This is a genomic window from Synechocystis sp. PCC 7509 (assembly GCF_000332075.2).
Classification (GTDB): Bacteria; Cyanobacteriota; Cyanobacteriia; order Cyanobacteriales; family Chroococcidiopsidaceae; genus Aliterella.
Window position 1 is genome coordinate 1 of the sequence record NZ_ALVU02000001.1, and the last position, 57,174, is coordinate 57,174.

A 57,174-nucleotide genomic window follows, 5' to 3' on the forward strand; every position below is an offset into this window, starting at 1 on the left:
GGGTCTTGTCTGTGGGTACGCAAGTTTTTGGAATGTCTTGTTGGTAAGTGCTGATTTTTAAAGGTTAAATATGAGGTCTTGTCTGTGGGTACGCAAGTTTTTGGAATGTCTTGTTGGTAGGTGCTGATTTTTAAAGGTTAAATATGGGGTCTTGTCTGTGGGTACGCAAGTTTTTGGAATGTCTTGTTGGTAAGTGCTGATTTTTAAAGGTTAAATATATTTGCTTGTTGATTTTTACTTTTATGCAACTCTTTTTGCCAAATTAACTAGGGTTTGGGCAATTTCTGAGGGCGGGATAACTTGGGCAAGATTTCTGTACTCTTGGGGTATATTTTGTTCTCCTTGAGCAACGATCGCATAACCTCCGGTTTCTCTGATTGCCCGCAAACCCATTATTCCATCGTTACTTGTTGGTGTCAGAATTAGGGCGATCGCTTTTTCCCTAAAACTCCCAGCTACTGATTCAAATAATAAATCGGTGGAAGGACTGACAAAATGAACTAATTTAGACTGCAATAGGGCAATGCTACCGTCAGGATTAACTAATAAATGTTGGCTTTTTGGGGCTATATATACTGTTTGCGATCGCAATATAGCTCCATCTTCGGCTAGTTTGACCTTTAAGCTAGTAGAACTATTCAGAATATCTACTAATTGGTTGAGATACTGAGGAGATAATTGCTGTGCCACAATAATCGCCAGTTCCAAGCCTTGTAACGCTGCTAAAATTTCTGTTAAGGCTTTGGTATCAGTGGTAGAGGCGATCGCTACTACGTACATATTAGTTTGAGTCGCATCGGCTGAAGATGTGTTCCCAGTAAAGTCTAAATTTTGTTTTTCTAATAGTTGACCGTTTACTACTGCTAATTCTTCGCTGCTGTCAGCTTCTAAAAGCATCTGACGGACTAAAGCGGCCTTCTGTTGGCTATCTTGGGCTAGCTCTTGAAAGCGTTTTGCCGAAATATTGTGGCTGCGAGTACGAGCGCGGATTGCCATGCGCTCGGTCAGGGCGGCTTTTTCTTCTAGCGCCCTTAATGCGCTCCATAATGCTATTTCTAATGCGTCCGTTTGTTCGGCAAGTAAGCTATTAATTGAGTAAGCATGACCTGTCCGACAGCGAAAACGAATGAGTTTGCCTTCCTGCAATTCCCACAATGCGCCACTACATTCAGGACAAGCAAAACCCGATGGTTTACCGGGACGCTGGGTATTTTGCATGGTATCTAAGTCAAATTCTGCGATGTTGGCTTCCATGTCCATTTGTTGGGGGACTTGAAATTTTGACTCTACAACGGGTTCGGCAGCTAATTTAGTTAAAGTTTTACTAATGTCCGCAACGCCGAGAATGTAATCAACTTCAACATTGTTGATCGCACTGCGGGGCATTCCTGAATATAAGGCTTCTTCAGGATCTTGAGAAATCGCTATTCCTCCACGCTGTTTGATTGCCGCAAGTCCTGCTGTTCCGTCATCTAGCAACCCTGATAATACTACTCCTACGACTCTCGATCCATAGGTACGGGCTGCTGTCCGAAATAAGGGATCGATGGCGGGGCGATGGCTGTTTTCGCGCGCACCTCGTACTAAATGAATACAATTATCTTTAATTATTAGGTGTCTATCGGGAGGAGCAACATAAATTTGCCCCGGCTTGATGATTTCGCCATCGGTAGGATGATGAGCTTGTAAGGACGATCCGTAGTGTTTTTCCATCACCCGGTTTAAAATTCTTGGCAAAACACTTTTGCCGTGAGGAGGAATGTGAAGCACAATAAAAACTGCTGCTGGTAAGTCTGGGGGTAATCCACAAACCAGTTGGCAAAGAGTTTCTACTCCTCCGGCAGAAGCGCCCACCACAATGATGTCATGTCCAGACATTTCAGTAATGTTTTTTTGATAAGTAGATAAATTTTAAGGCAATTTGCCCTAACTTGATTTAGCTTAATTCACTCTATAGTTCTAATGTTTTTTAGGGAAGTTACGGGCGGCTCTGAAACTTCGATTTGACGGGGCAAACAAATTTGAAAATTTGAGCCTTGCCCTAGCTGACTTTCTACAGCTATTGAGCCTTTCATCATATTTACTAGCGACTTTGTAATCGCCAGCCCCAAGCCTGTACCACCGTGCTGTCTTGTGGTAGTTTGATCGACTTGCCTAAATTCTTCAAAAATATGCTCTATCTCCGATTCGGGAATCCCAATTCCTGTATCTTTGACGCTAATTAATACTTGCTCTGAGTCAATTTCGCTGACTAATATTTCGACGCTGCCTTTATCTGTAAATTTGATGGCATTAGAAAGTAAGTTAACTAAAATTTGCCGCGATCGCGTACTGTCATTAATTACTATCGGGTTATCAAGCTCGACGCGCATTTGTAAAGGTATGTGCTTTTGCTCGGCAAGGGGGCGAAGTTCGGCGATAGTATTAGCAATTAGTTTAGTCAAATCAAATTCTTCTTTTTTTAGTTCCAATCGTCCAGCTTCAATTTTAGATAAGTCGAGAATATCGTTAATTAGTGCTAAAAGATTTTTGCCATTATTCAAAATTCGCTCTACCATATCAGCTTGAGCGGCAGTTAGGTTAGCGGTGCGCTGGCGCAACAACACCTGAGCAAAGCCGATTACCGCATTCATCGGCGTGCGGAGTTCGTGAGACATGGTAGCTAAAAACTGTGACTTTAGCCGCGCGGCTTCAATTAACTGCAAGTTTTGTTGAGCAATACGATTATGGGTTGATTCCAGTTCGCGGTTTTGCTCGGCTAAAATGTCGTTTTGTAAGCCTAAACGTTCTTCCCGTTCTTCCAGGGTATTAATTAGCCGCGCATTGTTAATAGCGATCGCCGCTTGTTCCCCTACCGCTTCTAATAAGTTACGATCTTCTACATCAAAAGCTTCAATATTGCGCCAATTGCCAATCAATAGCACTCCCAAACGTCCCGATGCGGCGGATTCAATGGCTACGGCATAAATTGAGGCAGGTTCGTGAAATGAGTGGGGAGACGGGACTCTACTTTTTTTCAGTAATTGCGCCGCCCCGGTAGAAAATACACGATTGAGTAAATCTGCTTGTGTGGAAAATAAGTCTAAGTTTTCCGGTTCAATTGCCGCCGTTGCAGTTAATTCTAACTGTTGGCTTTGGCGATCGTAAAGAGAAATTGCCGCAAATTCAGCCTCGCCAATTCCATCACAAACCGCGCCTACCATTACTTGCAATAATCCCGGTAAGTTTGTTAGGCGTTGGTTCAATAAGTTAGTAATACGCTGCAATACTCTTAACTGTTGCTGCTGTTCGCCTAAAATAATAATTGCTCGCCGCAAATTCTCCCCAATATCGGTGGCTTGCTGGTAAAGTCGGGCGTTATCAACGGCTAAAGCAGCTCGATGGGCTAAATCTTCTGCCCATAATAAATCAGTTTCATCGTATAACCGTTGTCCTTTTTCCCTCATCAAGCTAATTGCGCCTAAAGTCCGCCCACGCACTTTTAAGGGTATGCACAAAAACGAATTGAAGCCCAGTTTCTGCATTAATTGCCGTTGTTCAGCATCGGTGGCAATTGCCTCAATAATTTCTGGGCTAACTTCCGAGTATAATTGCGATTTTCCGCTCTTAATTACTTGAGATACCCCCGCCGTTACTTTGAGATTGACTCGATAAGTCCGCCATTGCTCTAACCACTGCATTTTTGAGCTATCTTTATGGGTTGAAGCAACGGGGCGCAGAGTCGAATTTTGGTCAAGAACATCGATAGTACACCAATCAGCTTGACCGGAAACGATCGCCATTGCCAGGTTGGTAAGAGTAGTTTTGTAGTCTAAAGATGTGGCTAAAATGGTGCTGGCTTCAGCTAAAAATCGCTCTTGTTCTTCCAGGCGCTTGCGTTCGGTAATATCCCAAAAAACCCCTACACTACCTCTAGTTTTGCCTTGTTCGTCAAATAAGGGGACGGCATTGGCTAGTAACTTGATTTTTTGTTCGCTCTTGGAAACTAGAACGTCAACTTCTTTATCAACTACATCAACGCCTGTAGCGGTGGCTTGCTGCATGGGTAATTCTTCTGGTTCTAGCTCCTTACCTTGACGATAAACTTTATAAGTTGGGCGCTCGGAACTAGGGGCGCTTAACGAAACATTGGCTTCTGCTGGTAAATCTAGAAGTTTTGCTAAAGCGGGATTGACTCGGATATTTTGACATTGGGAATCAAGAGCGATCGCAATTCCAATCGGCAAAACATCAAGTAAAGTCTGCATTTCGTTAATCCGCCGCTCCAAGTCTCGATTGAGCTTACCAATTTTGGCATCGGAACGTTTGCGATCGCTTAGATCAATCACAAAACAAATTGCTGTTTCTACAATTCCCTGCACCATCGCCCCACCAATCAATACAGGTACGCGGCTGCCATTTGGGCGGATATATTCTTTCTCGTAAGGACTAAATACACCTTTGGCTTTTAGTTCGGCGGCGGCTTTTTTGTCGGCTTTTTCATACGCTTTTGGGGTAATAACTAAAGAGTGCAATCTACCTAAAAGCAAGTCTTCTTGGCTATAACCCACCATGCCTAAAAAAGCTGCGTTGGCTTCTACTATTACACCTTGGGCATTGGTAACAACGATGCCGATGATATTGGCATCGGCTAAACGTCTAAAGCGCAATTCACTAGCTTCTAGGGCTGATTCTAGTTGCTTGGCTTCGGTGATGTCGCTAATAATTCCTGACATTCGCAACGGACAACCCGCGCGATCGCGTTGGGCTTTTCCTCTAGCTACACAGTAACGGTATTCTCCCGACGAATGCAGTATCCGAAACTGGGCTTCACATTTTTCCCCGTTTTGGAGGTGGTTAACTATAGCAGTCCGAATTTTTGATTCATCATCGGGGTGCATTCGTGCCATTAAGTTATGAGGAGTTAGGTTAAATTGCCCCCGTTCTTCGCCAATTATTTCTAATAAGCGATCGTTGCAATAAACTTCGTTTGTGGAGCAATACCAATCCCAAATTCCATCGTTTGCGCCTTCCAATACTAAACGATAGCGTTCTTCACTTTCTTTAAGTTTTTCCCCAGCAATTACCGCCGCTTGTTCTGCACGGTACAAACGTATTGCCTGATTTAAGATTTGATATAAGTTTTCTGGAGTAATTCTCGACTTAGGTAAGTAGTCAAAAGCTCCGGCTTTCATGACTTCTACAGCAATGCGCTCGTCGCCAAATCCTGTGAGTACAACTATGGGAGTAGCAATACTCAGGGAGCGGATTTGCTGCACCAATTCTAAACCGTTGCCATCGGGGAGCAGATAATCGAGGAATATACAGTCAAAAGTTTGTTGTTGGAGGATGGCGATCGCGCTTTGGCATTCTGTAGCTTCTGTCCATTGCATAACTATACCCGCCGCAGTCAGACTTCGCTTTACTGCCATGCGATCTATTTCATCATCATCTACCACCAGTATTTTGACCGTTTCTTCCATAGTGTTTAGCTATTAGCTTCACTTATATCATTTATTGTTTTAATTTATGGTATTTCTACTAAAGTCCAATATTTATTCATAGTTGCTACAGTTTCAACAAAGTTGGAAAAAGTTACTGGTTTTAAAATGTATCCAGCTACATTTAGTTTGTAAGCTTCTACTTTGTCTCTATCTTCGTTTGATGTAGTAAGAACAATTACCGGAATTGATTGTAATTGAACATCTGCCCGTAGTTCGCGTAAAAATTCTATGCCATTCATTTTTGGCATATTTAGATCGAGTAAAATTATCCTTCTGACTTGGGGTATAGGTGTTTGATTGTTGCTACCTCTTAATATAGATAAAGCTTCTAAGCCATTAGAAGCAAGGAAAAGTGGATTTGTAATGTTGTTTTTTTTAAACGCTCTTTGCACGTTCATTACATCCACTTCATCATCTTCGACAAGTAGGATGTTAATCATTTTCTCTGCCATTAGTTGATTAATATATTTCTGATTATTGCGGTTAAAGGAATAGAAGCCATCAATCATTAGATAGGTTAATGCTTGGGAAAGTGTAAAGTATGCCTAATTAAATTTAAGCTATTTTTAAGGTTTCAAAGGTGTTATTCGCGGAAAATGGTTATTTTTCGGCTTATTTATTCCAGGTGAAACTAAAGCTTGCTCCTTGACTTTCTTGAGAATCTATTTTAATTTTGCCCCCATAGTTCTCTACAATTTTTTTAACAATAGCCAAACCAATGCCAGTATTTTCGTTGCGATCGCGGGCTTCCAAAGTTTGAAAGATGCCAAAGATTTTTTCATGGTATTCTGGCGCGATGCCCTTACCATCATCAGCCACCGTAAACTCATAGGTTGTTCCCAAGTCTTGGCAAAAAACTTGCACTTTACCATCCGGGCGGGGATGGTGTTTGATAGCGTTACCAATCAAGTTAGAAAATACTTGCTCTAAAGGCAGCCTTTCTGTAACCAATGTCGGCATATTTGGAGCTATTTCAACGGTAAAGGAAGGCGGCGGAGCGAGGGAATCGATAATTTCGGCTAAAAGAGACGCAACAGAAACCGAGGATTTGTCAGCAGTTACGCGCCCACTACGGGAAAATTGCAGCAAGCCATTAATCAAAGCTTCCATACGATGAACGCGCCCGCGCAGTAAGTCCATTTGATGGCGAGTATCATCTGTAAGTACATCACTGATATCTTCTTCAATCCATTGGGAAAGATTAGCGATCGCTCTTAAAGGTGCTTTGAGGTCGTGAGAAGTGACGTAAGCAAACTGATCTAGTTCCTGATTGCGCTTTTCTAAAACTGTATTAGTTTGAGTCAAAATCGCTGTTAAGTAAGCCAACTCATTAGCACGAGCAGTTAGCGCCGCTTCGGCAGTTTTACGCTCTTGAATATCCGTACACACTCCCACCCACTCGCGGATAGTACCATCGGGCGCAATCACCGGAACACCCCGCACGGCAAAATAACGATAATTACCATCGGTGGCGCGAATCCGGTATTCGGTATCGTAAAGACTTTTAGTTTCTAAGGCTTGATTCCAATCTGTAGCCGTGCGCTCTCGATCCTCTGGATGCACGGCAGCTAACCAACCCCAGCCTTTAACTTCTGCTTGGCTTTGACCTGTATAATTTCTCCAATGGGGCATATCAACAACTTGCCCCTGAGCGTCGGTTGTCCAAACAATTTGAGAAGTGGCAATTACTAAAGATCGATAACGTTCTTCGCTTTGTCGTAAGGCTTCCAAAGAGTCGTAATGCGACTTCTTGTTTGCTTCGGCTTCAACTCGCAAAGATAGCTGCTTTGCCGATAATTCATCTAATTGGGCTGTCCGATTCAGCACTCGTTGCTCTAATTCAGTATTAAAAGCGCTAATTTGGGCGATCTCCTTAGTGCGATCGGTGATATCTGTAACTAAAGAAGTTACCCCCAATATTTCCCTATTACGATCAATCAAGGGTTGGTTGTACCATTCGCAAATAATTATTTTCCCCTCTTTAGTAATATTTTCATTAATGCTACGAGTTCCACCTCGGCGTTGCACAAGTTCGCGCCAAACTCGATCGACTTGCTCTTTGCTGCTGGCAGTGACGATTAAGTTTGTAGCATGACGACCAATAGCTTCGCTATTACTGTAGCCAAAGATGGCTTCGGCTGCGGCATCCCATTTAACCACCTCAAAATCTAGATTCCACTCAATTACCCCTAAAGAAGTTGGTTGTGGGGTGGCAAATTGAGGCAATTGTCCCAACGGATTAAAGTTTTGCTGCGTGCAACTAACTACCCAGCGATCGCCTACAAGTATAGCTTGCTCCAAAAACGAGTTGTAACTACCATCGGTTGCTTGGAGACGAAAAGTAATTTGATAGGGCTGATTTTGGCTAATAGCTTGTTGCCTAGTTGCCAGGAGGCGATCGCGGTCTTCGGGGTGCAAACTGCATTCAAATCCCCAACTTAATAACTCTAATTCCTTGATTTCGTCAAAATTCATAAAAAATGTATTGTAGACAACAGAAGCTAATTATTATTTGTGCAGGCAATATTTTTTGGTAGTAGAGATTGAACAACCTAAATTTGATACCCTAGTAAACGTGATATTCTCTTAAAATCTAAAGGAAATTGTAATTTTTTGTATCATTAAAATACTAATAAAATGATTGCAAATAAGTTGTATTGCTTTTTATAGAGAATAGATCGCTTTTAGACTTTGTATGAATTCAATTGTTTTAAAACAGTAAATGGCGGACGTTGATAATGAGTAAGATTCGCGTTGCATTAATTGAAGACCACGATCTCACCCGTGTAGGGATTAGAACCGCGTTGCAGCAGCGTCAAGAAATTGAAGTGGTGGGAGAAGCAGCTAATGCTAGTGACGGGCTAAGACTGCTAGAAGCAGAACACCCAGATATTGCCATTGTTGATATTGGCTTACCAGATAAAGATGGAATTGAGTTGACACGGCAATTAAAAGCCAGCCAAGATCCAAACGACGAATCAAGAACCAAGGTTTTGATTTTGACCCTTAGAGACAATAAAGAGGCGGTATTAGCAGCTTTTGCGGCAGGTGCGGACTCCTATTGTATGAAGGATATTAGTTTTGATAATTTGCTAGAAGCCTTGCGCGTCACCCATAGCGGTAATGCCTGGATCGATCCAGCGATCGCCCGAATTGTTCTGCAACAAGCCCAGCAAACCCCAGAAGGAAACACAGAAAACGTGGTAGCTGACAGCAAAACCGTATCTATTAATGCCGCCGATGCGGAGTACGATCAAATGATTGCTGCTTACCCGCTAACGGAGCGAGAATTAGAAGTTTTGCAACTAATTGTCGAAGGTTGTAGCAATGCGATCATTGCTGAAAAGCTCTATATTACTGTGGGAACAGTGAAAACCCACGTTAGAAATATCCTAAATAAATTGTGCGCCGATGACCGTACCCAAGCAGCAGTAAGGGCTTTGCGTTCTGGATTGGTGGGGTAGATCCCCCCTAGCCCCCCTAAAAAGGGGGGAAAATATCTGGAAGTCTCCGTTATTGTAAGGATTTGGCTTTTAACGGCGGAGATTAAGGAGTTCTTGGGGAGAAGCAAGGAGTTTCACTGTCACAGAAACAATTTGTTGCTGAGAATTGAGAACAAATAGCCAGGATACGTTTACACCAAATAAAGGCATTTGAACTTTGCCACTAACGCGAATTTGGACTAAATCGTTTTCTTGGCTTTCGATAATTCCTTGGTGGGGTTCAGCCAGTAGTCCTAGCGCCTCTTGCTGGAGGTAAAGTGCGATCGCATCCCTGCCCACAAGACCCGATTCAAAGGGTGCATACATCACGCCATCGGGAGCAAATAAAGCCGCCGTAGCGTCAAAATCGCTATTTAAAGCTTGAAAGTAGTTTGAAATTGTAGTGTTATTGATACCTGCGATCGCTTGTGTAGGTGTATCAGTTTGCATAAAATCTTCTCTAGGAAAGCAAAAATATAGATAGGTTTTAGATTAGCTATAAAGTCAGATCGAAACCTAGTTCCTAAAGAGAGATTGAGGGATTGAAGGGTTGGGAAAGCAAATATATTTAACGGATTTTGAAAGCAAATTGGTAACATTAATGCAACAATTTTATAACATCTCCCTATTATCGACCAATTAAAAAATATCTCCCAGATAGAACATTCTCGGCATCGTTCTCCAGTCAACTGCTTTGTGTTTTCATTCTTTGTGGATTGATTGCTTATTGCCATCAGCCAAAAAAGCCAGGTATTGCTACCATTCATAATTTGCTTTATTCTGCTTAACCCGAACTGACGTTAAAGAAATAAAAAAAACAAAACCAATTGCAATCAGTGAATTTATCAGTTTTAAAACAACGCAATTGCGAGTCAATGGTGGTTGATATTTGCTTGCTTAAGCCTTTGAAAATATCATCAGATTTGGAATCTGAACTCGATGAAGATGGTCGTTTCGTTACCAAGAAATCTAATCAGAGGTGGTTATGGCACGCCATTGAGCGTAAGAGCGGAAAAATTTTAGCCTCCGCCAGAGGTAGACGTTCTGATGAAGCTTTTGTACAGTTGAAAGCTTTATTAGATCCCTTTGGAATTACCCGTTTTTACACCGATGATTGGGGAGCTTATTCGCGGCATTTAGACCAAAGATTGCATAAAATTGGTAAACAAAACACTCAAAAAATAGAAAACAAGCATTTGAATTTACGAACACGAATTAAACGTTTAGCACGGAAAACGATTTGCTTTTCTAAGACGGTGCTTATGCACGATCTTGTAATTGGACTATTTATTAACCGCTACGAGTTTGGTTTGTTAATTTAATACTTAATCAACAATTTTACAACATCTCCCAATTTGTTTTGCTTCGATTAGATCATTGATAGCAGTAACTAGCTTACCTTGTAACTTGCTATGTTTCCCTTGGGGCATTGGTTTTTGGACAACTTGACCGTTAATATACTCGCTATAGGGCTTAGTTTCGGGTAGTTTGAGAAACTCATCTAGGGTGATTTTTGTGGGTGACTCTACCATAAGTAGGAATGCTGAATTATCTGTAAGATAGATTGGTTTCCGTAGTAGCCCTGAAAGCTTTAGCCAGCGAAGGTTGTGTGATTCAAGCTATTGATAGTTTGATTAGTCCCAGCTACTTAGTGCGATCGCCTGTTTACTAAAATGTTAGTTTAAAACTTTTTTCATGATCCAATTTTGAATAATATGCACGCCAACTTGCTCGAAACCTAGCTTTTGGTACAAGTGCAGAGCATTATCATTTGTTGGATCGCAACTTAAGGAAATTTGTTGATAACCATCGGCTTTTGCTTGTTCAAAGAGATGAATTAGTAAAGATTTTCCTAACCCTTTGTTTCGGTATTGAGGGAGGAGGGCAATAGCAAGTTCGGGAGTGCGATCGCTTATATAGCCATAACCTTGATTATCTACTGTAAAAAGACGATACCAAGCAGCGCCAATAGGGGTTTCAACGTCAAGAGCAATGAAGGCGCGATCGCTTTTACGTCCCCAATCCTGAACATACTTAGCTAAATCGGGAGTTTGCAAAACTTCTCGTGGAGGTAAAGTTTTTCCTTCCCGCACACAACGCAAGCTGCGAATTTCGTACAACATATCCCATAAAAACGGGACATCATCCTGATTAACCGCTCGAATCTGGTAAAAATCCATTGCTAAAAAAGCGGGCATTTTGCCCGCCTCAAATAATTAACCTTTCACGCAAACTACTTGCTTTAGAGTTGCTACAATTTCTACTAAATCGGATTGATTGCTCATCACCGTATCTATTGACTTGTAAGCACCGGGAATTTCATCTAAAACCCCTTCATCTTTGCGACATTCTACGCCCTTTGTTTGCTCAATTAGATCGTCAAGAGTAAAGTTGAGTTTTGCTTTATTTCGAGACATCAAACGCCCCGCGCCATGACTACAGGAGCAATAACTATCTGCATTAGCTTTACCTTTGACAATGAAAGATTTTGCCCCCATTGAACCGGGAATAATACCATAATCTTCTTCCCGCGCCCGTACTGCACCTTTGCGAGTCACGTACACACTCTCACCAAAATGCACTTCTTTCTCAGCGTAATTGTGATGGCAATTTACCGATAGTAAAGGCTTAGTTGGTTTACCACCAGCCAAATGCTTTTCAACAATTCGCTTAAAACGAGCCATCATGACATCACGGTTAAAACGGGCGTAATTCTGCGCCCACTGCAAATCGTGCCAATAAGCGGCAAATTCCGGTGTACCAGCAACAAAATAAGCTAAATCCAAGTCGGGTAAACGAATTTCTGCTAACTTAGCTAATTCTTTCGCCGTGCTGATATGATTTTGCGCCAACATATTGCCAATGTTGCGCGAACCAGAATGTAACATTAGCCAGACTTGATTTTCGCTATCAATACAAACTTCTAAAAAGTGATTTCCACCACCAAGAGAACCCATTTGGTTGATGGCTTTGCTTTCTAGATGCTGTACCCCTGGATGCAAATGTTTAAAATCAGCCCAACCTTGCCAATTAGTTACAGACTTCTCCACAACTTTATTTTGATTAAATCCAACGGGAATCTCTGCTTCAATATCCAAACGGATTTTTTTAAGTTTGCCTTCTAGTTGTTCGGCGGTAAAAGGAGTTTTAATTGCACCCATTCCGCAATTGTGAACAAAAACACCCGCCTTTAAAGCAAAATTGTGGTACTCAGGTACAGTCAAACAATAAACATCTTCTTGGTAGTTGAGAGTTTCAACTTGTGTGACTTTGTGGTTGCAAACACCTACAATCTGTGAATTCTCAAGACTATTATCTAACTGCTCAAAGTTTTTGCGATCAATTAAAGCTGGAATTTTACCAACTAAACCTGAATGCGCTACTTTTTGCCATTTACCAGAATAAGGTTGAGCAATCAATGTACAGCCATCTCGATCTAGTTTGGAATAAAAGGGCATTAAAGAAGTTTCTGCTGTGAGATTTTGTGCTTCCTCGTAAGTTCCATTTCTCAGCATAAACTGATGATCTGGAGTGCTTACAACCACTTCCCCATTATCCAAAGTAACTTTAACTAAACTTGCATTGTGTCTAGTTAACTTAGCTGTTGCTTTAGCTGCAACAATCTTATTTGTCAAAGTACAAGCATAAACGGTAAATTCCTCATCATGATTAGCAAGCCTGCTAATTTTGTAAGATTGCCCATCTATTAATGGAATTAAAGTATCTCCTACAAAGCAGCCAATATCAACGCCAATCGTCGCCGGAACTATCGCATCAGTAGTTGCAACCACCGATCCCACCAATGCACCTTTACCTAAATGAACATCCGGCATTAAAGCTACGTGCTTGAATACAAAAGGTAAACTTGCGACATTTTTTGCCATTTGGGTTTCTTGTCCCCCTAAAGCATGATTTGCCCAAGAAAGTACAGGTTTGGGCGTAGTTATATCTAATTTTTCGTAGGGCATAAACGTTTGCCTATAGTTTATATTACATTTATACTACAAGTTACTTACGAGGGTCAAGAGCGATCGCTTAATTCTTGTACCAAAAAACCAATTCCTACTTTTTGCAACCCAAAATTCACCATATATATATTTTAAATAAATGTAAAAAGTAGCTGTTTAGTCTAATAATTGCTGAAAAATAAAAGCTAATTTATTTTCGATTATGGATAAAAAAACAAAAGCAAAGACTATGAAAAAAAATGAAGGTGTTGAAATACTGAAAACTATTAACGCAGCGCGGCAAAATGGCTACATCATAATTAGATAATTGTAAAACCGTAAATTTACTTAATTGTAAAAATTTGCCAAAAAATCATCTTTTACAACCAATTTGAAAAAAATAATCATAGACTTATATGTACTTATAAAACACAAATAAGTAGCCCTTTACCTTTAGGCTGTTTATTACACAATTTGATGATCGTAAATTTTACTTTTAATTACTGGCGGCGATCGCTTTGGCGGCGGCTGTCATGGCTATTTTTAGGTTTGTTAATAGGACTATTACTATTTGGTAGTGCAAGCTCTGTAGCGCAAACAACCCGTCCAGAAATTCGCGGTGTATGGATGACGGCTAATGATAAAAATATCCTGCGCGATCGCGCCAAAGTGCTAGAGGCGATGCAGCAACTACGGCGGCTGAATTTCAACACCGTTTATCCTGTAGTGTGGAATTCTGGCTATGTAATGTATGAAAGCCTCGTAGCCAAGCGTAACGGCATTCAACCTTTTGTCTACAAAGGCTTTGACGGGCATGATATTTTAGCGGATGTGACAAATCAAGCTCATCGCCAGCAGTTGTTAACGATTCCTTGGTTTGAATTTGGGTTTATGGCTCCTCCAACCTCAGAACTAGCGATCGCCCATCCTCAATGGCTCACGCAACGCCGCGATGGTAGCCAAACGTCCATTAGTGCGGCGGGGGAAGTATTGTGGCTCAATCCTTTTCATCCTCAAGTACAGAAACTTATTAGCGATTTAGTTATAGAAATTGTCAGCAAATACAATGTTGATGGCATTCAGTTTGACGATCATATGAGTTTGCCCAATGAGTTTGGCTACGATAAATATACGATCGCCTTATATACCCAAGAAACTCAGCTTCCACCCCCAGCGAATCCTCAAGATCCAGCCTGGACGCGATGGAGAGCCGATAAAATTACAGCTTTTATGGTGCAACTCCATCAATCGGTTAAAGCTATCCGACCTAATTTAATTTTCTCTGTAGCTCCCGCACCTTACGATGCAGCTTACAGGTTGCATTTGCAAGATTGGCTTGATTGGGTACGGTTAAATATTGTTGATGAATTGATTGTGCAAGTTTATCGCCCCGATGTACCAAGTTTTATTGCCAAAATTACCCGTCCCGAAATTCAAGAAGCACAGCAAAAAATTCCTACAGCAATTGGAATTATTGCCGGGTTAAGAAATCGTCCCGTATCCATTAGGCAAATTGGGCTGCAAGCACGGGCTGCAAAACAACGTGGTTTAGGTGTTTGTTTCTTTTACTACGAAAGTTTGTGGAATCACGCTTCAGAAACTGTTGCTCAAAGACAATCGGGTTTTCAAGCGCTGTTTCCTTCTCTAGCGTTGCGGGCTACTAGATAAAGTAATTTATGGCGATCGCACAGCAGTTTTGGTAATTCTTCTCAACCAGATTGGAGTATTGCGGTTAAGGTTGGGTAGTTGCTTGCAAGTAAATTTATTTGGGCAGTGGTCGGCATACCGCCCTCTCTTATAAAAACATTGCGGAGCAGTCAAAACTATACGCGCACCTTTTCAAAAAGTCCTTTTGATATTATAGCTAAAGGAAAAATGGAGGTGTTGTAAAAGTGTTGGTAAAAAGTTAAATAGATAGACCAAATTTGTATCTATTAATAAACATCCCAATCGCTAAATTGTGCATGACAACTGTTTTGGGGAAAAATAGTTTTTCGAGCTAAACGCTTAATTCGAGTTGCAAATTCAAATGCTTATTTTCTATCTTTTGAGTATTTTGTTTGCCAATTTTATGCAAGTGTTGCTCTAAATACCGTTAATAAGCTCCCCAATTATCGGTGTAAAAACGGGTAATTTCAAAGGGTTCTAATCAAGCTTTCAATTGGACAAAAACTTCATCACAACGTGTCCCAAAAACGTAGGCTAAAACTTTTCTGCTCTGACGCTCAATAGCGTGCCACAACCACCTTTGGTTAGCTTTTTTTCCAACGAAGCTCCACATTTCATCGTTTTTTCGATTCCATCCCAATCGTCATCAAGTCTAGTTTAGCTACACAAATATCAACCACCATTGATTCGCAATCAGATTGCTTTAACATTAATAAATCCACTGGTTGCAATTGGGTTTGTTTTTTTAGTTCTTTGATAACAGTGCTAGTGCTAATATGCAATACTCTTGCTGTATCTCGAATTCCACTGCCGTTAAGAGCCATGTCTACAATTTGTTGTTTTACTTTTCGGGACTGTCCTTGATAAGCATAATTTAAAATGAATGTTCAACCCTCACAAACTTGTTCGCGACATTGGTAGCGTTACTTCCCTTGAGGAGTCTTCCCATTTTTTACAATATTTACTCCCTGACAGTAAGGACAATGCAATACTTGTGTAATCATGGCTAATCTTGATACTATTTATACTACTACTTCCCTAATTGAATGTTGTCATATCAACACTTTTGCAACATCTCCCTCTACTCCTCCAATTGAAAATCCATGCAGATGAGAATTCGTCCAACCCATCGATGATTGAATAATCTGATGTAATTTTCCTAGTGTGATGTAACGGTTGACTTGTACCCGTCTCCAGATTGGCGGACTAAAATCTTTAAGCGTGATTTTCAGTTGATAAACAGATTTAGCCTTTGATTGTAATTGATTTGCCATATTAGGTTGTTTAATTTCAATTTGAGACTTAGGATTCGATTGTCGATATCGTTTAACAATTTCATTAACCGTCGTCTTACTCAAGTGCAATACCCCCACAATTTGACGGTAGGAATTACCTTGCTCCACTATCAGTAATACCTTGGAAGTCAATTGGTCTGCTTTCACTCTTTGTCGAGGTTGCCTGCCTAATTTCTGACCCCGTGCCTTAGCTCAGAGATAATTCATTCTAGAAGGGAAAATAATTTATCGATATCATGAGCAAGACATCGTTCAGCTTTGGTAAGAGAATCATAGCCAGACCTCCGCGCGATATTGCGGATAATAGACCAATTGGTGGCAGCATTGTAGTTACTAAATGGGGCAGCATCTTCTCCAAAAATTACATCTTTCACGAGCGTGCAAACGATTTTCAATTCCCCAATTAAGTTCAGTAAAGACCTTGACGATGCGACAGGTAATTCATCCGTGAGTCTTCTCAATATCAACAAACTGTTCCCAGGGTTTTTGACCAGTGGCAATCGTTTTACCCCTCTCCTAAGAAACAATTTGAGTAGAGGGGTAATCCACAATCCAATACTCTGCAATGCCTAAACGCTGATATTCTGCCAATTTATCGATGTAATCGTCTTCCCAATTGGTTGAAACAACTTCTACCGCTAGTTGGATCGGCTTAGTTAAAGCTGCATAACATGATACATTGGAGTTCCACTCTACCTCGCTAACTACACTAACATCAGGATTTCTACCTCGTTCTCGCCCCTCACAGGTGGAAGTTTTGATTAGTATGCCTTTATCAGTAATATAGCTAAGATTATTGCGCCTAATTTCATCGTCGAAAGCAAATAATAAAAATCTTCCTACATTTAACTCAAAAATGCCCTTGCCATCAGGGTATTGCTGAAGAAACTCGGCAAAATTTAGCTTTTTAGTAGTGGTAGTCATAAAAAGTACCTTGTGCTTTTACAAAGCTGTTAGTTGCAACCTTATTTGTAGGCAATGTACCACTAGCTCAATTAAACCAGCTAATGGACGGGCAAAAAACTGACACATTCTCTCGCCCACAAATGCTGCTGTCAAAATAACACTATAGACAGCGATCGCACTTAATAAAAAAGTACATATTACAGGAACTTCAAGTAAACTTTAAGATTCTTTATAAATAGAAGCCTTATGCTAGTATTTGGGTGATTTAAGCGTTTAAGTATTGATAATTGACCGCATACGCTATTTAAAGGCGTTTCTATACTTTGGTGGTTGAGGAAAGGAAAGGAGTGGAGAACAGCATATTCATGGCACAACCAAACATTCATGATAGGCGCAATCAGCCTCAACCAATCCGCGTAGGCGTGATTGGAGTGGGGAATATGGGACAGCATCATACCCGCGTACTAAGTTTACTTAAAGATGTAGAGCTTATTGGGGTTTCGGATATCAATGTAGAAAGAGGACTCGATACTGCTAGTAAGTACCGAGTTCGTTTTTTTGAAGACTATCAAGATTTACTACCTCATATAGATGCAGTATGTATTGCAGTTCCCACTTATTTACATCATTCAGTGGGGATGATTTGCTTGGAAGCTGGCATTCATGTTTTGATCGAAAAGCCAATTGCTGCTAGTATTGCCGAAGCGGAATCATTGGTAAATGCTGCTGCTGAGACTGGGAGTATTTTACAAGTAGGTCATATTGAACGCTTTAATCCGGCTTTCCAAGAACTGAGCAAAGTTTTAAAAACCGAGCAATTGCTGGCGATAGAAGCTCATCGGATGAGTCCTTACTCCGATCGCGCCAATGATGTATCGGTAGTATTAGACTTAATGATTCATGATATTGATTTACTCTTAGAACTAGCCAATTCTCCGGTAGTGAAGTTAACAGCAAGCGGTAGCCGCGCCTGTACGGCTGAATCGGTCAACTTTTCGGCAAATACCAAACCACGCCCATATTTAGACTACGTTACAGCTACTCTGGGCTTTGCGAATGGGATTGTAGCAACCCTTACGGCTAGTAAAGTTACTCATTGCAAAATTCGCCGGATTGCGGCTCATTGCAAAAACTCGTTGACGGAAGCAGATTTTCTTAATAATGAAATATTGATACATCGGCAAACAACGGCTAATTGCATGACAGACTACGGTCAAGTGCTTTATCGTCAAGATGGTTTGATTGAAAAAGTTTACACCAGCAATATAGAACCGCTCCACGCAGAACTTGAGCATTTTGTCAACTGTGTAAGGGGTGGAAATCAGCCTTCAGTAGGGGGAGAACAAGCATTAAAAGCGCTGAGACTAGCAAGTTTAATTGAGCAGATGGCTTTAGATGGACGTGCTTGGAAACAATCGGGAATTGATACTAATTCTCCTAGTTGTGACATCGTTACTGTGTAGAAGCGATTAGAATTAAGGCGGACGGACTAGAAATCTACAACTAGAGGAGATTAGCCTCATGTCTGACTTGAATCGGGGAATTATGAAGTTCAAAGGCGCAGATACCCCAAAAGCAGTGACGATTTCTACCGTACTGATTTTAGGCGCGATCGCGGTTTTGATTATTTGGGCATTAAAATCGGCTTACGCAGTTAATTAATGTCAGTTTGCATTAAAAAACCCGTCTCTAGAGGCGGGTTTTTTTAGTTATGACTTTAACAGCCGTAGCAATAAATTTTTTGGGTTTCTAGCTGGCTGCAAATGGCGGATGGCGGCTTATCTGTACTTAATACCTGACGATCTAACTTAACCTGCAAGCTGGTTAAAGGATCGATTCCAGGAGAAACTAAAAACTCGAATTTTGCTAAAAATGTCCAGCTAGCGAGATCGTCTAAAATTTGGGCGATCGCTTTTACATAGGGATGATCGGGGTTTTTGTACCAATCAATAGCCGCAATGTGCGCCTGATCGAAGCCTAAATGTACAGTTATTGAGGGTTCGCTAAATAAAGCGATCGCCACAGGTCGTGCTTCTTCTTGCAATAATAATTCAGATGTGTGTGCTAGATTGCGTAATTTCTCTAAGCGATCGTAGCGTTCTGTTACCGATAATGGCTCATCTTTCCAGTGCAAAGCAACAGTAACTAAGTAAGTCTGCAATAGCATATGACCTAACTTTTCTGCCTTTGTAGCCAAATACATCGAGTTGTAATCAGTGGCTTCGATTAATAAAGGTAATCTGTCAGTTACTTCCAATCCGTAGCCTTTCAACCCGGCAATTTTGCGGGGATTATTGGTAATTAAGCGGATTTTTTCTACGCCCAAATCGTTTAAAATTTGCGCTCCTACGCCATAATTACGCAGATCGGCGGGAAAACCCAAGCGTTCGTTAGCTTCCACCGTATCTAAACCCATATCTTGCAAAGAGTAGGCTTTTAGCTTATTAATTAGTCCAATACCGCGTCCTTCTTGCTTTAAATAAACTACAACACCAAGTCCGGCATTTTCAATCATTTTTAATGCTGCTTGCAACTGCATTCGACAATCGCAACGCAAAGAGCCTAAAGCATCCCCTGTCAAACATTCCGAGTGCATCCGCACCATGACAGTTTTGTTAGCAAAGTCTTCAAGTTCACCTTTAACGACAGCTACGTGTTCGGAATTATCTAGGGTATTGCGGTAAGCATAGATATTAAACTGTCCAAATTGCGTAGGTAATTTTGTTACAGTTTCGCGGCGGACAAACCGCTCGTATTTGAGACGATGACTAATCAAGTCTGCAATACTAATAATTTTTAATTTATGAACTTTGGCATACTCAACTAATTGAGGTAGACGCGCCATTGAGCCATCAGAGTTTTGAATTTCACAAATTACCCCGGCGGGATACAACCCTGCTAATTGCGGTAAATCGACCCCAGCTTCAGTATGTCCAGCGCGTTTTAAAACTCCGCCTTCTCGCGCTCGGAGCGGGAAAATATGACCAGGACGGCGTAAATCGCTAGGTTTTGTAGTGGAATTTATCGTAACTTGAATAGTCCGGGCGCGATCTTCGGCAGATATACCTGTAGTTACGCCCAAAGCTGGAGAAGCATCAATACTGACCGTAAAAGCTGTTTGATTGCTATCGGTGTTATTTGTCACCATCAAAGGCAAATCTAGCTCATCTAATCTTTCGCCAGTCATGGCTAAACAAATCAATCCCCGCGCCTCTACTGCCATAAAATTAATTGTATCGGGCGTGGCGAATTGAGCGGCACAAATTAAGTCTCCCTCATTTTCCCGGCTCTCATCATCCACCACCACCAGCATCCGCCCAGCTTTAAGGTCAGCTAAAGCATCCTCGATGGAATCAAATGGAAATGGTTGTTTTAAAGCAGTTGTAGGCTGTTGCACGGAATATTACAAGTAAAGTAAAACGTGAAGTTTCTTGAAGCTTAGATTAATTTGATTGTAGCCTGTTTCGACTAACGGCGAGATTCGTGGCTAGTTTAAGGAGATAATGCGATCGCATTTCTACAATCTTTATGCAAAAACCTTGCGCATAGAAACACAACCTGATATAGAATTTGGCAAAAGTTAAATTTTTTTAGTAAAAACTCCTAAAGGTTAACAATTATGGGTGATATAAGGCGCGTATCGGTGGGAATTGTGGGCGCGTCGGGATACGGAGGGGTGCAGCTAGTGCGGCTGTTGATGGATCACCCAGAGTTAGAACTTACCTATTTAGGCGGTGACAGTAGTGCAGGCAAACCCTTTGCCGATTTGTATCCACATTTAGGACATTTAGTTAAACGACAAATTGAGGCAGTAGATCCAGTAGAAATCGCCGAACGCTGTGAAGTAGTATTTTTATCATTGCCAAATGGTTTGGCGTGTCAAATAGCACCGACATTGATAGAAAAAGGCTGTAAAGTGCTAGATTTATCGGCAGATTATCGGTTTACAAACTTAGACACCTATACATCTTGGTATGGGAAAGAGAGAAGCGATCGCGCGATCGCCGATAAAGCCGTTTATGGCTTACCAGAATTGTACCGAAATCGGATTGCCGAAAGTCAATTAATTGGATGTGCGGGGTGCTATCCGACAGCGAGTTTATTGGCACTTTCACCATTACTCAAACAAGGCTTAATCGTGCCAGAAACCGCGATTATAGATGCAAAATCGGGGACATCGGGGGGAGGGAGACAAGCCAAGACGAATATGTTATTAGCCGAAGCCGATAACTCGATAGGAGCTTACGGAGTTGGTCGTCATCGACACACCCCAGAAATAGAGCAAGTTTGCAGCGATTTAGCTGGACAAGAAGTAACAATTCAATTTACACCGCATTTAATGCCAATGGTGAGGGGAATATTGGCAACAGTGTATGCAACCTTAAGAGATCCGGGATTAGTGAGAGAAGATTTGATGACAATTTACACAGCATTTTACCGTAACTCCCCGTGGGTGACAATCTGTGAAAGCGGAGTATATCCACAGACAAAATGGGCGTGTGGCAGCAACCTATGTTACATCGGCATTGAAGTAGACCCGCGTACAGGGAGAGCGATCGTCATGTCTGCCATAGATAACTTAATCAAAGGACAAGCAGGGCAAGCGATTCAGTGCTTAAACATTATGATGGGCTGGGATGAAACATTAGGATTACCCAAACTAGGATTTTACCCCTAGTTTGAAAGTTGAAATAGTGGATCACAACGTTTTTAGCTTAATACACCCGCACAGAGGTCTATTGCACCGGAACTACCGTACACAAAGACAAGACACTTTTGCAGGGGGTTTGGGGGAGGCAACTCGTCCCCTGATGGGGAGGCAAAAAGCGGTGTAGCTTTGCTTCCCGCTTTGTTGCCATTGGGTTTGGGGGGCAGACCCCCCATATTCGGTTTTTCTTAGAGTGGGGACGCAAAACATTGCGCCCCTACTGCAACTACTTATTTAGCTCCCAAACCAACAGTCCCCGCATAGATAGCGCGACTTCCCAACTGATCCTCAATACGAAGCAAACGGTTATATTTAGCAACTCTTTCGCTGCGACACAAAGAACCCGTTTTAATTTGTCCAGCGCGAGTAGCCACAGCTAGATCCGCGATCGTTGTATCTTCCGTTTCCCCTGACCGATGGCTGATAATAGAGCGGAAACTATTGCGGGTAGCTAAATCTATCGTTTCCAAAGTTTCAGTCAAAGAACCAATTTGATTGAGCTTAATTAGAATTGCATTAGCGGCGGATTGGTCAATACCTTTTTGTAGACGAGTAGCATTAGTTACAAACAAATCATCGCCTACTAGCTGAGTTTTCTTACCGATTTGTTGAGTAAGAAGCTGCCAACTACTCCAATCATCTTCATGCAAACCATCCTCAATAGAAATTATCGGATAAGAGTCGCATAATTGCCCTAAATAAGTAATAAATTCCGTTGGCGCGTGGGGTACACCATCGTATACATATTGACCATTTTTGTAAAACTCACTAGCCGCCACATCTAGCGCCAATGCTACTTGTTCCCCTGGTTTATAACCCGCTTTGGCGATCGCCATCATCAGCAGTTCTAAAGCCGCCTGATTAGACTCCAAGTTAGGAGCAAAACCACCCTCATCGCCAACCCCCGTAAGCAAACCTTTATCATCTAAAACCTGACTTAAAGCCGCAAAAATTTCCGCTCCCCAGCGCAAAGCTTCCCGAAAAGAAGACGCACCCACAGGAACGATCATAAACTCTTGAAAATCCACGTTATTAGAAGCATGAGCGCCGCCGTTAATCACATTCATCAACGGTACAGGTAACAAGTTGGCTAAAGGGCCACCCAGATAGCGGTAAAGGGGCAATCCCAGATACTCCGCACCAGCCTTAGCTGAGGCTAAAGAAACCGCCAAAATTGCATTTGCACCCAAAGAAGATTTATTAGCAGATCCATCAAGGGCGATCATTGTGCGATCAATTAATTCTTGATTAATCACATCCATGTCTAGCAATTGGGGCGCGATCGCCTCATTGACGTTCTGCACCGCCTTGAGTACCCCTTTGCCTCCATAACGGCTTTTGTCATCATCTCGCAATTCGTGCGCCTCAAAACTGCCTGTAGATGCCCCACTGGGGACTTGAGCAACCCCCACAACACCGCTAACTAAGTGAACTTCTGCTTCAACAGTGGGACGACCTCGTGAGTCGAGAATTTCTCTAGCAACAATGTTATCAATAGCAGTATCTAGTGTATTCATCATCTTCAATAGCACCTCAAATAATTCAGCAGTCAGCTAGAAATGCAATATATCGCGTTTTTACAATAAAAAATGTAATGTAATGAAGGATTTGGAGTTGCAAAATGCGATTACTACACACAATGCTCCGCGTGGGCAACTTAGACGCTTCCTTAAAGTTCTACTGCGAACTCTTAGGAATGAAGTTATTGCGCCAAAAAGATTACCCAGGGGGCGAATTTACCCTAGCTTTTGTTGGCTACGGCGATGAATCTGACCATAGCGTCATTGAGCTAACCCACAATTGGGGTCAAGATAAGTACGATTTAGGCAATGCTTACGGACATATCGCCTTGGGAGTGGATGATATTTACAGCACCTGCGAACAAATTAAAGCGCAAGGCGGTAAAGTAGTCCGCGAACCTGGCCCAATGAAACATGGTTCAACGGTGATTGCTTTTGTGGAAGATCCAGACGGGTACAAAGTAGAGCTAATTCAATTAGGTACTCAAGGAACTAAACAAGCATCTTCCGCTCAAATGGTTGCCAATAACTAGCAATGAATTTTCCAACCCAATTTTTTAAAACTAAGCTGGGAACTGGTTGGGTAATAATAAACTACTCAATTTTGTTTTTAGCTTTTCCTGTACAAGCTCAAAAGTCTGTAGATTTGGATTCCACCCAAATTGCTCAAATAACTTCTGTAGATGAACTGAGCGATGTTGAGCCGACAAATTGGGCATATCTTGCCTTAGCCTCGATTATTCAACGCTACGGGGCTATTTCTGGCTATCCTGACGGTACTTTTAGAGGAAATCGCTCTCTAAGCCGTTACGAGTTCGCGGCGGCGCTTCAAGGCGTGTTAGAGCAAATTAATAATGGCACTTTTGTCAATCAAGAAGACCTAGTAACTTTGCGACGGTTAGAACTAGAATACCGTTTACCTCTAAATCAACTTCGCACTCGCTTGAATGATATTGATAGTCGCGTTACAAATTTAGAAACTAATCAGTTTTCTGTTACCAGCAAACTGCAAGGAGAGATAATTTTTGCCTTTACTGAAGGGAGGAAAGCAAACCCAACGGTTGTTGCTCGCACGCGCTTAAATTTTATAACAAGTTTTACCCCCAATAGCCGCCTCATTATTCAGCTTGAATCTGGCAACAATGGCGGCGATGCGACTTCCTCTGTCCAAAATCCATCGCCAAATCTTCTAGGTACTACAGGCTTATTAGCCGATGGCGGAGGCTTAGAATACGGACAAGTTAGTAGCGATGTCCAATTAAGGCGTTTGTACTACACCTTTCGTCCTCAAAAAGATTTAGAAGTAACCGTTGGGGCAAAAATGCCCGCCGAAGATTTTATCGATCGCAATCGCTACGCCAACGACGAATCTAGCGACTTTAGCTCTAGCTTTTTTCTCAACAACCCCCTTATCATTCAAAACCAAATTGACCGCCCTGGGGGTGCGGGAGCGGCGTTAGCTTGGAATATTGGCGGCGGTGATTTTACCCTAAGAAGTCTCTATATTGCGGCTAATAGCAATACAGCTAGTGGTAAAGGGGGATTATTTGGCGAAGTCAATTCCGGCACTGTAGAACTAGAATACGCACCCCGATCTAACTTTGCTCTGCGTTTGCAATACACCAAAGCCTTAATTGACAACACCGATATTTCAGCTTTTGGCATTAACGGCGAGTACGCTGTTAACCGCACTACAGCATTTTTTGGTCGGTTTGGGATTGGTAATTACGATGGGTTCAACACCGCAATTTCCCAAAACCTAGATTTGCAGCCTCATACTTGGGCAGTAGGAATATCTTGGCGAGACTTGGTGATCCCCGGAACTTTAACCGGAATTGCGATCGGACAACCCTTTGTAGAGGCGGATTTGGGCGATGCTACTCAAACCAATTTTGAGGCGTTTTATAAACTGCAACTGAGCGATAATCTTAGTGTCAGCCCCATTGTGCAGCTAATTGACAATGCCAATAATGACAGTGCTAACGGTATTACATGGCAAGCTACATTAAGGACGAGTTTCGCATTTTAATATAACTTTCCATCTTTATGCTTAAAAATCCAGCCGCTAGCACTATGTTCGGCGATTAGATCGTCGTCAGGATAAGTTACCTGATCGTCAGAAGTGCGATCGCCTATTTCCAAATAAGTAACAATTTCTTGACTGCGATTAATTAAACAATGTCCATTAACAACCCCGGCAGGAAACCCAGCACAATCGCCTACAGTTAAAGCTTTCTCTCCCTCATCCGTTACTAGCGTAATTTCCCCGGCTAAAACATAGATAAATTCATCTTGTTTATCGTGCCAATGTCTCAACGCTGACGCACTTCCAGGAGCAAGTTCCACTAAATTTACCCCAAAATTTTGCAACAGCGCCGCATTACCCAAACGCTTTCTTGAAAAATAATGCGGGAGGCAGAGCCACACCGCATTTTTTCCGCTTTTTAACTCGTCCGGCGACTACAGGTTTAAATTCTTCTGGATAATTAGAACCGTGACATCTCTCCGACCTGAAGGTGCGGAGCTTCCAAACCTCACGATTTAGATTTTTCTGGTTATTTCCATTACTGGTGTTTCACCCACTACCTAGATATGCAAAAACTACACATCCCCGGCGATCTGATTGCCCAGACACTTTCGATTCCCGACTGCCCATCGGTACTACACCGTATACAACGTTTGCCCGGACACCACGCTACTAGGACGTGTTCGGTTGAGTCAAGTTGCCCGTCGGTTAGGCGGTATGTATATTATAGCACATTGGAGAATATAAAAATCAAAGAAAATATAAAGCCGTGCTGAAGCAACGGGGCTTTAGACCCATTTTTCCGGTAATTATTATTTACATTTTCTAGGTTAATTATCATTTTTAGTTAGTTGATGTATCTCTTTGCTATGGTAAACAGCAAAAGCCAATTATTGGAAAAATTCTAATCAGAGGTGGTTTTGGCACGCCATTGATAAGAGCGGAAAAGTTTTAACCTACGTTTTTGGGACACGTTCTGATAAAGTTTTTGTCCAATGGAAAGCTTTATTAGAACCCTTTGGAATTACCCGTTTTTACACCGATGCTTGGGGAGCTTATTCGCGGCATTTAGACCAAAAGTTGCATAAAATTGGCAAACAAAACACTCAAAAGATAGAAAACAGGCATTTGACACTGCGGACTCGGATTAAACGTCAAGCTCGGAAAACAATTTGTTTTTCTAAGACGGTTGATATACACGATTTGGTAATTGAACTGTTTATTAATAGATACGAGTTTGGACTATCCATTTAATTTAGCATCAACATCTCCCAATAAACCTATTGCAAAAGTCTTTTTTGCAATAGGTCTGGGGAAAGGTTAAGGAGTAAAGGAAAATTGCAAACCCTTTAACTCTTCCCCTTTAACCGACTTCTGCAAGAAGTCTAATAGTTGTGCCTACATCAATTTTATTTTCTACAACAATTGAGCCACCGTGCAAGTCTAAGGAGTTTTTGGTGATCGCACGAACCTAAACCAGTACCAGTTATGGAAATGCTTAAGCATCTCCACTATTAAATTTCTGCGAACATACAAATCAGTTTTATTACTTAATTACTAAAAATCCTTACAATGAAATCGCAATCGCCACGGTGAGCAACCTAGTACAAGCAATTTATATGCAAATTAATCAACATTGCTCGTGGAAACAATTGAGCTTAGAAATGATGGGAGCAGTTACTTTTTATACTTGCATTCCCTTACCTATCAATAATTTAGAATTTCGGCGCGTCGCTTATTTTGCGCCGCTAATTGGGCTAATGATTGGCGGGATTTTAGGGCTAATCGATCGGGGATTGCACTTAATTGGTATGCCCTTATTGACCAGTAGCGCCTTAGTCGTGGGTTTTTGGATCTTGCTCACGGGAGGACTGCATTTAGACGGGGTAATGGATGCCGCCGATGGACTTGCCGTACAAAATCCACAAAAACGGCTGGAGGTGATGGTAGATAGTGCTACGGGGGCTTTTGGGGCAATGGCAGCGATCGCCCTATTACTACTTAAAACTGCGGCTTTAGCAGACTTACACAGCCCGCACTGGCTAGGATTAATAGTGGTTTGTGGCTGGGGAAGATGGGGACAACAAATAGCGATCGCCTTTTATCCTTATCTTAAGCCTACAGGCAAAGGCAAGTTTCACAAGGACGCTATTACTTCTTACTGGGATCTATTGCCAGGATTGATATTATTACTAAGTGTAAGTGCCATAGCAGTTTTGTTTGATAAAACTCTCCTCAAATTGGCTTTATTTACCGTAGTTGGAGGAAGTGCGATCGCCTTTTCAACAGGTGCATGGTTCTATCACTGGCTAGGGGGTCATACTGGAGACACCTATGGGGCAGTAGTAGAATGGACAGAAGCTTTCTTACTGTGCTTATTGACTGTAGGTTAAAAAGTATTGTCTTCGCTCAAGACGGGCGCAGGCGAGTAACTTTTAGCTTAAAATTTCCTACCCCCGTTTCGCCAAAAGCACGAACGCGCACAACATAAGTTCCTGTAGTAGTAACACGGGTAAATAATAAAGCATTAGTAGTACCGTCTGGCCCATCGTCATTTTCGGAAAGCGTTGTCCCATCAGTCGATAGCAGCGTTACCATCGCATCAAAACTATCAGAAGTTAAATCGATAGCTACATTGTCACCTTTATTGAGCTTTACTAAGTAGTCGCGGGCAAAGCCTCCAAGTCCTGTGGGAATATCACTTTCTGTCAGCTTGTCGGCAATTTCATTACTAGGAGGTAAAGCCACAGGATTATATAACTTGCTTTGAGCTACCGCGCTATACCCTCCACCCATACCTAGTGTTAGTAATATTGGAGGAATTATCGATAGATGCTTTAACCTAAATACACAAGAACTGCCAATCATTCACCGTTGCTCAAATACAATTCATGCTTAATTATGCCCTTGGCTTGTGGCGATCGCTACCATCCCACATACAGCAATTCCTTGTTTTTGTAATGTTTGCGCTGCAACCCTTGCTGTTGCTCCCGTTGTGTAAATATCATCTACTAATAACACAGGCATTTTTGGGCGGTGGTAACAAAAATCTATTCCCAATTCAAAAGCCCCATTTAAGTTTTGTTCACGCTGCTGGGGAGATAAATTAAATTGTGCTTCTGTAGCTTTTTGGCGCATTAAACCTGATTTTTGCAATTTTAAACCTGTACAACTGCAAAAACTTTCAGCTATTAGCGCTGCTTGATTGTAGCCTCGTTGTTTTTGGCGGTTGGCGTGTAGAGGAATTGGGACAACGATTACTTGACTTGTCGCCAAAGGCGAAGTTAACCAAGACTTGGCTAACCAAATTCCTAAAGGGTGAGCTATTTGTGGTTGATTTTCGTATTTGAGGGATGAAATAGCCCGTTTGAGCGTACCTTGATAACTTCCCCAAACAAATATTGGTAATGGTTGCTGTTCGCTCTGTTGAGGATGCGTCAATTGACAACGTTGCAGTTGCCTAGTACAGTCTAGGCAAAATTCTGTATTAGTTGAGCGATCGCATAACGGACAGCGAGACTCTAAAAATAAGTTTAATAATCCTTGAATATTTCTAGTCCATCGTGACATCTGATACAGTTGTGATGGAATTTGCTTTTTTATTTTATAAAACTTACAGCTAAAAGTTCGTAAATATTTAACTACCAATTACTTATGAAAATTGCTTTTATAACTTTTGAATACCCCCCAGATACTGCCGATGGCGGTATTGCTACCTACGTAAAACAAGCGGTAAATATGCTGCAACTGCGGGGAAATCAAGTAGAAGTTTTTGCCGCTAGTCGCCAGCGTTCGGGAAGCGAAACCGAGTCTAATGGTGCAGTAATACACCGGATCAAACATGAGAATTTAAGAGTAGATTTTGCCCAGCCGATTGCTCAAGTATTTGCCCGTCGTCATCGAGAAATTGGGTTTGATGTTTTAGAAGGGCCAGACTATGGTGCTGATAGCCGATTTGCCGTACAACTTGTTCCCGATATACCTTTAGTAATTAAACTCCATACGCCCTACGCGCTGATCGCTCAGTTTAATAAGCCTAGTTTGCGGCAAACTTTGAGGAGAAAACTTAATTTTTATCGTCGAGGTATTAGTCCCTTTATTGATATTGAGCGCGTCCATGCTTTAGCCGCCGACGAAATTGCCTCCCCTTCCCAAGCTATAGGCAATAAACTAATTGATCTATGGAAACTAGATCCAAACAAGGTAAATGTATTTCCTTATCCTTACATTCCAGCCCCTGAATCATTAACTATTCCTGTGGATACTCTGACTAATACCGTTAGCTTTATTGGCAGGCTAGAGATCAGAAAAGGTGTGATTGATTTAGCAAAAGCAATACCAATAATTTTAGCGAAGCATCCTCAAACCAAGTTTCGTTTTGTTGGTTCTACTCAAAAGTCGCCAAATCCTCAACAAAGTATGTTGGAATATTTGCAAGAGTTGTTGCAGCCATACCTCAAATCAATAGAATTTACTGGACAAATACCGCCAGAGCAAATCCCCTCAGCTTTAAGCGTTACGGATATATGTGTTTTTCCTAGTATTTGGGAAAGTTTTGGTTTCGTTTGCTTAGAAGGAATGTCCGCAGGTCGGGGGGTTGTAGGCAGCAATTCCGGGGGAATGGCAGAAATTATTAGTTCTAACGAGTTTGGGCGGCTAGTACCGCCGGAAAGCCCCCAAAAGATTGCTAGTGCGGTCATAGAATTATTAGACGATCCTAAATTACGTCAGCAATTAGGCTCTGCTGCCCGCGCTAGAGTGATGGAACAATACAACATCGATCGCATCGGCAGTTTGCAAGAGGAAAGTTATCGCCGCGCGATCGCCCGAAAAAAAGCTAAGGTTTAAGTTCTCGTCGATCCAAATAAATTACTTTTACTTGTGAATATTGACTCTATACTGCAACCATTTCAAAGGTTTGGCGTTCATCTTGGTTTAGAGAGAATCGAGAGACTTTTAGATAGATTGGGCAATCCACACCAGCAAGTCCCGATAATTCACGTAGCGGGAACTAATGGTAAAGGTTCGGTTTGTGCCTATTTATCCTCAATTTTGACTCAAGCAGGCTACAAGGTAGGACGCTATACATCGCCGCATTTGGTTGATTGGAACGAGCGGATTTGTTTAAACGAGCAACCTATCTCTTTAGAAACGCTGCAAAACTTACTATCACAAGTTCAAAACGCTATCGATCCCACCACCGAAATACCCACCCAATTTGAAATAATTACGGCGGCGGCTTGGTTATATTTTGCTCAAAGCCATGTAGATATCGCCATTATAGAAGTAGGTTTAGGAGGACGACTGGATGCGACAAATCTATGCGATCGCCCTCTTGTTTCAGTTATTACATCCATTAGCCGCGAACATTGGCAGCAATTAGGTTCAACTTTGGCAGAAATTGCTACAGAAAAGGCGGGAATTATTAAGCCTGGTTGTCCGGTGGTAGTAGGACAATTACCATTAGAGGCGGAAAATGTAGTGCGATCGCGCATTACTAAACTAGATTGTCCGGCTGTTTGGGTAGAACCTGCTACAGAGTTACTAATTGACGGTCAAAGAGGGGCAATTTATCAAAATATAAAATATCCTTTGCCTCTACTTGGAGAAATCCAGTTGAGTAACTCAGCTATTGCTATTGCGACTATCCAACTATTGCAACAAAATGGCTGGCAAATTACCCCAGAAGCGATCGCTTCGGGAATGAAGAAAACTCGCTGGCTTGGTCGCCTTCAGTGGGTAAAGTATGAAGACTTTTCTTTATTAATTGATGGCGCTCATAACCCGGCGGCGGCTCAAGCTTTACGTCAATACACAGACACCTTAGCTGCCCCTGTAACGTGGGTAATGGGGATGTTGTCTACCAAAGACCATAAAGAGATTTTTGCCGCCTTGCTGCGTTCGCAAGATAGCTTACACTTAGTCCCTGTGCCTGACCATAGCAGCGCCGATCCATTGGATTTAGCATTATTGGCTCGAAATATTTGTCCCAAATTAGCTAATTGCCAGACTCATGATGATTTGTTTGCTGCTCTAAAAGTAGTACAGGGCGATCGCCTAGTTATTTTGTGTGGTTCGCTATATTTAGTGGGGCATTTTTTAAAAACTTTTCCATCTTCATAAAAAAAGGGATAAACCGATTTTAGGTCTATCCCTTTTTTATCTATCTATTGAGCAACTACTTGAGTTAAAGCAGCACTTAATATTGCTGCTTTATCGGTTTGTTCCCAAGGTAAATCTAAATCGGTGCGTCCAAAGTGACCGTAAGCCGCTACATCCTGGTAAAAACGCCCCCCACGTTCCCCAGGAAGTTGACGCAGGTTAAAAGTATGAATAATTCCCAATGGACGCAGTTCAAAATGCTCTTTGACCAATTCCAATAAGCGATCGTCATCTACTTTACCTGTACCGAAAGTTTCGACTAAAATACTCACTGGTCTGGCGACACCAATAGCATAACTTAGCTGTACTTCGCACTTTTCAGCTAATCCAGCCGCGACAATATTTTTAGCAACATAACGGCAAGCATAAGCGGCGCTACGATCTACTTTTGTGGGATCTTTGCCGGAAAATGCACCACCGCCATGTCGCGAGTAACCGCCGTAGGTATCGACAATTATCTTGCGTCCAGTTAGCCCTGAATCGCCTTGGGGCCCGCCAATTACAAACTTCCCAGTGGGATTAACCAAAAAGCGAGTTTCCGCATCTGGCTTGATGTCACAGTCCGCAAATACAGGCTCTACTACTGCTACCCAAAGGTCTTCTTTAATTTTGGCTTGGACTGCCTCTTGTTCTGTAATATCACCGATAGTAGCCGTATGCTGGGTAGAAACCAAAATCGTATCAATACCTACAGGCTTACCATCTTCGTAAGCAACGGTTACTTGAGTTTTCCCGTCAGGACGCAGATAAGGTAATTGACCTGTTTTTCGTACTGCTGCTAAACGCCGAGCAATTCGTTGAGCAAGACTAATAGGTAAAGGCATTAATTCGGGGGTTTCGTTGCAAGCAAAACCAAACATCAAACCTTGATCGCCAGCACCCACCGCATCAAATTGTTCCTCGCTGTCTTGTTCGCGGAATTCTTGAGCCGTATTTACACCTTGAGCAATATCGGGAGATTGCTCGTCTAAAGCAACCAAAACTGAGCAGCTATTATTACAAAAGCCATTATCAGCTTCGGTATAGCCAATATCAGCAATTTTTTTTCGAGCTAAATCTACATAATTTACTTGAGCTTTGGTTGTAATTTCGCCAGTAATTAATATTAAACCCGTATTTACCACAACTTCGGCAGCCACACGGCTACTAGGATCTTGTGCTAATAGTGCGTCTAAAATAGTATCGGAAATTTGATCGCAAATTTTATCAGGATGACCTTCAGTAACAGATTCAGAAGTAAACAGGTAACGACGAGACAAGGGCATTTCCTCCTGGGTGCTTGGCAGCAAATTATCAAGTAAAATTTCGGTCATTATAACTTTCCACTATCACTATCTGTCTACCTTTAGGTAGCAGAAAACTCATAGCTTCATTAAGGCTTTACTATAAGTTTAATTTCTTCTAAGTGAGAAATCGTGACATCTGCCGATTGTAAATGAGTGGCGGCTTGATTCCAGCAAATTCCAATACACCCGGCGGCTTTTGCTTCACGAGCCATTTTGATATCGCCTATCGAGTCGCCTACCATCAAGGTATTGCTAGGTTCTACCCCTAAAGTTTGACAAGCTTGCATAAATAAAGCTGGATTTGGTTTACTTATTCCTCCTGGGATAGTTCCCATTTGCAATTGAATGTAATCGCTCAACTGATGAGTTTGGACAAAGCTGCGGACTCTGTCCGTGGAAGCGGCGGAAAGAATGCCTAGTTTCAACCCTGCTTGGGATAAATTTATTAATACTTCTAAACTGCCCATAAATAGCGGCGAAGGCGCAGTACCAATAAAATTATCAGCTTCGGTGAAAGCACGACGAGCAATTTCTAAAGATTCCAACCATCCTTTACCTGTTTCGGCAATGTAGGCGGCGGCAGCGATTTCTGATTCGTGGCGGCTGGCTACAGCCAACATTCCTGTAGGATCGAGAGTGTTGCCATTGATGCCAAAGGCCATCAATAGGGGTTCGGAAGTTCCAGGAACTTGCGCGTCGATAATCCGCGATCGCCTTTGTCCTAAACTTCTTAAATAAACTTCCGAGTCTTCAAGCGTCCCGTCTTTGTCAAAGATAATTGCCTCAATGTTAGTAAAGGTGAGGTTCTTGCATTGAATAGTTGCCAAAAAGTCCTGTCTCTCCATAATTAGTGCGGCAAACAAATAAAAAGAGGGAATTTCCCTCTTTTTTAACTGATATGAGCGATTATTTGCCCAATTTAAACTTCTTCAGTGGCAACGGGGATATCTTCCACTGCCGAAGGGATATCTTCATCGGTGGGGGCGATCGCTTCTTCCATTGCCGAAGGGATATCTTCATCGGTGGGGGCGATCGCTTCTTCCATTGCCGAGGGGATATCTTCTTCAGATAACTCGTCTTCGGTGATGGTAATTCCTTGCTGCTTGGCAAGCATTTGTTCGCGATACTTAGCAGCCATTTCTTCGGCGCTATCAAAGACCAACTGTCGGTCTTTAATCATATCGCCTGGTTCTGGCTCAAGCTGTTTGGTTGATAGAGAAATGCGTCCTCTTTCCGCATCCAAATCAATAATCATGACTTTTAGTTCGTCGTTGACGTTGAATACACTATGAGGTGTATCGATGTGATCGTGAGAAATTTCGGAAATGTGTAGTAGTCCGCTTACTCCACCAATATCAATAAAAGCACCGTAAGGCTTAATGCCGCGTACTGTACCAATTACCACTTCGCCGACTTCCAAACGGTTCATCTTGCGCTCAACTAAAGCGCGACGATGACTAAGGACTAGACGGTTGCGGTCTTCATCTACTTCTAGAAACTTTAATGGTAATTCTTCGCCTAATAAATCTTCTTTAGGTTTGCGAGTGCTGATGTGAGAGCCAGGAATAAAACCGCGCAAGCCTTCAATTCTAACTAAAGCTCCACCGCGATTTGTGGCAAAAACTCCCGATCGCACGGTAGCATCTTCTGTTTGCAGTTGTCTGACTCGCTCCCAAGCCCGCATATACTCAATGCGGCGGATAGAAAGAGTTAACTGTCCGTCTTCGTTTTCATCGGTGAGAATGAAAAATTCGCGCGTTTCGTTGGATTGTAATACTTCTTCCGGGGCATCTACCCGGTTAATTGACATTTCCTGAATAGGAATATAAGCGGCGGTTTTAGCACCAATATCAATCAGAGCGCCTCTCGGCTCGATACTAAATACTGTACCTGCTACTACATCACCAGGGCTAAAGTGATAGTCATATTTATCGAGCAGTGCAGCAAAATCGTCGTGAGTAAAGCCAATATCTAAAGTAGTTTGTTTCTGATTGACCATGCTAATTTGTTCCTAGGGTTAGTCTCCGTAGTTTTTTGCCTCCTACGATGTACCTGCACGCTACAAGTAGCGGCAATTTACACCTAAATCTCGATCGCTTGCTAGTTGCGCGCTACGAGGTTTTCCAAGCTGCGGGTTTGTGATCCCGGTGGTAATGGACGGGCGATCGCCTGAAAACTTAAAAATGCGATTTACTTTCCTTCTCATCCTAGCTTAGGACTAAGTAATTCTAAACGCATTAGTATCCAGACCCAACATTATACCTGAGCTAGGGGGCGGGTAATTTTTTTGCGGGGTCAAATGACGATCTTTAGCTCATAAATGTAGCTGTAAAAACTTCCCGATTGCTTTGGGTGGGGCAATTAGTCAAGTCGTCCAAAGTTTCTACAAAGTCGCGGATATTTTTAAATTGGCGATAAACGGACGCAAAACGCACGTAAGCGACTTCGCTAATTGCTTTTAATTGCTCTAAAACTAAGTCTCCAATTTCTAAGCTAGTAACTTCCCGAAGGGTACGCTGTTGTAATTGAGATTCAATTTCGTCTACTATCGCCTCTAATTTGAGGTAAGGAATCCCAGTTTTCTGACAAGCGCGAACTATTCCCCGCAAAATTTTGGAGCGATCGAATAGTTCGCGATCGCCACTTTGCTTAATTACAGTAATGGGGACAAACTCTATTCGTTCGTAGGTTGTAAACCGTCGCAAACAACTTAAACACTCCCGCCGCCGCCGGATACTTTGCCCAGCTTCCGTGGCGCGGGATTCAAGCACTCTATTATCGGGATGCTGGCAAAAGGGACATTGCATAATGGCAACGGGTAAGCAAGTTAATTAGTTAAATTTTCTTGGGCAGACAAACAACAATTGCTTGATTTTTTGGCATTAAAACAGTGGGCGCAAAAATTGCAAAATCCGTTGCTACAGCTAGAGTGTAGCAACGGTTAAAGCTGATGCCAGCAGTTTTAAGTAAACTTTGCGATTTACTTCTTCTCAATCCGGGGTGGTTCCCGAAAAGCGATCGCAAAAAACAATGTCCCAATGGCAAGAGCCAAAATCAAAATGTAAGCAACGCTTTCCATATTACGAATTCCAAATTGAGTTACTTAATACTGATAGTTTACCAAGCAAAAGAAAAGAACGGCTAAACAATCTACCTGCAATTATTACTTACAAACTAATTGTTTAACCGTTCTTAACATCACAACAAGGTTTATTGCCTTGCTATTGCTAGTAAAAATTTAAACGGCTTCCTTTTTGCGGGTAGATTTGTCTCCCACTTTTTGGAATAGACCCCATTCGACTTGATCCTCTAGGTCTGCTTCTACACCAGCAAACACGTCACGGAAAATTGTCCTTGAACCGTGCCACAAGTGACCGAAGAAGAACAATAAAGCAAATACTGCGTGACCGTAAGTAAACCAACCTCTGGGGCTGGTGCGGAATACACCATCAGAGTTTAGTTTTTCGCGATCAAACTCAAAAGGTTCGCCCAATTGAGCTTTACGCGCGTACTTTTTGACTTCCGCAGGATCGTCGAAGGTTTGACCATTTAAAGCACCGCCGTAGAAGCTGGCGGTGACTCCAGCTTGCTCGAAGCTATACTTTGATTCGGCGCGTCGGAAAGGAATATCAGCGCGGACAACGCCATCAGCATCGGTCAAGACTACCGGGAAAGTTTCAAAGAAGTTAGGCAGACGACGAACGCTAAGTTCGCGACCTTCCCCATCTTTAAATACCGGATGTCCTAACCAACCTTGGGCTACTCCATCGCCTTTATCCATAGGACCAACGCGGAATAAACCACCTTTAGCGGGGTCATTGCCAACGTAGTCGTAGAAGGCAAGTTTTTCAGGGATACCTGACCAAGCCGCCGTTAGGGTTAGACCTTGGGCGACTTCTTCTTGAACGCGGCGATCGATTTCTTGTTTGAAGTAGGTTTGATCCCACTGATAGCGGGTAGGTCCAAATAGTTCAATCGGGGTAGTAGCGTTGCCGTACCACATTGTCCCCGCCACAACAAAAGCAGCAAAGAATACCGCCGCAATACTACTAGATAGTACAGTTTCGATATTACCCATCCGTAGGGCTTTGTAGAGCCTTTCCGGGGGTCTAACGGTGAGGTGAAACAAACCTGCAATAATACCGACAATACCCGCCGCGATGTGGTGAGCCACTACGCCCCCAGCATTAAACGGATTGAACCCCGCAGGGCCCCATTCTGGGGCAACAGGTTGGACGCTGCCTGTTAGACCATAGGGGTCAGAAACCCACATTCCCGGCCCAAATAAACCAGTGAGGTGAAAAGCGCCGAAACCAAAACAGAGCAAACCAGACAAAAATAAATGAATGCCAAACATTTTGGGCAAATCTAAAGCAGGTTCGCCCGTGCGGGGATCTCTAAATAATTCTAAATCCCAGTAGACCCAGTGCCAGCAGGCAGCTAAAAATAGTAAGCCAGAAAGAACGATATGAGCGACGGCAACGCCTTCAAACGACCAAAAACCCGGATCGGTTGCTGCGCCACCAGTGATGTTCCAACCGCCCCAGGATTGGGTTACGCCTAGACGTGCCATGAAGGGCATGACAAACATTCCTTGCCGCCACATGGGATTGAGAACGGGATCGCTTGGATCAAAAATTGCTAGTTCGTATAAAGCCATCGAACCAGCCCAACCTGCTACAAGCGCAGTGTGCATTAAGTGTACGGATATCAGTCGCCCTGGATCGTTCAGAACAACTGTATGTACGCGGTACCAGGGTAGTCCCATTGACTACGATCCTCCAAGGATGAGTAATTTACAAACAGTAATTTTTCAGCTTTTTGTTATTGCCAGATGCTTGGGAGCATGACGGGTGTTTTTGGTTAAACAGCGATCGCACTTTCGCACTTCTGGTAACGCCAAACAAAATGAGAATTATTAAAAAAGTGTAACTATTGACAGACCCGAATGCAAGAGTATAAACAGCGCTCCTCGCACTTTAACCATTGTTATTCAGTCAGAAGTTGGGCATTTTCAATCTGACAATGGGCGGCGGCAAAGCTTAGACGCTCGATTACTTGGGGGGCGGTGATTAAACGCTTTAATACTACCGATGCGATCGCATTGGCAGCCGGATACTCTGATTTTACTTCTATAGTTAAAATTGCTGTTTCGACTCGATAGAGCCATAGTGTCTCGTTTTGAGTCTCCAATTGCAAGTTTAGGCGCTCAATCTCTGGTTTGCGTCGCCAAGCTGCTTCATTCCACAATCCATCGCTTGCCCATACTCTGCCGATTGTCCAGCCATCGGTGAGAAAAAAATATTTCACTCTTGCTTGAACTAATAATTGGTTGCTGTTTACGATAGCAAACAGATACATTTTTAACCAACTGCAAAATGAAAATTAATTTAGAAAATGTAACTATTAGTTACATTTCTAATTATCCCGAACAATTTAAACCCGTAGTCGCCGGACGAGTTAAAAAGCGGAAAAAATGCGGGAGGCAGAGCCACACCGCATTATTTTTCAAGAAAGCGTTTGGGTAATGCGGCGCTATTGCAAAATTTTGGGGTAAATTTAGTAGAGCTTGCCCCTGGAAGTGCTTCGGCGTTGAGACATTGGCACGATAGACAAGGATGAATTTATCTATGTTTTGTCTGGGGAAATTACGCTGGTAACGGATAGGGGAGAAGAAATTTTAACGGTAGGAGATTGTGCAGGTTTCCCGGCAGGAGTTGCGGATGGACATTGTTTGAATTTAATTAACCTATGGACAAAAGTAAATTAATTAGTTCGCTACGAAAAGCTTACAATATTGCTCATTTTTCAATTAAAAGCGGTATTCCTACCGATGAAATAATTGATACTTTGGCAACTAAAACTACTCGCCGCCGTTTTGTGTATGGAGGATTAGCCGTAGCTAGTGCGGTGAGTACAGCTAGTTTTAACTATAGACTTAATGCGAAGTCCATAAATACCTCTAAAATGTTAATAGTCGGTGGGGGAATTGCAGGTTTAACGGCGGGTTATCGCCTCCAGCAAGCAGGAGTACCCGTAGATATTATTGAAGCAACCAATCGCTTAGGGGGACGGATTAGAACGACGTTTAAGGCGCTAGGTACATCTATTCCGGCGGAAATGGGAGGAGAATTTATCGATAGCGGTCATGAAAACTTGTTAGGTTTAGCTAAAGAATTAGGCTTAAAAGTTGTAGACTTGCAAACTAGCGATAAAGGGTTAGAAACGGAGGTATGGTATTTTGAGAATCGGAAAATTACTCAAAAGGAAATTATTGATTGGTTTGTACCTTTAGCGCAAAAAATTGACCAAGATTTAGCAGCTATAGGAGAGGGAGATATTAATTACCGTGTCGCTAGTCCAAAGGCTAGAAAGTTTGACCGTTTGTCTATTACGGAGTATTTAGAAACGGCAGCTATTGAGCCAATTTTAAAACAAATGTTGGCGCTTGCTTATACTACAGAATACGGTAGAGAAGCGTCGGAACAGTCTTGCTTAAATTTGCTATTTTTAATTGGTACAGACACCGATAAGTTTCAGCTTTACGGCGAAAGTGACGAACGCTATCAAATTGCTGGCGGTAACGAGCAAATAATCCAACGATTGGTTAAATTATTAACTAATTCTATTCAAACTCAGACGGTGCTTGAGTCTATTAGCACTTTATCTGATGGACGTTATCAAGTTAGTTTGCGTAATGGGTTAAAAACCTTTAGTCGCACTTATGAGCGAATTTTGCTTACTTTACCATTTACGGCTTTGCGTCAAGTTGCTACAAGTAAAGTTACTTTACCACCAATTAAACGCAAAGTAATCGCGCAATTGGGTTATGGCAAAAATGCAAAGCTAATTACTAGCTATAGTCAGCGTTTATGGCGGGACAAATATCAATCAAGCGCGGCTATTTTTACCGATTTAGAGTTTCAAAGTACCTGGGAATCTAGCCGCTATGTTACAGGTTCTCAAGGATTAATTACTAACTTTACTGGTGGTAAATATAGCGCGTCATTAAATACAATATCGCCGGAAAGTCAAGCCCAAAAATTAGTAAATCAATTAGATAAAGTATTTCCCGCAATTAGCGATGTTCGCCAAGCTAGTCAAGCCATCCGCGCTTATTGGTTGGGAGAACGTTATTTTCAGGGTTCTTATTCGTGTTATTTAGTGGGGCAATGGACAAGTATCGCCGGAGCAGAAAAAGAGCGGGTAGGTAATATATTTTTTGCTGGCGAACATTGTTCTGGGGAGACGCAAGGCTATATGGAAGGCGGTTGTGCGAGTGGAGAAGAAGCGGCGAAGGAGATATTGCTTGATTTGGGTTTGAAAGTTTGATATGGGGTTGAAGGTAGAGACGTTGCAATGCAACGTCTCTACAAAATCTAATAAACGTCTCTACAAAATCTAACCGAAGTTTAAGTCTGTTACTGCGCCAAAACTACTAGAAGATACCAGACGAGCATATTTTGCTAATATTCCGGTAGTATAGCGGGGTTTGGGTGGTAGCCACTGGGCGCGACGAATTGCTAATTCTTCCTCTGATACGTGCAGATTTAACGCACGAGCAGGAGCGTCAATAGTAATTGTGTCATTTTCCCGGACAAGGGCGATCGCACCGCCAACAAAAGCCTCTGGTGCGACGTGACCGACAACCATACCGTACGTACCGCCAGAAAAGCGCCCGTCGGTAATTAACCCAACAGAATCGCCCAAACCAGCGCCAATAATTGCCGAAGTTGGGGCTAACATTTCCCGCATTCCGGGTCCACCTTTTGGGCCTTCGTAACGAATTACAATTACATCTCCAGCGACAATTTGTCCTGTCAAAATTGCTTTTAAGCAGGCTTCTTCAGAATCAAACACGCGGGCGCGACCAGTAATAATAGGCTTTTTGACTCCGGTAATCTTGGCAACTGCCCCCTCGGTGGCTAAATTGCCCCGGAGAATGGCTAAATGACCTTCGGCGTACATAGGATTATCCCAAGGACGAATGACATCTTGGTCAAGGCGGGGCGTTTCGGGAATATCTGCTAATACTTCAGCTACGGTTTGTCCGGTTATGGTTAACGCATCTCCATGTAATAAATTGTGCGCCAACAGCATTTTCATAACTTGAGGAATACCGCCAGCTTTGTGTAAGTCGGTAGCAACGTATTTACCACTGGGTTTGAGGTCGCAAATTACCGGGACACGGGCGCGGATAGTTTCAAAATCATCTAAACATAACTCTACTCCGGCAGAATAGGCGATCGCCATCATGTGTAAAACGGCATTTGTCGAACCACCTACCGCCATAATTACGGAAATAGCGTTTTCAAAAGCTTTACGAGTAAGAATTTGCCGGGGTAATAATTGCTTACGAATCGCATCAACTAAGACAAAAGCTGACTTTTCGGCACTATTGGCTTTTTCCTCATCTTCGGCTGCCATTGTAGAGGAATAAGGTAAACTCAACCCCATTGCTTCAATGGCGCTGGACATGGTATTAGCCGTAAACATTCCACCACAAGAACCCGCCCCAGGGCAGGCGTTGCGCTCAATTTCCAGTAATTCCTCTTTGTCAATTTTCCCGGCGCTGTACTGTCCTACAGCCTCAAAAGAACTAACAACCGTTAAATCTCGTCCGTTGTAATGACCGGGTTTAATTGTGCCACCATAAACAAAAATAGCGGGAATATTCATGCGCGCGATCGCAATCATCGCCCCTGGCATATTTTTATCGCAACCACCAATAGCTAGTACCCCATCCATACTTTGCCCGGTGCAAGCAGTTTCAATGGAGTCAGCAATAACTTCCCGCGATACGAGAGAATATTTCATTCCCTCAGTTCCCATTGAGATCCCGTCGCTAATCGTAATTGTGCCAAACATTTGCGGCATGGCGGCAGCATTACGCAGGGCGGCTTCGGCTCTTAAAGCCAACTTATTTATGCCCATATTGCAGGGTGTGATGGTGCTGTAGCCGTTAGCTAGTCCCACAATTGGTTTAGTAAAATCTTCGTCAGTAAAGCCTAAAGCGCGTAACATAGCACGGTTAGGCGATCGCGCTGTGCCTTGAGTTATAGCTTGGCTTTTAAGATTATCCGGCATATTTTTTTTAATTATTTGTCTCTCTAGGGTAGTTTATTATATTTATTTCTCAGTTTGGCTCGTTAAATAAATTAAAACTGATTGCCTTGGGTGTGAAGCACCGGAGATATTTATGTCAAACATAGCGATCGCATGGAAGTTTTGGATATTGTGGGTGCTAGTTTGTATCGGGGGCGGAATTGGGTGCTTTATTTTAGGCTTTCTGATATTTACTACCCGCAATCAAAACAGTTTAGGTGCGTTTGTCGGCTTAAGTATGATTGGAATACTTTGGGCAACTCCGCAATATCTTTTGCTAAAAAACTATACTCCGAAAATTAATGGTATTTGGGTTTTAGTAAGTGTTGCTGGCACAATTGCTAGTTCAGTTATTGCAGGATACATACTTAAAGTTTTAGACAGAAATCTAGGTTGGGCGGTAATTGGTGCTGTGGCGGCTATATTTCCCTACCTTGTTTTAAGACCGCATTTTTTACGAGCCAGTAGTTGGATACTAGCAAATGGTGTAGGGCTATTTATAAGCATAGTTACAGGAGAGGTTGTATTTAGAGTTGTATCCAAAGCCATCGAACAACCTCCGACTGGAGACGCTGGAGATAGTGGACTTAGCGCTCTAGCTGAAGCAACATCAGTCCTTTTTTACAGTTCCCTTGTAACCGGAGTTGTGAGTTTAGGTACTTATGGAGCAATTACAGGCGGAACTTTAGTTTGGCTGTTACGCCACCCACGCCGAAAATAACTAGCATTTAAGTAACTAAATGAAGATAACTGTTTAAAATTGTTATACCAAGTACATTTGTCTGTGGTTAAAATCAAAACTTACTACTAGACAGCCGCGATTTATCAAAACTAATCCTAATTTACTTATTATGAAACTTGCCCTTACTAAAATTGGTACTCAAATGTCAACTCTGACTGGTGTTAGGGCAATTATGAAAGACATTATAGAAACACTACAAGCAAGTAATGGGCAAGAATTTATTAATTTGAGTGCGGGAAATCCGCTAATTTTGCCCCAAGTAGAGCAACTTTGGCGCGATTGTACCGCCGAATTATTAGCTAGTTCCGAGTATGGCGAAGTTGTTTGTCGTTATGGTTCAAGCCAAGGTTACGGAGCTTTAATTGATGCGATCGCCAATGACTTCAATCGCCGCTACAATCTCAACTTAAGCAGTCGCAATATTTTAATTACTCCCGGTAGTCAATCATTGTATTTCTATGCGGCTAATGTCTTTGGTGGCTATACGTCAAGCGGCGCTCTTAAGCAAATTGTTTTTCCCTTAAGTCCTGACTATACAGGCTACGGCGGCGTTAGTTTAACTTCTGAAGCTCTCAAAGCTTACAAGCCAAGGCTCGATATTGATGAAGCAAATCACAAGTTTAAGTACCGTCCTGATTTTAGTCAGTTAGAAATTAATGAAAGTACAGGTTGTGTGATTTTCTCACGTCCTTGCAATCCTACAGGTAATGTGATGACGGATGAGGAAGTGAAAAAAATTGCTCACTTAGCCGCACCTTACGACGTTCCGGTTTTAATTGATTCTGCTTACGGGCCACCTTTTCCGGCGTTGAACTTTACCGAATTTACTCCTATATTTGGCGATAATATTGTCCATTGCATGAGCTTATCTAAAGCTGGATTACCGGGAGAAAGAATTGGAGTTGCGATCGCCGATGAGCAAATTATTCAGGTGCTAGAATCTTTCCAAACTAATATGTGCATTCACCCCTCGCGCTATGGACAAGCGATCGCCGCCCGTGCTATAGATTCGGGTAAGCTTGCAGAGATTGCCACAACTATTATTCGCCCCTTTTATCAAAATAAGTTTTTAGTTTTAGAAGAAACATTAAACCAAGCAATGCCTAAAGATTTGCCTTGGTATCTCCATCGCGGTGAAGGAGCAATTTTTGCCTGGTTGTGGTTTGAAAATTTGCCAATTACTGATTGGGAATTTTATCAGCAACTCAAGCAAGTAGGAGTGATTGTCGTCCCTGGAAGTACGTTTTTTCCTGGTTTACAAGAGGAATGGGCGCACAAGCAGCAATGTCTGCGAATTAGCCTCACCGCCAGCGATGCAGACATCAAAACGGGAATGGAGCGTTTAGCTAAAGTTACAAGGCAAGTTTATCAAAAAGTAAGTAGTGCTGTTATTTAAGTTATGAGCAAAAAAAATATCGATCTAACTCCCAAAACTCCTAGCTTAAAACTCGCCAATGGAAAAGCTAAAACTTCCTACTTAAAACTTCCCGATGGCTGGCTGCAAATAGGTAAAATTGTCGCCGCTCAAGGCTTGCAAGGTGAATTAAGAGTTTATCCTGATTCAGACTTTCCCGAACGGTTTGTAATTCCCGGTACGCGCTGGTTGTTACGTTCTCAAGAGGAAGAACCGCAACCGATTGAGTTGTTGCACGGACGATATATTGAGGGAAAAGGCTTGTATGCAATTTCTCTTGCGGGAATAACCACCCGCGATCAATCGGAAGATTTGCGCGGTTGCTTGTTACTTGTCCCGGAAAGCGATCGCCCAAAACTAGGCGAAGATGAGTATCATGTCCTTGATCTAATTGGTCTAGAGGTATTTAACCAGCTAACGCAAGTAGTTGTCGGTAAGGTGGTTGATGTGATTGCGGCGGGTAACGACTTATTGGAAGTTCAGCCCGTTGCGGAAGTAGACAAACCTCCAGCTAAAAATATTTTAATTCCGTTTGTAAAAGCGATCGCTCCGGTCGTTGATTTAGCCAATAAACGAATTGAAATTATCCCCCCATCAGGCTTGTTAGAGCTTAATTAGAGTTTGAGTAATCAAATAGAAATAGTGCTACTCAAAAGGCAGCACCATTTCATTTATTATTTAGGCGTAAAATTCTCGCTCAAATTACCACAGCGCTCTTACAGGGCGGTTGGCTGGAGTAGATTGAACTGTAGTCTGAGTAGTTTCAGTGGTTGTTGTGGGGGTTGCACTGGTTGCCTCTACTTCTGTGGAAGTCGTAGATTCAGTAGCTGAAGTTGTACCTACTTGGTTGGTTGTAGCTTCTGTACCTGTAGTTGTTCTTGCTTGAGCTAAAGTAATATTTGAAGCCATCGATTGAGCGTCTAGAGTAGCGGAAATTTGCATCCCTTCCCGCAAATTTAGACTCTGTAAGTCTGCTCTTGACACCATCATTTGTTTGGTCATTCCGTCAGCCATTTCTAGAGTTACGGTTTCCCCTTCAATGCTTCTAATTGTTCCACTTACAGTATTTGTAGTAGTCGGCTCTGTAGAACTTGGTACTACCTGATTTTGCATTGGTGTTGAAGCTGGTGCCGATGGATTTTCCATCTGCATTGGAGTAGTTACAGGCGGCGTATTTGTTCCACTTGGATTGATTGGATTTTGGGTTTCACCCATGCCACTTGCGGGGCTTGTTTGAGCGTTAACTGGATTGATTGATAATGTTGATGCCAACATCAAAAGCATTGTGCCTGGCAATAATTTGATTTGTCGCATACTTTTTTATCCTCTGTTTAATATGATTTGCGATCGCTGTCTCAATTAATAAATTATGGTTTATTTATTATTCGATCCAACTAGCTACCTTCATCAAGGTAGAATCGGTTAAAAAATATTAAATCTACCTATTTGTATATTTTTAAAATATAGTTCGTCTAAGATTTTATAAATCAAACTTTCATTATATAGACATAGAATTATATAGATGAAGTTAATAAACGAAGGGAGTAAAATAAGATTTACAAGAGATTGAGAAAAGTTAAAAGTGAGGCTAAACCAAAGTGAAATTTGATTCATTATCTAAAAAATGTTTAATCTCGTTAGGAGTAGCAATATTAGTAATAAATATCCAGCAATCCCTGACAGCAGCACCTATTGAATCAGCTAAAAATCAGCCGATTAATTCGCTAACTGCCCCATTGCCAGCAAGGAATACACAGACAACAAATTTAGTTTTAAAGTTGAGCGATCGCCGAGTATATTTGTATCGGGGCGATAAGCTGGCAACAAGTTATCCTGTAGCGATTGGTAAAGCTGGTTGGGAAACTCCTGTAGGCAGTTATAAAGTTATGGAAATGCAACGAGATCCAGTTTGGGAGCATCCTTGGACAGGTAAATTGGTTCCCCCTGGAGCAAAAAACCCTTTGGGCGCACGATGGATTGGTTTTTGGACAGATGGCAAAAATTTTATTGGCTTTCACGGTACTCCTCAAGAAAAACTTGTAGGACAAGCGGTGTCTCATGGCTGCGTGAGAATGCGTAATCAAGATATTTTGGCGCTTTACGCCCAAGTAGATGTGGGTACGCCTGTAACGGTCAATCCTTGAATAAGTAACACATATGCTAATTAGAGCATCTAGCTATTTCTGGTAATGTATGATAACTAAAGTCTAAAATGGCTGGAAATGCAAAGGCGGTTTTAGCGTGAGAAACGCATGAATCAACAACAACTGAACAATGCTTTTACTCTGTTTTTAAGTTTGCTTGTAGAAGCAATGCCTTTCTTGCTGGTGGGGGTTTTATTCTCCGGCTTGCTACTGCTATTTATTGACGAACGCCAGTTAGTGGCAAAAATGCCCAAAAATCCCTTATTGGGGGCAATAACAGGCAGTTTAATCGGGTTTTTGTTTCCAGTCTGCGAATGCGGTAACGTACCTGTAGCCCGAAGGTTGTTATTGCAAGGAGTCCCCGCACCAGTAGCAGTAGGGTTTTTACTCGCCGCACCAACTATCAACCCAATTGTAATTTGGGCAACTTGGACAGCCTTTCGAGATCAGCCCGAAATTGTCGTACTGCGCGTGGTATTTTCTTTAGCGATCGCCATTATTATCGGTTGGGTATTTAGCGCCGAGGCTGATTTGGGGGCAATTTTACAACCAGAACTCGCGAGTAATTGGCAAGCTACCCAATTAACGCCGTCTGTAGGAGAAGTTGAAGAATTTAATTCACCCTTACTACAATCGGGCACTTATTTATTAGCAGGGGCAGAGCAACCAATTAGAATGGATGCAACAGTAATGCAAGCACAACTTGCGGCTACTTCCTCCACAAAACCCCTAGTCTATAAACTGCGGTTATTTTTAGATAATACCGTCCAAGAATTGCGAGAATTGGGAGCAGTGTTAGTAATTGGGAGTGCGATCGCGGCGATCGTTCAAGTATCTGTTCCTCGCGAAGCCATCCTAGCTTTAGGTAGTAGTCCGATTACATCCATTCTTGCCATGATGTTACTAGCGGCGGTAGTATCTATTTGCTCTACGGTAGACTCATTTTTTGCCCTTTCTTTTGCCTCTGTATTTACCAGTGGCTCTTTGTTAGCCTTTTTGGTCTTTGGGCCAATGATTGACATCAAAGGTGTGGGTCTAATGCTATCAATATTTAAACCTAGAGCAGTGTTTTATTTATTTGCTTTAGCCGCGCAATTAACATTTTTGTTTACCTTACTTGTCAATTTGTATATTGTGTAGCCGTAATGACAGCAATTAAAAAACTGCAAAACCACTTACTACCTTGGCTAGACGTATTGGCGATCGCCTCTTGGGGTATTTTGATGCTGAGATACTGGCATACAGGCAAACTCAGCCTACTAATTCACCGCGATTATTTTTGGCTTGTCATTGCTGGCGGCATTGGCTTGTCAATTGTTAGTAGCTTAAAAGCCTTAGACTTGCTGCGACGCAAAAATCTTTTCCAGACTCAGCATATTACCTTGTTTCCTCCGGGCTTAAGTAGCGCCTTACTACTAGGAACAGCAATTTTAGGCTTAGTTATTACTCCCCGCGCTTTTGCCAGCCAGACCGCACTCCAGCGCGGCGTAACAGAGGTTTTGCAAGCAACACGAAGTCAACCCCAAGCTTTTCGCTCCTCTGTCCGCTCCGATGAACGCAGTTTAATAGACTGGGTACGGACTCTTAATATTTATCCAGAGCCAGACGCATATTCTGGTCAAAAAGTCAAGATACAAGGTTTTGTAATTCATCCGTCCGAATTACCATCAGAATACTTATTGCTCTCCCGGTTTGTAATTACTTGTTGTGCGGCGGATGCCTACCCGGTAGGATTACCAGTAAAACTCAATCAAAATCGTCAAGCTTACCCCCAAGACAGTTGGTTCGAGGTAGAGGGAGAAATGATTACCCAAGACTTGCAAAACAAACGTCAACTAACTATTCAAGCAAGTTCCCTCAAACCAATTCAAGAGCCACAGAATCCTTATGAATACTAAATTGATTGGTGATTGGTCATTAATTGTTTTTCCCAATTACCCAATTCCCAATTAATGAAATAGCCAGCTAGTAAAAGCATATTTACAGCCCTGAGTTACTGGTAAAGATTGATGCGGGTGAGTGTAATAAGAAGGAAATACAATAACGCTACCTTTTTGCGGAATAAATTTTAAATTTTGGCGATCAAAAAATGTTTCCCCTCCAACAAAATCATCATTAAGATAGCCAACAATACTTACATCTCTAGTAGGTACTCCAAGAGATGCTTCCTCACGACGACTAGCTAGAAGCAAGTTATCAATATGGCGCTTATAAAACTGCCCTGGACGGTAGCGTAAAATCGAACAAGTTTCTATTTGAGAAAACTTGACTCTATAGTTTTGATAAAGTGTTTCTTGAATTAGATAAATGCGATTTAATAATAGTTGATTAGTTGATTGTAATAAAGTATTTGTTTCACCCAAGTAGAGCAATTCATTACTACGCACTTGCGTTTCTACCTTGGCAAGTTCAATACCAGCCGTTTGAAATGTACAGCAGTCAGCAATCTGGATAATATGATTGCATAAAGAACAATCGAGCAATCGCTCAAACAACAAAATGTCTGCGCCTAGCTCAGTTACAGACCACGCATCAGTAGAAATCATAGTGGAGATAATAAGTGTAGCTCCTAGGAGTTATAACACTCTTGATTAGCTTGATGAGAAATTTGTTATCCTGCCCTAAAAGGCAGGATAACATTTATAGCCATTGGTTTTGAGCTAGGGAAATTTTCACTACCCCCAAACCCCAAACTTGGAGGTGGCGAGAAGTTTGATTTGAGCTTAGGGGCAAAACTGTCTCACTTTTTGCAAAGGATTCAGGATTGCGATAGTTGCTAAAGATTAATTAGAACCTGAACGACGATTTGTTGAACTAGAGCGACTTTCGGTAATATCTTGAGCGTGTTGAAAATGCTTTTGTATTAAAGGTAGAGTTTGAGAAGCAAAACTTTTCACCTCTGGATCTTGACCGCGTTCTATTTGACGCTCAAATAGTTCTACTTGTTCTTCGTGACTATCCTCTCCAGCTTCTTTCATGTATTCGCGATCGAATTTCGCTCCCGAAAGCTCAGATAGGTCTTGTTTTAGGTCTTCATTTTTTTCACCTATGGTAGTTGGCAAAGTTACGCCTTTTTGCCGCGCCAAAACTTTAAGTTTATTATTTACTTGAGTCTGTTCTACAACCATTCGGCGGGCATACTCTTTAACAATGTTGCTAGAAGCTTTCTGTCTAGCTATTTTGCCAAGTTCAACCTCTGCCAATCCCTCTTGAGCAACTGCCACCATAAACTGTATATCAAACTGACTTAAACTAGGTGTAGTTGGGCTAAAAGTTGGGGTTGGAATTGGAGTAGCGGTTGAGGTTGGGGTTGGAATTGGGGTCGGGGTTGGAATTGGAGTAGCAGTTGGGGTTGGGGTTGGAGTAACTCTTGGGGTTGGAGTTGGGGTTGGAGTAGCAGTTGAGGTTGGTGATGGAGTCGGGGTTGGAGATTGTGCTATTGAAGCGTACTCCAAAGATGCTATTAATCCTCCTGCTACAAGTGCTGTCATTACAAAGTTCTGTTTGCTCGTCATTGCTTTACCTGAAAAATCCGAGAATATTGTGCTAAATAACTTTAGGGGTCACTTTGGGCGATCGCATTTGCTAACTAATTTAGGTCGCGTTTTTACAGAAAATAAAAATACCAACCTGTAACTAGCTAGTATTTATAAACCACAGCCCCTTTTTCTATTAGCAATTTATTTATGGTTAGCATCCTCTACCCTGGGGTTAATTTCGATACAAAAATATAGGATTAAATAATTTTTCTTGTGAGCATGACTCCCCAATATGCTGTACAGGTTAGTTTTGAGGTGATAAATGTCCGTAACCAAGAAGTCATTTTTGCAACCGTTGGATCGAGTCGCGATCGCCTTGATTGCTGTTTTAGGCTTATTAACAGCGCTAGTATTATTCCAAGGCGATGCTATTGCGCCTCGCGTCCGAGATTTTAGCTGGCAAAATAAACGCATTGGGGTAGAAGATACGGCTTTTTATCTCAACTTCAGTCGTCCGATGGATACCAAAAGCGTAGAAGCCAATCTCCAAATCGATCCGACTTTACCTGGTAAAATTAGTTGGGCAGGGCGTAAAATGGCTTATACCTTACTTTCCCCGCCTGCTTATGGTACTTCCTACCAAGTAAAGTTAAATGGCGCACTAGATCGCTTTTCCAAAACAAACACAAATTCTATTCAATCCTTTACAGGTGCTTTTACTAGCCGCGATCGCGCTTTTGCCTATTTGGGTGTCGAAGGGGAAGAACAAGGTAAGTTAGTCCTTTACAATCTCACGACGCAGCAAAAAACTATTCTCACTCCCAAAGATTTAGTTGTGGGTGATTTTCAGCCTTACCCTACAGGTAATAAAATTCTCTTTTCGGCTACCGAACGAGCCAGCGATCGCTCAAGTTTGCCCCTAGCTCAGTTATATACAGTCACTACCGGAATTTCGCCTGAACCCAAATCTAAAAACAATCCCCCTTTGGGCAGAGTTGAGTTAGTTCTAGATAGCAAAGATTACCAAAACTTAAAATTTGATTTGTCCGCCGATGGCAAAACTATATTAGTACAGCGCGTCAATCAAAAAAATCCTGGCGACTTTGGGCTGTGGATACTGCCTAGTAGTAACGATAATACACTTCCCAAAGCGCAACTATTGAAAAGCCAACCAGGCGGAGATTTTTTAATTACCCCTGATAGTAAATCTGTTGCCGTTGCTCAAGGGCAAGGAGTAGCAATTTTACCGCTTATCACTCAAGCCACCAAACCCTTAGACTTTCTGCCCAAATTTGGCATGGTGTTAGAATTTTCCCCTGATGGGAGTCAAGCGGCGATGATACGGTTCAATTCCGATTACACGCGATCGCTTTTTCTAGTCAATAATCAAGGCTTACAAAAAGAACTGCTCCGCACTACTGGCTCGATTAATAGCTGTATATTTCATCCTGTACTATCAAATCTTTACTGTATGTTGACGCAGTTGATTGAGGGAGAAGTATATCAAGAGCAGCCTTATTTAGCGGCTATTGACCTAAATTCTGGCAAGCAAACGCCTTTAATAGTTATGCCCGAACAACGAGACGTACAAATTAGTTTGTCTCCTGATGGCTTGGCATTACTATTAGACCAAATTGTTACTAGCGCCGCCCCAAATACTTCGCCGCAAATCAATGTTCCGCGCACCAGTGATGGCGAAGCTATTTCTACTAGCCGTTTGTGGTTAGTACCTTTATTTGTTCCCGCTTCTATCTCTACAACCCCCAATCAAATCCAACCAGAACAATTACCTTTACCTGGCTTTCATCCTCGTTGGTTGCCTTGAAGAACGTCAATTTCGGTAAAAGTTTGCATCAATAATCGCTTTGCTTGTAACTGCCAACCCCATTTTTGCAGTCTGTAAGCTGCGATCGCACCGCCCATTGAAGCTACTAATCCTAAAGGCTGAGAAAACGAAATTCCTATCAATAATCCTAATCCGGCAATTCCCCAAAAGGGTAAAGCTACTGTTTGACGTTGTTCTTCTACTAGCTTTCGTATCCAATCGGATTGCATAGTTTCTATTAGTGCCTCTTTTGCTTGTTTCTGCTCGGCGGCGGATACTGATAACCCAATTTTTCGGCGCAGTTTCTCAATTTTGCGGGCGGTGGTGCTGTATTCGGTTAGCTCATCTTCTGCCATCAATAGCAGGCGCTTTAATTGCTCCATTGGACTAATTGCTCATTACTTAGATGATTCAGCATAGCAAAATCCGCAATCGCGTAAGGTTTTCCACTTTTAACAGCTAACTAACTTGTTTGAAAGTACGCTTGTACTAAATTAAAAAATAATTAATTCTAAGTAAAATTACGGTTGCACTGAATTTTATTTATTAGGTAATTTTATTTAAACAAAAGTTAACTATCAAAGCTTTTGAAAGCGTGTAAATTGATGAAATTTAATAGTTTAATTTTTACTATAAATCTTAAATTATTAGCGCTCGTACTTTTAATGCCAATTCTTGCAATCAATACACTAAATAACAATGAATCAATCTGAAACCTATCAAAACTGCGGCTTACAAGAATTAATGAATTATGTTAAATCTATAGCAGAAATTGAAACCAATATAAGTTATCAGGACGAGCAAAAACAAATTATGCCCGTCCACAGCAAACTAATAGACGTAGAAGTTACAACAATAGCTATAAAAACTCCGCAACTAGCTAAGGGGGAAGTTATTTGTGGGGAGAAGGAAAAAGTTGCCCTATCACCATCAAATGTAACTAATTTAATAGCTTTAATTAAGGATTTACAGTTGTCAAATGGCAACTTAGTCAAGCGAGTAACTTATTTAAGCCAAGAGATCGCCCAGTTTCACCAAGATTTAGAATCTTACAAAGATCAGTTTCAAAAAGCCAAGTCAAGGTTGCAGGAAAAAGAGCAAGAATTAGCAGCCAATTATCAAACTACTGAAAAGCTAACTTGCGAACTAGCGATCGCTAACCAATTAGTGGCTCAAGTTCAAGCAGATTACAACGAGCAATCTTATCAATTATCCGCAGAAAAAGATAATTGTCGAGACTTGCGTACTCGCTTAAATCGAGAGCAACAGCACAGTTTGCAACTCAAATTTGCTTTAGAAAAATGTTTAGAAGTACCCACCACCAGCTACCAGTTAGCCGATGAAATGGTGTCAAAAGCAAACAATGAAGATAGCAACAACTTTGCTCCCAAAGCACCGCCAATTAAACCCTGGACAACCCAAGCAAGAGGCGCAGGTAATCAAATAGATTTAGATTGGGAGCGTCAAAATTTCCCAGATCAAAATAATGTAGATGACGATTTCCCGCCGATGGCTTCTCCAGATTATTTAGAGCCATTTAGTAGCTTAAATGAGGACAAATTAGAATATGCGATCGTTGACGACGTACAAGTAGCATCGCCCATAGCTACAGTCAATACTCAAACAAACTCCCCTTCGCCGCTAGTCTACCCCTCCCGTCCGCCCAAAGGACGAAAATCTTTAGCTGCCATTGAGTTACCAAGTTTTAGCTCTTAAAAAAGTTTATTTTTTAATAACTTTGCTCAAAAGTTGAGCGATCTGTTGGTTGATAATTGCCCCATCAAATCTTTGCCTTGCTTGTACATTGGCGGCTTGAGCCATCTTTGCACTTTGTTCTGGTTGAGCGATACAAGTATTAATCGCGGCGGCTAACTCCTTGACATCTCCTGGAGCAACTAGCAAACCTGTTTTACCCGATTCTACTAATTCTTGAGCGCCTCCAGCAGAAGTAGCCACAATCGGCGTACCGCATAGCATAGCTTCAACAATTACGCGCCCAAAAGGTTCGGCAATGGTTGACGTATGAGTAACCATGTCGCAAGTCGCCATCAAAGACGTAACATCATTGCGAAAGCCTAAAAACTTAACTCGATGTTCCAAGTTTAATTCGGCAACTTGGGCGTGTAACTTTTGTACATAATCTTGTTCGCCAAATAGCGCATCACCAATTAAAAGTGCGATCGCCTTCTCTGGACAATGAGTTAACGCTTCTAGTAGTATATGCTGCCCTTTCCAGGGCGACAAACGGCTAAAGTTGCCCACTACAAACTTATCTTCCTCTATTCCCAATTGCTGTTTGATTGCCGTAGCGGCGGGTAAGTGTTGGTACAACTCTAGATTGAAGCCATTATAAACACATTCGACAATATCTTTTCGCCCTCCGGCGGCAATAAAAGCGGCTTGACTGGCTTGAGAATTGGCAATCACCAAAGCCGCACGATTAGCTAAAGTGACCGCAATCCGGCGGTTGGTAGCACTAAAGTGATCCAATGACAAAATATCGTGCAGGTGGTATACCAAAGGACGACGACTAAGGAAACTAGCGATCGCACCTATGACTAGAGATTTTTGGGTATTGGCGTAAATTAAATCATAGTTGCGACTAAGGTTGGCGATGCGATTAATAGCAGGTAATAACTCCCTTATACTACTCAAGCCCTGCAATAACCCGCTTTCCTTACGTACTCCTATAGCTTTAGTTGCGAGTATTTGAACCGGAATCTGCTGTTTTTCTAACAATTGTCTAAAAGGGCCATCCACAAACAAGCTCACTAAACAGGTATCTCGGTAGGGTTTGGCAATGTCTAACAAACAAAGTTCCGCACCTCCTGGCTTACCGCTTTGATCTAAAAACAGAATTTTTGTCACTTTTCGACCCCTAAAAATTGCCTAGCAATCGGACGCGGAATATAACTGAGAGTCAAAGCAACCAAGGTACGGAGATTAAATTTTTGCGCGGCGATCGCCGTTTTTAAATAAGGTCTAGCTTCGGCTACTTGTCCCACCTTTAACAACCCAATAGCTAAAGTTGTGCGATCATGGGCCAATTCTTTCTCAAAATAAGTTCTAAATTCTTGCAGATTTGGATCTTCAATAAATGTTTGAAAACAAAAAATAGCTGCTCTACCTTTACGAACTTTTGCTTGGGCGTTTTTGCTACCGCTAATCATATTTTCTGATTGCTCGTGTACGCGATAAAACGCTAGTTTTTCCGGGTGATAGTAAGCTCCCTCACCGCCACGACAGCTAAGATAAACTATATAATAATCCCAAAAAACGCCAGCTTCATAGAGCTTTTCCCAGGCAACGGAGTCTCTCCGAACCACTGCTGCTGAGGCACAAAACACGGCTTTATCTATTAGACCAAGTTTATAAAAAGGTTTATAAATTCCTGCTTTTAAATCCTGCCGCCTTTCACGCCGGGTTTGATCGTCTGTAAGTTTCTGGTTGACGTTTCCCTCGGCATCAATTACATAAAAGTCACAAAAAGCTAACACTACTTCTGGGTTTGCTTCTAAGTGCGGAACGAGTTTTTCTAAAAAGTCTTTTTGCCAGATATCATCATCGTTTAAACTAGCAACATACTTACCTTTTGCTTCTTTAAAAGCATAAGTTGCATTCAACCCTACGCCCACATTTGTATCGTTTCGTCTCAACCACACCCTAGGATCGTTAAAAGCATCAACCAGTGATTGGGGATTTTCGCTACTACAATCATCAGAAACAATAACTTCAATATTTTGATAAGTTTGCTGCAATACGCTAAAAATTGCTTTTTCTAAATACTCTGGACGATTGTAGGTGGGAATAATAATACTTACTAATTCTACCGACGTTTCAGTTAGGGACATAAAATAGACTCCTGTCTACTAATTAATAGCTTTTATTAATATTTTTGGGCATTTCTACAATATCATCACAAAACTCTACTTTTTTGATGATCTCTAATGTTTACTACTTTTTACTTCAAGTCTCTCTGTTGTTTTAGTGTCCTAAATACGTTTTTAAACTTTGTATATTGCTCTGGATTTAATTTATTTTTTGCACAAATAAGTAATTTTAAACGTATATAGCTTTTGGTATATTGTAATTGAGGATAGTATTTAGAAGCTCGTTTGCTGAAATTACTTGCGCCCTGATAATCTTTGTTTTCTAAAGACTTCCAAGCTATATATAAATTCATTCGTCCATAAGTTTTGTTTTTTATAGGTTGTAGTTCCGCCGGAACAGAACTAAACATTTTTTCAATTAATCTATCAAAGTCGGGGAGAATTTCTTGAGAATTTTTAGATGAATTTTTTGAGTGTTGCCGATAATAAACTAATAATTCTTTTACTAATCCAAAATCATAGTCTTTAGCAATTCGCGCCCACATTTCCCAGTCTTCGCCAAAACGCAAAGTAGGATCGAATAATCCTACTTTATCAAAACAGATGCGACGTACCAAGGGAATGCTACCACAGGGAATTAAACTAATTTCGATTATTTCTTTTCTAATATTTCCTTGATTAAAATTAAGCTTAACTTCTGAAAGCAAGTTATTATGCTCGTCCGTTAGCATCATCCATGTAGCTACTAATCCTACTGTAGGATGATTGTCTAAAAATTGTACTTGCTTTTCCAACTTTTGTCGTTGCCACAAATCGTCAGCATCTAAAAACGCGATGTATTCTCCTTTTGCTTGACCAATCGCTGTATTTCTAGCGGTGGAAACACCTTGATTTGATTGGGAAATAAGTTGAATGCGATCATCTGTTAAAGAGTCTACCCACTGTACTATATTATCTGAGCTACCATCGTTGACAATTAACACTTCAAAGTCAGTAAAAGTCTGCTGCAAAACTGACTCAACGGTTTCTGGTAAATAACTCATTGCATTGTAAGCAGGAATAATTACAGAAACTTTTGGCATAAAATAGCTCGCTTTTAACAGTTGAGAATATTATCTTTATACCTAATTTTTTAAGTATTATCACTTAGTAATTTGCACAAACATCAAAATCCGTTGAATTTAACGAATAAATCAACGGTACTATTACTTAAGTATATAAGGATTTTTTAGGTATTAAAAAGTAACGTATAAATTTTGTGTGAGCTTTCGGTGAAGCTTGTCTAAAAATAGTTGCCCAACTTAGAGCGATTGCCTTTACAAACCAACAACGGAATTCATGAGGTTTTTAAAAATCAGTTCTTGAGGTTTTACCATGTTATTTGGGTTTGAAAAAATGGGAATAAGTTTGCTGTAATAACTTTAGATAAAAGATAGATTTTTAATCGCCCCAACGTTAGCAAAGATGGGTCTTGTTTAAAATAACTTACTAGCACTTTTGCCGCCTTCAATCCTCTTTGCGATTTCACACTATCTTGCAAGGCTTTGTACATCAAGAACTTATAAAGAAAACCCAAAGTTTGTTTTTTGAGGTGTTGCAAAGATTCTGGTGCTTGGTTGTAGGCTTGGTTAATAACTTGTAGTGAAGCTGCTTCCATTTTGGAAATATTAGCAGACATAGAGTTGGGAGATATTCTATATAGAACTTGTGGACGAGGGATAGCAACAAACTCATAGTAAGCCGCCAATCGCAGCCACATATCCCAATCTTCGGCAGAATTTAGAGATTCATCAAATCCACCGACTTTTTGTAAAGCTTGAGCGCGGATTAAAGTATTAGAACCACAAGATAAGAAATTTCCTACTAAAAGCCTTTCATATACATCTCCTTGATAAGAAGTGTAAGAGGCTGGTCTTAAAAATTGTCCCTGCTCGTCAATATGATCAGTCCAACTATACGCAACGGCTGCTTGGGGGTTTTGCTGCAAAGCGTTTAATTGCGCCTCTAACTTGTCTTTAGTCCAAAGATCGTCGGCATCCAAAAAAGCAATAAATTCACCGCCAGCATGAGAAAAACCACGATTACGACTTGCCGACAGACCAGCATTTGAATAAGAAAATACTTTAATTTTGTTGTCTTGAATACTATTAAC

Annotated in this window: 57 protein-coding genes and 2 pseudogenes (1 of these 59 only partly in view); 24 read left to right on the plus strand and 35 right to left on the minus strand. The window is 41.7% G+C overall.

Annotated elements, in window-relative coordinates; all coding sequences use genetic code 11:
- Window positions 1-240: 240 nt before the first annotated feature.
- The 4 genes from SYN7509_RS0200005 to SYN7509_RS24715 form a co-directional block, all read right to left on the minus strand.
- Window positions 241-1,878, minus strand: coding sequence for a chemotaxis protein CheB (locus tag SYN7509_RS0200005; protein WP_009630257.1), 1,638 nt, complete (start codon window positions 1,876-1,878; stop codon window positions 241-243).
- Between the two features lie 68 nt (window positions 1,879-1,946).
- Window positions 1,947-5,462 (minus strand): PAS domain S-box protein, encoded by a 3,516-nt coding sequence (locus SYN7509_RS0200010; RefSeq protein WP_009630258.1) that lies wholly within the window; start codon window positions 5,460-5,462, stop codon window positions 1,947-1,949.
- A 44-nt stretch (window positions 5,463-5,506) separates the two neighbouring features.
- Complete coding sequence (locus SYN7509_RS0200015) at window positions 5,507-5,992, minus strand: response regulator (protein ID WP_009630259.1); 486 nt, start codon at window positions 5,990-5,992, stop codon at window positions 5,507-5,509.
- 103 nt (window positions 5,993-6,095) lie between these two features.
- On the minus strand, window positions 6,096-7,958 hold the full coding sequence (locus tag SYN7509_RS24715; RefSeq protein WP_009630260.1) for a PAS domain S-box protein: 1,863 nt from the start codon (window positions 7,956-7,958) through the stop codon (window positions 6,096-6,098).
- 263 nt (window positions 7,959-8,221) lie between these two features.
- Here SYN7509_RS24715 and SYN7509_RS0200025 point away from each other — a divergent pair, with 263 nt between their 5' ends.
- Window positions 8,222-8,947 carry a response regulator transcription factor gene (locus SYN7509_RS0200025; protein WP_009630261.1) on the plus strand — a complete coding sequence of 242 codons (726 nt, stop codon included), beginning with the start codon at window positions 8,222-8,224 and terminating at the stop codon, window positions 8,945-8,947.
- Window positions 8,948-9,016: 69 nt separating this feature from the next.
- Here SYN7509_RS0200025 and SYN7509_RS0200030 read toward each other — a convergent pair whose 3' ends face one another.
- Window positions 9,017-9,415: a nuclear transport factor 2 family protein gene (locus tag SYN7509_RS0200030; protein WP_009630262.1), complete on the minus strand. Its 399-nt coding sequence runs from the start codon at window positions 9,413-9,415 to the stop codon at window positions 9,017-9,019.
- A gap of 177 nt (window positions 9,416-9,592) precedes the next feature.
- On the opposite strand from SYN7509_RS0200030, the pseudogene SYN7509_RS31580 reads away from it, so the two are divergent.
- Together SYN7509_RS31580 and SYN7509_RS0200035 are read left to right on the plus strand one after the other, a co-directional pair.
- A pseudogene (locus SYN7509_RS31580) lies at window positions 9,593-9,753 on the plus strand (IS982 family transposase); the annotation flags it as partial.
- A 48-nt stretch (window positions 9,754-9,801) separates the two neighbouring features.
- Entirely contained in the window at window positions 9,802-10,287 is a 486-nt protein-coding gene (locus SYN7509_RS0200035) for an IS1 family transposase (protein ID WP_084610605.1), read from the plus strand.
- A 3-nt stretch (window positions 10,288-10,290) separates the two neighbouring features.
- On the opposite strand, the gene SYN7509_RS0200040 is transcribed toward SYN7509_RS0200035, so the two are convergent.
- The 3 genes from SYN7509_RS0200040 to SYN7509_RS0200050 all read right to left on the minus strand — a co-directional run bounded on the left by SYN7509_RS0200040 (window position 10,291) and on the right by SYN7509_RS0200050 (window position 12,933).
- Window positions 10,291-10,497: a Uma2 family endonuclease gene (locus SYN7509_RS0200040; RefSeq protein ID WP_009629985.1), complete on the minus strand. Its 207-nt coding sequence runs from the start codon at window positions 10,495-10,497 to the stop codon at window positions 10,291-10,293.
- Between the two features lie 144 nt (window positions 10,498-10,641).
- Window positions 10,642-11,163 carry a GNAT family N-acetyltransferase gene (locus SYN7509_RS24720; protein ID WP_009629984.1) on the minus strand — a complete coding sequence of 174 codons (522 nt, stop codon included), beginning with the start codon at window positions 11,161-11,163 and terminating at the stop codon, window positions 10,642-10,644.
- A gap of 18 nt (window positions 11,164-11,181) precedes the next feature.
- Window positions 11,182-12,933, minus strand: coding sequence for an intein-containing RctB family protein (locus SYN7509_RS0200050; protein WP_009629983.1), 1,752 nt, complete (start codon window positions 12,931-12,933; stop codon window positions 11,182-11,184).
- 456 nt (window positions 12,934-13,389) lie between these two features.
- On the opposite strand from SYN7509_RS0200050, the gene SYN7509_RS0200060 reads away from it, so the two are divergent.
- Window positions 13,390-14,580 carry a family 10 glycosylhydrolase gene (locus tag SYN7509_RS0200060; RefSeq protein WP_009629982.1) on the plus strand — a complete coding sequence of 397 codons (1,191 nt, stop codon included), beginning with the start codon at window positions 13,390-13,392 and terminating at the stop codon, window positions 14,578-14,580.
- A 481-nt stretch (window positions 14,581-15,061) separates the two neighbouring features.
- Here the strand turns inward: SYN7509_RS0200060 and SYN7509_RS30835 are convergent, their stop codons facing one another.
- The 5 genes from SYN7509_RS30835 to SYN7509_RS24735 all read right to left on the minus strand — a co-directional run bounded on the left by SYN7509_RS30835 (window position 15,062) and on the right by SYN7509_RS24735 (window position 16,799).
- Window positions 15,062-15,193: an IS1 family transposase gene (locus SYN7509_RS30835; protein WP_369792200.1), complete on the minus strand. Its 132-nt coding sequence runs from the start codon at window positions 15,191-15,193 to the stop codon at window positions 15,062-15,064.
- A 1-nt stretch (window position 15,194) separates the two neighbouring features.
- A complete protein-coding gene (locus SYN7509_RS30840; RefSeq protein ID WP_028954006.1) occupies window positions 15,195-15,404 on the minus strand; it encodes an IS1-like element transposase in 210 nt (69 codons plus the stop codon).
- 228 nt (window positions 15,405-15,632) lie between these two features.
- The gene (locus SYN7509_RS30845) at window positions 15,633-16,022 is read right to left on the minus strand and encodes an IS1096 element passenger TnpR family protein (protein ID WP_028954007.1); all 390 of its coding nucleotides are present in this window, start codon (window positions 16,020-16,022) and stop codon (window positions 15,633-15,635) included.
- A gap of 56 nt (window positions 16,023-16,078) precedes the next feature.
- Window positions 16,079-16,375, minus strand: a complete 297-nt coding sequence (locus SYN7509_RS27405) for a hypothetical protein (RefSeq protein ID WP_148297899.1) — start codon at window positions 16,373-16,375, stop codon at window positions 16,079-16,081.
- A gap of 16 nt (window positions 16,376-16,391) precedes the next feature.
- Window positions 16,392-16,799 (minus strand): Uma2 family endonuclease, encoded by a 408-nt coding sequence (locus tag SYN7509_RS24735; protein ID WP_009630248.1) that lies wholly within the window; start codon window positions 16,797-16,799, stop codon window positions 16,392-16,394.
- Between the two features lie 347 nt (window positions 16,800-17,146).
- Here SYN7509_RS24735 and SYN7509_RS0200085 point away from each other — a divergent pair, with 347 nt between their 5' ends.
- Both SYN7509_RS0200085 and SYN7509_RS30395 read left to right on the plus strand, forming a co-directional pair.
- Entirely contained in the window at window positions 17,147-18,244 is a 1,098-nt protein-coding gene (locus tag SYN7509_RS0200085) for a Gfo/Idh/MocA family protein (protein ID WP_009630247.1), read from the plus strand.
- 58 nt (window positions 18,245-18,302) lie between these two features.
- Window positions 18,303-18,443 carry a hypothetical protein gene (locus tag SYN7509_RS30395; protein WP_009630246.1) on the plus strand — a complete coding sequence of 47 codons (141 nt, stop codon included), beginning with the start codon at window positions 18,303-18,305 and terminating at the stop codon, window positions 18,441-18,443.
- A 55-nt stretch (window positions 18,444-18,498) separates the two neighbouring features.
- On the opposite strand, the gene ribBA is transcribed toward SYN7509_RS30395, so the two are convergent.
- Window positions 18,499-20,094: a bifunctional 3,4-dihydroxy-2-butanone-4-phosphate synthase/GTP cyclohydrolase II gene (gene ribBA, locus SYN7509_RS0200095; protein WP_369792294.1), complete on the minus strand. Its 1,596-nt coding sequence runs from the start codon at window positions 20,092-20,094 to the stop codon at window positions 18,499-18,501.
- 306 nt (window positions 20,095-20,400) lie between these two features.
- Here ribBA and argC point away from each other — a divergent pair, with 306 nt between their 5' ends.
- Complete coding sequence (gene argC / locus SYN7509_RS0200100) at window positions 20,401-21,459, plus strand: N-acetyl-gamma-glutamyl-phosphate reductase (protein ID WP_009630243.1); 1,059 nt, start codon at window positions 20,401-20,403, stop codon at window positions 21,457-21,459.
- Window positions 21,460-21,491: 32 nt separating this feature from the next.
- Here the strand turns inward: argC and SYN7509_RS29995 are convergent, their stop codons facing one another.
- Together SYN7509_RS29995 and eno are read right to left on the minus strand one after the other, a co-directional pair.
- Window positions 21,492-21,665 (minus strand): hypothetical protein, encoded by a 174-nt coding sequence (locus SYN7509_RS29995; protein WP_158506126.1) that lies wholly within the window; start codon window positions 21,663-21,665, stop codon window positions 21,492-21,494.
- A gap of 54 nt (window positions 21,666-21,719) precedes the next feature.
- On the minus strand, window positions 21,720-23,009 hold the full coding sequence (eno, locus tag SYN7509_RS0200110) for a phosphopyruvate hydratase (protein ID WP_009630242.1): 1,290 nt from the start codon (window positions 23,007-23,009) through the stop codon (window positions 21,720-21,722).
- A gap of 101 nt (window positions 23,010-23,110) precedes the next feature.
- On the opposite strand from eno, the gene gloA reads away from it, so the two are divergent.
- Together gloA and SYN7509_RS0200120 are read left to right on the plus strand one after the other, a co-directional pair.
- Window positions 23,111-23,542 carry a lactoylglutathione lyase gene (gene gloA / locus SYN7509_RS0200115; protein WP_009630241.1) on the plus strand — a complete coding sequence of 144 codons (432 nt, stop codon included), beginning with the start codon at window positions 23,111-23,113 and terminating at the stop codon, window positions 23,540-23,542.
- Between the two features lie 2 nt (window positions 23,543-23,544).
- Window positions 23,545-25,038 carry an iron uptake porin gene (locus SYN7509_RS0200120; RefSeq protein WP_009630240.1) on the plus strand — a complete coding sequence of 498 codons (1,494 nt, stop codon included), beginning with the start codon at window positions 23,545-23,547 and terminating at the stop codon, window positions 25,036-25,038.
- Here SYN7509_RS0200120 and SYN7509_RS24740 read toward each other — a convergent pair.
- Window positions 25,035-25,436, minus strand: a complete 402-nt coding sequence (locus tag SYN7509_RS24740; RefSeq protein WP_009630239.1) for a cupin domain-containing protein — start codon at window positions 25,434-25,436, stop codon at window positions 25,035-25,037. The genes SYN7509_RS0200120 and SYN7509_RS24740 overlap by 4 nt on opposite strands.
- 511 nt (window positions 25,437-25,947) lie before the next feature.
- On the opposite strand from SYN7509_RS24740, the pseudogene SYN7509_RS28050 reads away from it, so the two are divergent.
- Window positions 25,948-26,289 (plus strand): annotated as a pseudogene (locus tag SYN7509_RS28050) (IS1 family transposase); the annotation flags it as partial.
- A gap of 365 nt (window positions 26,290-26,654) precedes the next feature.
- Window positions 26,655-27,428: an adenosylcobinamide-GDP ribazoletransferase gene (cobS, locus tag SYN7509_RS0200130; RefSeq protein WP_038020712.1), complete on the plus strand. Its 774-nt coding sequence runs from the start codon at window positions 26,655-26,657 to the stop codon at window positions 27,426-27,428.
- 16 nt (window positions 27,429-27,444) lie between these two features.
- Here cobS and SYN7509_RS0200135 read toward each other — a convergent pair whose 3' ends face one another.
- Both SYN7509_RS0200135 and SYN7509_RS0200140 read right to left on the minus strand, forming a co-directional pair.
- Complete coding sequence (locus SYN7509_RS0200135; RefSeq protein WP_009630093.1) at window positions 27,445-27,903, minus strand: PPC domain-containing protein; 459 nt, start codon at window positions 27,901-27,903, stop codon at window positions 27,445-27,447.
- A gap of 27 nt (window positions 27,904-27,930) precedes the next feature.
- A complete protein-coding gene (locus SYN7509_RS0200140) occupies window positions 27,931-28,605 on the minus strand; it encodes a ComF family protein (protein ID WP_009630094.1) in 675 nt (224 codons plus the stop codon).
- A gap of 84 nt (window positions 28,606-28,689) precedes the next feature.
- Here SYN7509_RS0200140 and SYN7509_RS0200145 point away from each other — a divergent pair, with 84 nt between their 5' ends.
- Entirely contained in the window at window positions 28,690-29,883 is a 1,194-nt protein-coding gene (locus tag SYN7509_RS0200145) for a glycosyltransferase family 4 protein (protein ID WP_009630095.1), read from the plus strand.
- Window positions 29,884-29,916: 33 nt separating this feature from the next.
- On the plus strand, window positions 29,917-31,158 hold the full coding sequence (locus SYN7509_RS0200150; RefSeq protein WP_009630096.1) for a bifunctional folylpolyglutamate synthase/dihydrofolate synthase: 1,242 nt from the start codon (window positions 29,917-29,919) through the stop codon (window positions 31,156-31,158).
- A gap of 44 nt (window positions 31,159-31,202) precedes the next feature.
- Here SYN7509_RS0200150 and metK read toward each other — a convergent pair whose 3' ends face one another.
- From metK to SYN7509_RS0200195, 7 genes are all read right to left on the minus strand, one after another.
- A complete protein-coding gene (gene metK, locus SYN7509_RS0200155; RefSeq protein ID WP_148298033.1) occupies window positions 31,203-32,462 on the minus strand; it encodes a methionine adenosyltransferase in 1,260 nt (419 codons plus the stop codon).
- Window positions 32,463-32,569: 107 nt separating this feature from the next.
- Window positions 32,570-33,310, minus strand: a complete 741-nt coding sequence (locus SYN7509_RS0200160) for an HAD family hydrolase (RefSeq protein ID WP_028954010.1) — start codon at window positions 33,308-33,310, stop codon at window positions 32,570-32,572.
- 92 nt (window positions 33,311-33,402) lie between these two features.
- Entirely contained in the window at window positions 33,403-34,482 is a 1,080-nt protein-coding gene (locus SYN7509_RS0200165) for a 30S ribosomal protein S1 (protein ID WP_028954011.1), read from the minus strand.
- A 310-nt stretch (window positions 34,483-34,792) separates the two neighbouring features.
- Window positions 34,793-35,290 carry a transcriptional regulator NrdR gene (gene nrdR / locus SYN7509_RS0200175; protein ID WP_009632498.1) on the minus strand — a complete coding sequence of 166 codons (498 nt, stop codon included), beginning with the start codon at window positions 35,288-35,290 and terminating at the stop codon, window positions 34,793-34,795.
- 173 nt (window positions 35,291-35,463) lie between these two features.
- A complete protein-coding gene (locus tag SYN7509_RS28055; protein ID WP_009632497.1) occupies window positions 35,464-35,562 on the minus strand; it encodes a photosystem II reaction center protein T in 99 nt (32 codons plus the stop codon).
- 159 nt (window positions 35,563-35,721) lie between these two features.
- Entirely contained in the window at window positions 35,722-37,251 is a 1,530-nt protein-coding gene (psbB, locus tag SYN7509_RS0200190) for a photosystem II chlorophyll-binding protein CP47 (protein WP_009632496.1), read from the minus strand.
- A gap of 221 nt (window positions 37,252-37,472) precedes the next feature.
- On the minus strand, window positions 37,473-37,844 hold the full coding sequence (locus SYN7509_RS0200195; RefSeq protein ID WP_009632495.1) for a hypothetical protein: 372 nt from the start codon (window positions 37,842-37,844) through the stop codon (window positions 37,473-37,475).
- Between the two features lie 17 nt (window positions 37,845-37,861).
- On the opposite strand from SYN7509_RS0200195, the gene SYN7509_RS30850 reads away from it, so the two are divergent.
- The 3 genes from SYN7509_RS30850 to SYN7509_RS0200210 all read left to right on the plus strand — a co-directional run bounded on the left by SYN7509_RS30850 (window position 37,862) and on the right by SYN7509_RS0200210 (window position 39,815).
- Window positions 37,862-38,011, plus strand: coding sequence for a hypothetical protein (locus tag SYN7509_RS30850; RefSeq protein WP_192819834.1), 150 nt, complete (start codon window positions 37,862-37,864; stop codon window positions 38,009-38,011).
- An 80-nt stretch (window positions 38,012-38,091) separates the two neighbouring features.
- On the plus strand, window positions 38,092-38,253 hold the full coding sequence (locus SYN7509_RS30855; RefSeq protein WP_369792295.1) for a cupin domain-containing protein: 162 nt from the start codon (window positions 38,092-38,094) through the stop codon (window positions 38,251-38,253).
- Entirely contained in the window at window positions 38,235-39,815 is a 1,581-nt protein-coding gene (locus SYN7509_RS0200210; RefSeq protein ID WP_009632494.1) for a flavin monoamine oxidase family protein, read from the plus strand. Before SYN7509_RS30855 ends, SYN7509_RS0200210 begins: the two co-directional genes overlap by 19 nt.
- A 69-nt stretch (window positions 39,816-39,884) precedes the next feature.
- Here SYN7509_RS0200210 and ilvD read toward each other — a convergent pair whose 3' ends face one another.
- Window positions 39,885-41,570 carry a dihydroxy-acid dehydratase gene (ilvD, locus tag SYN7509_RS0200215; RefSeq protein WP_009632493.1) on the minus strand — a complete coding sequence of 562 codons (1,686 nt, stop codon included), beginning with the start codon at window positions 41,568-41,570 and terminating at the stop codon, window positions 39,885-39,887.
- Window positions 41,571-41,682: 112 nt separating this feature from the next.
- Here ilvD and SYN7509_RS0200220 point away from each other — a divergent pair, with 112 nt between their 5' ends.
- The 3 genes from SYN7509_RS0200220 (at window position 41,683) to rimM (ending at window position 44,362) form a co-directional block, all read left to right on the plus strand.
- Window positions 41,683-42,309, plus strand: coding sequence for a hypothetical protein (locus SYN7509_RS0200220; protein ID WP_009632492.1), 627 nt, complete (start codon window positions 41,683-41,685; stop codon window positions 42,307-42,309).
- Window positions 42,310-42,439: 130 nt separating this feature from the next.
- Window positions 42,440-43,726, plus strand: coding sequence for a valine--pyruvate transaminase (locus SYN7509_RS0200225; RefSeq protein WP_009632491.1), 1,287 nt, complete (start codon window positions 42,440-42,442; stop codon window positions 43,724-43,726).
- A gap of 3 nt (window positions 43,727-43,729) precedes the next feature.
- The gene (gene rimM, locus SYN7509_RS0200230; protein ID WP_009632490.1) at window positions 43,730-44,362 is read left to right on the plus strand and encodes a ribosome maturation factor RimM; all 633 of its coding nucleotides are present in this window, start codon (window positions 43,730-43,732) and stop codon (window positions 44,360-44,362) included.
- Window positions 44,363-44,446: 84 nt separating this feature from the next.
- On the opposite strand, the gene SYN7509_RS0200235 is transcribed toward rimM, so the two are convergent.
- Entirely contained in the window at window positions 44,447-45,058 is a 612-nt protein-coding gene (locus SYN7509_RS0200235) for a TOBE domain-containing protein (RefSeq protein ID WP_009632489.1), read from the minus strand.
- 284 nt (window positions 45,059-45,342) lie between these two features.
- Between SYN7509_RS0200235 and SYN7509_RS0200240 the strand changes: the two genes are divergently transcribed.
- The 3 genes from SYN7509_RS0200240 to SYN7509_RS0200250 all read left to right on the plus strand — a co-directional run bounded on the left by SYN7509_RS0200240 (window position 45,343) and on the right by SYN7509_RS0200250 (window position 47,786).
- The gene (locus SYN7509_RS0200240; protein ID WP_009632488.1) at window positions 45,343-45,888 is read left to right on the plus strand and encodes a L,D-transpeptidase; all 546 of its coding nucleotides are present in this window, start codon (window positions 45,343-45,345) and stop codon (window positions 45,886-45,888) included.
- A 108-nt stretch (window positions 45,889-45,996) separates the two neighbouring features.
- Complete coding sequence (locus tag SYN7509_RS0200245) at window positions 45,997-47,028, plus strand: permease (RefSeq protein ID WP_009632487.1); 1,032 nt, start codon at window positions 45,997-45,999, stop codon at window positions 47,026-47,028.
- Window positions 47,029-47,033: 5 nt separating this feature from the next.
- A complete protein-coding gene (locus SYN7509_RS0200250; protein ID WP_009632486.1) occupies window positions 47,034-47,786 on the plus strand; it encodes a TIGR03943 family putative permease subunit in 753 nt (250 codons plus the stop codon).
- Between the two features lie 51 nt (window positions 47,787-47,837).
- Here SYN7509_RS0200250 and SYN7509_RS0200255 read toward each other — a convergent pair whose 3' ends face one another.
- Together SYN7509_RS0200255 and SYN7509_RS24750 are read right to left on the minus strand one after the other, a co-directional pair.
- Window positions 47,838-48,434 (minus strand): prolyl hydroxylase family protein, encoded by a 597-nt coding sequence (locus SYN7509_RS0200255; protein ID WP_009632485.1) that lies wholly within the window; start codon window positions 48,432-48,434, stop codon window positions 47,838-47,840.
- Window positions 48,435-48,671: 237 nt separating this feature from the next.
- Window positions 48,672-49,403 carry a DUF4142 domain-containing protein gene (locus SYN7509_RS24750; protein WP_009632484.1) on the minus strand — a complete coding sequence of 244 codons (732 nt, stop codon included), beginning with the start codon at window positions 49,401-49,403 and terminating at the stop codon, window positions 48,672-48,674.
- Between the two features lie 286 nt (window positions 49,404-49,689).
- On the opposite strand from SYN7509_RS24750, the gene SYN7509_RS0200265 reads away from it, so the two are divergent.
- Entirely contained in the window at window positions 49,690-51,192 is a 1,503-nt protein-coding gene (locus SYN7509_RS0200265) for an Ig-like domain-containing domain (protein WP_009632483.1), read from the plus strand.
- On the opposite strand, the gene SYN7509_RS0200270 is transcribed toward SYN7509_RS0200265, so the two are convergent.
- Window positions 51,171-51,575 (minus strand): hypothetical protein, encoded by a 405-nt coding sequence (locus tag SYN7509_RS0200270; RefSeq protein WP_009632482.1) that lies wholly within the window; start codon window positions 51,573-51,575, stop codon window positions 51,171-51,173. The two genes, SYN7509_RS0200265 and SYN7509_RS0200270, sit on opposite strands and share 22 nt — an antisense overlap.
- A 316-nt stretch (window positions 51,576-51,891) precedes the next feature.
- On the opposite strand from SYN7509_RS0200270, the gene SYN7509_RS0200280 reads away from it, so the two are divergent.
- Window positions 51,892-52,908, plus strand: a complete 1,017-nt coding sequence (locus SYN7509_RS0200280; RefSeq protein ID WP_028954014.1) for a hypothetical protein — start codon at window positions 51,892-51,894, stop codon at window positions 52,906-52,908.
- A gap of 6 nt (window positions 52,909-52,914) precedes the next feature.
- On the opposite strand, the gene SYN7509_RS0200285 is transcribed toward SYN7509_RS0200280, so the two are convergent.
- From SYN7509_RS0200285 to SYN7509_RS0200300, 4 genes are all read right to left on the minus strand, one after another.
- Window positions 52,915-54,060 (minus strand): glycosyltransferase family 4 protein, encoded by a 1,146-nt coding sequence (locus tag SYN7509_RS0200285; protein WP_009632480.1) that lies wholly within the window; start codon window positions 54,058-54,060, stop codon window positions 52,915-52,917.
- A complete protein-coding gene (locus SYN7509_RS0200290) occupies window positions 54,057-55,043 on the minus strand; it encodes a glycosyltransferase family 2 protein (RefSeq protein ID WP_009632479.1) in 987 nt (328 codons plus the stop codon). The genes SYN7509_RS0200285 and SYN7509_RS0200290 overlap by 4 nt, the downstream gene beginning before the upstream one ends.
- A 110-nt stretch (window positions 55,044-55,153) precedes the next feature.
- Window positions 55,154-56,104, minus strand: a complete 951-nt coding sequence (locus tag SYN7509_RS0200295; protein WP_009632478.1) for a glycosyltransferase family 2 protein — start codon at window positions 56,102-56,104, stop codon at window positions 55,154-55,156.
- Between the two features lie 287 nt (window positions 56,105-56,391).
- Window positions 56,392-57,174, minus strand: the 3' portion of a protein-coding gene (locus SYN7509_RS0200300) for a glycosyltransferase (RefSeq protein ID WP_009632477.1). It continues 156 nt past the right edge of the window; 783 of the gene's 939 nt are visible here — the last part of the coding sequence; its start codon lies off the right edge, out of view; its stop codon occupies window positions 56,392-56,394.

Coding starts and splice junctions, on each gene's coding strand:
- SYN7509_RS0200210 (WP_009632494.1), top strand. CDS start 38,235: ATGGACAAAAGTAAATTAATTAGTTCGCTACGAAAAGCTTACAATATT.
- SYN7509_RS0200140 (WP_009630094.1), bottom strand. CDS start 28,605: ATGTCACGATGGACTAGAAATATTCAAGGATTATTAAACTTATTTTTA.
- SYN7509_RS0200235 (WP_009632489.1), bottom strand. CDS start 45,058: ATGCGACAAATCAAATTATTGCCAGGCACAATGCTTTTGATGTTGGCA.
- SYN7509_RS0200245 (WP_009632487.1), top strand. CDS start 45,997: ATGAATCAACAACAACTGAACAATGCTTTTACTCTGTTTTTAAGTTTG.
- SYN7509_RS0200250 (WP_009632486.1), top strand. CDS start 47,034: ATGACAGCAATTAAAAAACTGCAAAACCACTTACTACCTTGGCTAGAC.
- SYN7509_RS0200085 (WP_009630247.1), top strand. CDS start 17,147: ATGGCACAACCAAACATTCATGATAGGCGCAATCAGCCTCAACCAATC.
- SYN7509_RS30850 (WP_192819834.1), top strand. CDS start 37,862: ATGAAAATTAATTTAGAAAATGTAACTATTAGTTACATTTCTAATTAT.
- SYN7509_RS0200195 (WP_009632495.1), bottom strand. CDS start 37,844: ATGTATCTGTTTGCTATCGTAAACAGCAACCAATTATTAGTTCAAGCA.
- psbB (WP_009632496.1), bottom strand. CDS start 37,251: ATGGGACTACCCTGGTACCGCGTACATACAGTTGTTCTGAACGATCCA.
- metK (WP_148298033.1), bottom strand. CDS start 32,462: ATGCCCTTGTCTCGTCGTTACCTGTTTACTTCTGAATCTGTTACTGAA.
- SYN7509_RS0200270 (WP_009632482.1), bottom strand. CDS start 51,575: ATGGAGCAATTAAAGCGCCTGCTATTGATGGCAGAAGATGAGCTAACC.
- SYN7509_RS24750 (WP_009632484.1), bottom strand. CDS start 49,403: ATGACGAGCAAACAGAACTTTGTAATGACAGCACTTGTAGCAGGAGGA.
- SYN7509_RS0200050 (WP_009629983.1), bottom strand. CDS start 12,933: ATGCCCTACGAAAAATTAGATATAACTACGCCCAAACCTGTACTTTCT.
- SYN7509_RS0200120 (WP_009630240.1), top strand. CDS start 23,545: ATGAATTTTCCAACCCAATTTTTTAAAACTAAGCTGGGAACTGGTTGG.
- SYN7509_RS0200255 (WP_009632485.1), bottom strand. CDS start 48,434: ATGATTTCTACTGATGCGTGGTCTGTAACTGAGCTAGGCGCAGACATT.
- SYN7509_RS0200060 (WP_009629982.1), top strand. CDS start 13,390: ATGATCGTAAATTTTACTTTTAATTACTGGCGGCGATCGCTTTGGCGG.
- rimM (WP_009632490.1), top strand. CDS start 43,730: ATGAGCAAAAAAAATATCGATCTAACTCCCAAAACTCCTAGCTTAAAA.
- SYN7509_RS0200005 (WP_009630257.1), bottom strand. CDS start 1,878: ATGTCTGGACATGACATCATTGTGGTGGGCGCTTCTGCCGGAGGAGTA.
- eno (WP_009630242.1), bottom strand. CDS start 23,009: ATGATGAATACACTAGATACTGCTATTGATAACATTGTTGCTAGAGAA.
- SYN7509_RS0200280 (WP_028954014.1), top strand. CDS start 51,892: ATGAATCAATCTGAAACCTATCAAAACTGCGGCTTACAAGAATTAATG.
- SYN7509_RS0200165 (WP_028954011.1), bottom strand. CDS start 34,482: ATGGTCAATCAGAAACAAACTACTTTAGATATTGGCTTTACTCACGAC.
- nrdR (WP_009632498.1), bottom strand. CDS start 35,290: ATGCAATGTCCCTTTTGCCAGCATCCCGATAATAGAGTGCTTGAATCC.
- SYN7509_RS0200220 (WP_009632492.1), top strand. CDS start 41,683: ATGTCAAACATAGCGATCGCATGGAAGTTTTGGATATTGTGGGTGCTA.
- SYN7509_RS0200145 (WP_009630095.1), top strand. CDS start 28,690: ATGAAAATTGCTTTTATAACTTTTGAATACCCCCCAGATACTGCCGAT.
- SYN7509_RS0200225 (WP_009632491.1), top strand. CDS start 42,440: ATGAAACTTGCCCTTACTAAAATTGGTACTCAAATGTCAACTCTGACT.
- SYN7509_RS29995 (WP_158506126.1), bottom strand. CDS start 21,665: ATGGGGGGTCTGCCCCCCAAACCCAATGGCAACAAAGCGGGAAGCAAA.
- SYN7509_RS30835 (WP_369792200.1), bottom strand. CDS start 15,193: ATGTGGAGCTTCGTTGGAAAAAAAGCTAACCAAAGGTGGTTGTGGCAC.
- ribBA (WP_369792294.1), bottom strand. CDS start 20,094: ATGCTGGTGGTGGTGGATGATGAGAGCCGGGAAAATGAGGGAGACTTA.
- SYN7509_RS0200010 (WP_009630258.1), bottom strand. CDS start 5,462: ATGGAAGAAACGGTCAAAATACTGGTGGTAGATGATGATGAAATAGAT.
- SYN7509_RS30840 (WP_028954006.1), bottom strand. CDS start 15,404: ATGGCTCTTAACGGCAGTGGAATTCGAGATACAGCAAGAGTATTGCAT.
- SYN7509_RS0200025 (WP_009630261.1), top strand. CDS start 8,222: ATGAGTAAGATTCGCGTTGCATTAATTGAAGACCACGATCTCACCCGT.
- SYN7509_RS28055 (WP_009632497.1), bottom strand. CDS start 35,562: ATGGAAAGCGTTGCTTACATTTTGATTTTGGCTCTTGCCATTGGGACA.
- SYN7509_RS0200265 (WP_009632483.1), top strand. CDS start 49,690: ATGTCCGTAACCAAGAAGTCATTTTTGCAACCGTTGGATCGAGTCGCG.
- argC (WP_009630243.1), top strand. CDS start 20,401: ATGGGTGATATAAGGCGCGTATCGGTGGGAATTGTGGGCGCGTCGGGA.
- gloA (WP_009630241.1), top strand. CDS start 23,111: ATGCGATTACTACACACAATGCTCCGCGTGGGCAACTTAGACGCTTCC.
- SYN7509_RS24735 (WP_009630248.1), bottom strand. CDS start 16,799: ATGACTACCACTACTAAAAAGCTAAATTTTGCCGAGTTTCTTCAGCAA.
- cobS (WP_038020712.1), top strand. CDS start 26,655: ATGCAAATTAATCAACATTGCTCGTGGAAACAATTGAGCTTAGAAATG.
- SYN7509_RS0200295 (WP_009632478.1), bottom strand. CDS start 56,104: ATGCCAAAAGTTTCTGTAATTATTCCTGCTTACAATGCAATGAGTTAT.
- SYN7509_RS0200290 (WP_009632479.1), bottom strand. CDS start 55,043: ATGTCCCTAACTGAAACGTCGGTAGAATTAGTAAGTATTATTATTCCC.
- SYN7509_RS24720 (WP_009629984.1), bottom strand. CDS start 11,163: ATGCCCGCTTTTTTAGCAATGGATTTTTACCAGATTCGAGCGGTTAAT.
- SYN7509_RS24715 (WP_009630260.1), bottom strand. CDS start 7,958: ATGAATTTTGACGAAATCAAGGAATTAGAGTTATTAAGTTGGGGATTT.
- SYN7509_RS0200015 (WP_009630259.1), bottom strand. CDS start 5,992: ATGATTGATGGCTTCTATTCCTTTAACCGCAATAATCAGAAATATATT.
- SYN7509_RS0200040 (WP_009629985.1), bottom strand. CDS start 10,497: ATGGTAGAGTCACCCACAAAAATCACCCTAGATGAGTTTCTCAAACTA.
- SYN7509_RS0200135 (WP_009630093.1), bottom strand. CDS start 27,903: ATGATTGGCAGTTCTTGTGTATTTAGGTTAAAGCATCTATCGATAATT.
- SYN7509_RS0200030 (WP_009630262.1), bottom strand. CDS start 9,415: ATGCAAACTGATACACCTACACAAGCGATCGCAGGTATCAATAACACT.
- SYN7509_RS30395 (WP_009630246.1), top strand. CDS start 18,303: ATGTCTGACTTGAATCGGGGAATTATGAAGTTCAAAGGCGCAGATACC.
- ilvD (WP_009632493.1), bottom strand. CDS start 41,570: ATGCCGGATAATCTTAAAAGCCAAGCTATAACTCAAGGCACAGCGCGA.